The sequence below is a fragment of the Herbaspirillum sp. WKF16 genome, from assembly GCF_028993615.1.
In the GTDB taxonomy this organism is placed as follows: Bacteria; Pseudomonadota; Gammaproteobacteria; order Burkholderiales; family Burkholderiaceae_D; genus Herbaspirillum.
The window spans coordinates 1-57,671 of the sequence record NZ_CP118632.1 but is presented as its reverse complement, the minus strand read 5'-3'; the positions used below and the strand labels follow the sequence as shown (position 1 = coordinate 57,671).

Annotated in this window: 39 protein-coding genes (1 of these 39 running past the window's edge); 18 read left to right on the top strand and 21 right to left on the bottom strand. The window is 62.2% G+C overall.

Translation table 11 applies throughout. The features are described 5' to 3' along the window. The 3 genes from Herbaro_RS00195 to wecB form a co-directional block, all read right to left on the bottom strand. On the bottom strand, positions 1-1,578 hold the 5' portion of the coding sequence (locus tag Herbaro_RS00195) for a glycosyl transferase family protein (protein WP_275011855.1). Its footprint begins 591 nt before the window's first position; 1,578 of the gene's 2,169 nt are visible here — the first part of the coding sequence; the start codon lies at positions 1,576-1,578; its stop codon lies beyond the left edge, outside the window. A gap of 13 nt (positions 1,579-1,591) precedes the next feature. After that, positions 1,592-3,874, bottom strand: a complete 2,283-nt coding sequence (locus Herbaro_RS00190) for a cellulose biosynthesis cyclic di-GMP-binding regulatory protein BcsB (protein ID WP_275011854.1) — start codon at positions 3,872-3,874, stop codon at positions 1,592-1,594. Between the two features lie 561 nt (positions 3,875-4,435). After that, positions 4,436-5,602, bottom strand: coding sequence for a non-hydrolyzing UDP-N-acetylglucosamine 2-epimerase (gene wecB / locus Herbaro_RS00185; protein WP_275011853.1), 1,167 nt, complete (start codon positions 5,600-5,602; stop codon positions 4,436-4,438). A 323-nt stretch (positions 5,603-5,925) separates the two neighbouring features. Here wecB and Herbaro_RS00180 point away from each other — a divergent pair, with 323 nt between their 5' ends. Together Herbaro_RS00180 and Herbaro_RS00175 are read left to right on the top strand one after the other, a co-directional pair. Then, on the top strand, positions 5,926-6,156 hold the full coding sequence (locus tag Herbaro_RS00180) for a hypothetical protein (RefSeq protein WP_275011852.1): 231 nt from the start codon (positions 5,926-5,928) through the stop codon (positions 6,154-6,156). Further along, positions 6,153-6,791, top strand: a complete 639-nt coding sequence (locus Herbaro_RS00175) for an ABC transporter ATP-binding protein (protein ID WP_275011851.1) — start codon at positions 6,153-6,155, stop codon at positions 6,789-6,791. The genes Herbaro_RS00180 and Herbaro_RS00175 overlap by 4 nt, the downstream gene beginning before the upstream one ends. 33 nt (positions 6,792-6,824) lie before the next feature. On the opposite strand, the gene sugE is transcribed toward Herbaro_RS00175, so the two are convergent. Together sugE and Herbaro_RS00165 are read right to left on the bottom strand one after the other, a co-directional pair. Continuing rightward, on the bottom strand, positions 6,825-7,139 hold the full coding sequence (sugE, locus tag Herbaro_RS00170; RefSeq protein ID WP_275014079.1) for a quaternary ammonium compound efflux SMR transporter SugE: 315 nt from the start codon (positions 7,137-7,139) through the stop codon (positions 6,825-6,827). Positions 7,140-7,218: 79 nt separating this feature from the next. Then, a complete protein-coding gene (locus Herbaro_RS00165; protein WP_275011850.1) occupies positions 7,219-7,653 on the bottom strand; it encodes a carboxymuconolactone decarboxylase family protein in 435 nt (144 codons plus the stop codon). Positions 7,654-7,766: 113 nt separating this feature from the next. Here Herbaro_RS00165 and pdxR point away from each other — a divergent pair, with 113 nt between their 5' ends. After that, positions 7,767-9,197 carry a MocR-like pyridoxine biosynthesis transcription factor PdxR gene (pdxR, locus tag Herbaro_RS00160; RefSeq protein WP_275011849.1) on the top strand — a complete coding sequence of 477 codons (1,431 nt, stop codon included), beginning with the start codon at positions 7,767-7,769 and terminating at the stop codon, positions 9,195-9,197. 52 nt (positions 9,198-9,249) lie between these two features. Further along, positions 9,250-9,762, top strand: coding sequence for a GNAT family N-acetyltransferase (locus Herbaro_RS00155; RefSeq protein WP_275011848.1), 513 nt, complete (start codon positions 9,250-9,252; stop codon positions 9,760-9,762). 197 nt (positions 9,763-9,959) lie between these two features. Here the strand turns inward: Herbaro_RS00155 and Herbaro_RS00150 are convergent, their stop codons facing one another. From Herbaro_RS00150 to Herbaro_RS00120, 7 genes are all read right to left on the bottom strand, one after another. Beyond that, on the bottom strand, positions 9,960-11,069 hold the full coding sequence (locus Herbaro_RS00150) for a PepSY-associated TM helix domain-containing protein (protein ID WP_275011847.1): 1,110 nt from the start codon (positions 11,067-11,069) through the stop codon (positions 9,960-9,962). Positions 11,070-11,076: 7 nt separating this feature from the next. Continuing rightward, a complete protein-coding gene (locus Herbaro_RS00145) occupies positions 11,077-13,524 on the bottom strand; it encodes a TonB-dependent receptor (RefSeq protein WP_275011846.1) in 2,448 nt (815 codons plus the stop codon). 98 nt (positions 13,525-13,622) lie between these two features. Beyond that, complete coding sequence (locus Herbaro_RS00140; RefSeq protein ID WP_275011845.1) at positions 13,623-14,591, bottom strand: FecR domain-containing protein; 969 nt, start codon at positions 14,589-14,591, stop codon at positions 13,623-13,625. Next, positions 14,588-15,109 (bottom strand): sigma-70 family RNA polymerase sigma factor, encoded by a 522-nt coding sequence (locus Herbaro_RS00135; protein ID WP_275011844.1) that lies wholly within the window; start codon positions 15,107-15,109, stop codon positions 14,588-14,590. Before Herbaro_RS00135 ends, Herbaro_RS00140 begins: the two co-directional genes overlap by 4 nt. Before the next feature lie 229 nt (positions 15,110-15,338). Then, a complete protein-coding gene (locus Herbaro_RS00130; RefSeq protein ID WP_275011843.1) occupies positions 15,339-16,217 on the bottom strand; it encodes an alpha/beta hydrolase in 879 nt (292 codons plus the stop codon). A 95-nt stretch (positions 16,218-16,312) separates the two neighbouring features. Beyond that, positions 16,313-18,541, bottom strand: a complete 2,229-nt coding sequence (locus tag Herbaro_RS00125) for an autotransporter family protein (RefSeq protein ID WP_275011842.1) — start codon at positions 18,539-18,541, stop codon at positions 16,313-16,315. A 591-nt stretch (positions 18,542-19,132) separates the two neighbouring features. Beyond that, positions 19,133-20,347 carry an MFS transporter gene (locus tag Herbaro_RS00120; RefSeq protein WP_275011841.1) on the bottom strand — a complete coding sequence of 405 codons (1,215 nt, stop codon included), beginning with the start codon at positions 20,345-20,347 and terminating at the stop codon, positions 19,133-19,135. A 105-nt stretch (positions 20,348-20,452) separates the two neighbouring features. Here Herbaro_RS00120 and Herbaro_RS00115 point away from each other — a divergent pair, with 105 nt between their 5' ends. Then, the gene (locus Herbaro_RS00115; RefSeq protein WP_275011840.1) at positions 20,453-21,424 is read left to right on the top strand and encodes a LysR family transcriptional regulator; all 972 of its coding nucleotides are present in this window, start codon (positions 20,453-20,455) and stop codon (positions 21,422-21,424) included. A gap of 41 nt (positions 21,425-21,465) precedes the next feature. On the opposite strand, the gene Herbaro_RS00110 is transcribed toward Herbaro_RS00115, so the two are convergent. Continuing rightward, on the bottom strand, positions 21,466-22,341 hold the full coding sequence (locus Herbaro_RS00110) for an Imm49 family immunity protein (protein WP_275011839.1): 876 nt from the start codon (positions 22,339-22,341) through the stop codon (positions 21,466-21,468). Positions 22,342-22,889: 548 nt separating this feature from the next. Here Herbaro_RS00110 and Herbaro_RS00105 point away from each other — a divergent pair. From Herbaro_RS00105 to Herbaro_RS00095, 3 genes are all read left to right on the top strand, one after another. Then, positions 22,890-24,497: a methyl-accepting chemotaxis protein gene (locus Herbaro_RS00105; RefSeq protein ID WP_275011838.1), complete on the top strand. Its 1,608-nt coding sequence runs from the start codon at positions 22,890-22,892 to the stop codon at positions 24,495-24,497. 79 nt (positions 24,498-24,576) lie between these two features. Further along, the gene (locus Herbaro_RS00100) at positions 24,577-25,503 is read left to right on the top strand and encodes a glutaminase (RefSeq protein WP_275011837.1); all 927 of its coding nucleotides are present in this window, start codon (positions 24,577-24,579) and stop codon (positions 25,501-25,503) included. 298 nt (positions 25,504-25,801) lie between these two features. Further along, positions 25,802-29,563, top strand: coding sequence for an autotransporter outer membrane beta-barrel domain-containing protein (locus Herbaro_RS00095; protein WP_275011836.1), 3,762 nt, complete (start codon positions 25,802-25,804; stop codon positions 29,561-29,563). 477 nt (positions 29,564-30,040) lie between these two features. Here the strand turns inward: Herbaro_RS00095 and Herbaro_RS00090 are convergent, their stop codons facing one another. Next, positions 30,041-31,300 (bottom strand): DUF445 domain-containing protein, encoded by a 1,260-nt coding sequence (locus Herbaro_RS00090; RefSeq protein ID WP_275011835.1) that lies wholly within the window; start codon positions 31,298-31,300, stop codon positions 30,041-30,043. 183 nt (positions 31,301-31,483) lie between these two features. Between Herbaro_RS00090 and Herbaro_RS00085 the strand changes: the two genes are divergently transcribed. Further along, positions 31,484-32,380 carry an energy transducer TonB gene (locus Herbaro_RS00085; RefSeq protein WP_275011834.1) on the top strand — a complete coding sequence of 299 codons (897 nt, stop codon included), beginning with the start codon at positions 31,484-31,486 and terminating at the stop codon, positions 32,378-32,380. A gap of 84 nt (positions 32,381-32,464) precedes the next feature. On the opposite strand, the gene Herbaro_RS00080 is transcribed toward Herbaro_RS00085, so the two are convergent. From Herbaro_RS00080 to Herbaro_RS00065, 4 genes are all read right to left on the bottom strand, one after another. Further along, positions 32,465-33,790 carry a type II toxin-antitoxin system HipA family toxin gene (locus tag Herbaro_RS00080; RefSeq protein ID WP_275011833.1) on the bottom strand — a complete coding sequence of 442 codons (1,326 nt, stop codon included), beginning with the start codon at positions 33,788-33,790 and terminating at the stop codon, positions 32,465-32,467. A gap of 11 nt (positions 33,791-33,801) precedes the next feature. Further along, the gene (locus Herbaro_RS00075) at positions 33,802-34,203 is read right to left on the bottom strand and encodes a helix-turn-helix domain-containing protein (protein WP_275011832.1); all 402 of its coding nucleotides are present in this window, start codon (positions 34,201-34,203) and stop codon (positions 33,802-33,804) included. A 50-nt stretch (positions 34,204-34,253) separates the two neighbouring features. Beyond that, positions 34,254-35,654: a hypothetical protein gene (locus tag Herbaro_RS00070; protein ID WP_275011831.1), complete on the bottom strand. Its 1,401-nt coding sequence runs from the start codon at positions 35,652-35,654 to the stop codon at positions 34,254-34,256. Positions 35,655-35,788: 134 nt separating this feature from the next. Then, positions 35,789-36,622, bottom strand: a complete 834-nt coding sequence (locus tag Herbaro_RS00065; protein ID WP_275011830.1) for an SIR2 family NAD-dependent protein deacylase — start codon at positions 36,620-36,622, stop codon at positions 35,789-35,791. 187 nt (positions 36,623-36,809) lie between these two features. On the opposite strand from Herbaro_RS00065, the gene Herbaro_RS00060 reads away from it, so the two are divergent. The 9 genes from Herbaro_RS00060 (at position 36,810) to Herbaro_RS00020 (ending at position 50,646) form a co-directional block, all read left to right on the top strand. Continuing rightward, positions 36,810-37,073 carry a helix-turn-helix domain-containing protein gene (locus Herbaro_RS00060; protein ID WP_275011829.1) on the top strand — a complete coding sequence of 88 codons (264 nt, stop codon included), beginning with the start codon at positions 36,810-36,812 and terminating at the stop codon, positions 37,071-37,073. A 170-nt stretch (positions 37,074-37,243) separates the two neighbouring features. Next, positions 37,244-38,392: an HNH endonuclease gene (locus Herbaro_RS00055; protein WP_275011828.1), complete on the top strand. Its 1,149-nt coding sequence runs from the start codon at positions 37,244-37,246 to the stop codon at positions 38,390-38,392. An 886-nt stretch (positions 38,393-39,278) separates the two neighbouring features. Further along, a complete protein-coding gene (locus tag Herbaro_RS00050; RefSeq protein ID WP_275011827.1) occupies positions 39,279-41,252 on the top strand; it encodes an ATP-binding protein in 1,974 nt (657 codons plus the stop codon). A gap of 458 nt (positions 41,253-41,710) precedes the next feature. Beyond that, positions 41,711-42,076 (top strand): helix-turn-helix transcriptional regulator, encoded by a 366-nt coding sequence (locus Herbaro_RS00045; RefSeq protein WP_275011826.1) that lies wholly within the window; start codon positions 41,711-41,713, stop codon positions 42,074-42,076. A gap of 52 nt (positions 42,077-42,128) precedes the next feature. Further along, positions 42,129-44,555 (top strand): type I restriction-modification system subunit M, encoded by a 2,427-nt coding sequence (locus tag Herbaro_RS00040; RefSeq protein ID WP_275011825.1) that lies wholly within the window; start codon positions 42,129-42,131, stop codon positions 44,553-44,555. Positions 44,556-44,575: 20 nt separating this feature from the next. After that, entirely contained in the window at positions 44,576-45,838 is a 1,263-nt protein-coding gene (locus Herbaro_RS00035) for a restriction endonuclease subunit S (RefSeq protein WP_275011824.1), read from the top strand. Then, positions 45,835-46,782: an endonuclease NucS domain-containing protein gene (locus Herbaro_RS00030; RefSeq protein ID WP_275011823.1), complete on the top strand. Its 948-nt coding sequence runs from the start codon at positions 45,835-45,837 to the stop codon at positions 46,780-46,782. The genes Herbaro_RS00035 and Herbaro_RS00030 overlap by 4 nt, the downstream gene beginning before the upstream one ends. A 36-nt stretch (positions 46,783-46,818) precedes the next feature. After that, positions 46,819-49,926: a type I restriction endonuclease subunit R gene (locus tag Herbaro_RS00025; protein ID WP_275011822.1), complete on the top strand. Its 3,108-nt coding sequence runs from the start codon at positions 46,819-46,821 to the stop codon at positions 49,924-49,926. A gap of 3 nt (positions 49,927-49,929) precedes the next feature. Beyond that, positions 49,930-50,646 (top strand): M48 family metallopeptidase, encoded by a 717-nt coding sequence (locus Herbaro_RS00020; RefSeq protein WP_275011821.1) that lies wholly within the window; start codon positions 49,930-49,932, stop codon positions 50,644-50,646. A gap of 344 nt (positions 50,647-50,990) precedes the next feature. Here the strand turns inward: Herbaro_RS00020 and gyrB are convergent, their stop codons facing one another. From gyrB to dnaA, 3 genes are all read right to left on the bottom strand, one after another. Next, positions 50,991-53,489, bottom strand: coding sequence for a DNA topoisomerase (ATP-hydrolyzing) subunit B (gene gyrB, locus Herbaro_RS00015; RefSeq protein ID WP_275011820.1), 2,499 nt, complete (start codon positions 53,487-53,489; stop codon positions 50,991-50,993). 135 nt (positions 53,490-53,624) lie between these two features. After that, positions 53,625-54,731 (bottom strand): DNA polymerase III subunit beta, encoded by a 1,107-nt coding sequence (dnaN, locus tag Herbaro_RS00010; RefSeq protein ID WP_275011819.1) that lies wholly within the window; start codon positions 54,729-54,731, stop codon positions 53,625-53,627. Positions 54,732-56,240: 1,509 nt separating this feature from the next. Then, positions 56,241-57,671 (bottom strand): chromosomal replication initiator protein DnaA, encoded by a 1,431-nt coding sequence (gene dnaA, locus Herbaro_RS00005; protein WP_275011818.1) that lies wholly within the window; start codon positions 57,669-57,671, stop codon positions 56,241-56,243.

The following is a 57,671-nucleotide window of genomic DNA, read 5'->3' as shown; positions in this document are numbered from 1 at the left end:
GCGGCGCTGCTCCTCCAGCGCGCGGCTGAGCGTGGCTTCGTCCACCGCCTGCCAGGTCTTGAGCAGGTCGCCCAGGCGCAGGCGCGGGCGGGCGGCGATGCCCTCGGTGGGGAAGTCGTGCATGGTCTTGTCCCAGGCCAGCGCGCGGCCGGCGAACAGGTACAACAGGAACAGGCGCCAGGCGCGCGCCACCGCCATGAAGTTGACGAAGTTCGACACCACCATGCGCGGCAGCGCCATCAGGCCGTGGCGCCAGCCGTAGAGCTCGGCGGTGAAATAGAAGCGGTGCGCGGCGCGGTTGAGCATGGCCAGCGCGTTCAAGAGCAGCACGGTGCGCCACCAGCCGTCGCCGGCCAGCAGCGGCGGGTAGAACACATCCCACAGGTTGAAGGTGGTGGCCGCCGAGAACAGGATGAACTGCAGCGCCAGCACGTAGCCCAGCATGCTGATGAAGGCGGTGATGACGCCCTTGCGGTCGTGCAGCAGCAGGTAGCGCGCCGCCAGCGATCCCTTCCAGCCCATCTGCTCCCAGCTTTGCAGGCCGATGCCGATGACCCAGCGCGCCTTCTGGCGATAGGCCTGGCGGAAGGTGTCGGGGAAATATTCGCGCACCGCCAGCGGCATCTCCAGCGTGCTCTCGGCGACGCGCTCGGGGTCGCCGAAGAACCACGGCTTGCGGCGCACCGTGAACTTCACCGGGAAGCGCGCGAAGATGGTCTGCATGCCCATCTGCGAAAGCTTGGTGCCGACCTCGTAGTCCTCGGTCAGGCTGGCGACGTTGAAGGGTTCGCCGCCGGACTCGCTCATCAGCCCCTTCAGCGCCTTGCGCGAGAAGCAGGTGCCCACGCCGGCCGAGGGCACCATGCCGGCCACGCTCTCGCGCACCATCATGTCCTTGGCGTGGCTCTCGGCGAACTCGTCCATGTAGGTGCCGGCCACCAGCTCGAACCACTCGCGCTCCAGCGAGGCCACCGGCAGCTGGATCATGTCCTTGCGCGGCAGCAGGTAGTTGAAGAACTTCAGCTCCAGCGGATGCAGCACGTCTTCGCTGTCGTGCAGGACCACGCCGGCGAACTTCATCCCCAGCTCCCGCTCGGCGGCGAAGATGGCCTTGACCACCCAGTTCAGGCAATCGGCCTTGCAGGTCGGCCCCGCATGCGGCACCTCGACCCGGTGCAGCTGCTTGTAACGCACCCGCATGCGCTCGACCTCGTCGATGGTGGCGCGGTCGTTCGCATAGGTGCCGACGAAGACGTGGTAGCGATGGTAGTCGAGCACGGCCACCATGTCCTCGATCATCTGGGCGATGACGTCGGCCTCCAGCCAGGCCGGCACCATGATGGCGATGGGCTGCTCCTCGCGCTCGCGCAGCTGCTCCACCGTCAGCGGCGTGCGCGAACGCTCGATGGTGAACTTGCGCCAGAGGCGGCGCGCCCAGTACCAGAGGTCGAAGAACAAATCATCGAGCGCGGAGACCAGGATCAGGACGGCCACCACGGCCGCCGCGATTTCCAGCGCCGCATAGTAATTGGCGAACAGGAAATTGAGCTGGGCCGTGGCGTTGGCGGTGGCGAACATGACGCTCCCCGCCTTATGGCCGCTCGCGCTGGTTCTGCTTCGCCGCTTCCTGCTCGGCGATGCGGCGGCGGCGCGCGCGGCTGGCCAGCACCAGCAGCAGGATGAAGAGCGCGATGATGGACAGCGGCACCACCCACCACAGGATGTCGGGAACGGTGATCGACGGCGCGTCCTGCACGTAGTCGCGGCCGCTGCTGTAGTTGGTGTCGATCTCGGAGAGCAGGCCGGTGGCGGCTACCGCCGCCACGTTGCCCGAGGACAGCGAGAAGGGCTTGGCGGGCACGGGCTTGTTCTCGCCCACGCTGCGCCACACCACGCCCTGCTGGCCGCCGGCCTGGGCCACCTCCAGGATGCCGAGCCGGTCGAAGCCGCTCACGTCCAGCATGGGCTTGGCCGAGCTATCGTTCATCACCAGCGTGTTGCCCTTGACCTGGACCATGCCGCGACTGTCCTTGAAGGGCAGGTCGAAGGCCAGGAAGTCGCCGGCCGGCGCGGCATCGCGACCGTCGTCGACCACCGTCAGCCGGGCCTTGCCGGGCGGCAGGCCGGTGCTGGCGGCGACCATGATCACACGCTGCAGGCTGGCGGGAACGTCGTCGAGGTAGGACTTCGGCACCAGCAGCTCGGCGCCGGCGGCGAAGCGGCGGACCATGCCGGTGAAATTGGCTTCATCCTTGGCGCGCGCCAGCTTGACGTGGCTCGAGGCCAGCACCGCCACCGGGAAGGCCTGCGGGGTCTCGCGGCAATTGTCGCTGGAGGGTTGGCGCACGAAGGCCACGCGCAGCTGGTTCTGCGCCGCCAGCGCGCCCGGCGGGATGCGCGCGCTGATGCGCTCGCGCTGGCCGTTGGCCTGCAGGCTCCTGGCGCCCAGCAGCACGTCGTTCAAAAACACCGAGGCCACCGGCGGTGTGCGCCCGGCGCCGGGCGCGGCCGAGACGTCGAGCACCAGCTCGGAGGGCAAGCGGCCGTCGCTGGCGACTTCGGCGATGTCGAAGGAGGCGGTCCAGTCGGCGCGGCTCATCACATCGAAACTGCCGGGCGCGCCGCCCAGGTTCTTGAGCAGGATGAAATCCTCGCCGGTGGCCGGCTTGTGCGCGGTGCGCGCGATCAGGTTGGGCGCGCCGCTGATGTTGCGCCAATAACTGTCGAACATGGTGGCGAAGGCTTGCCCGGCCTGCGCGCCGGCCAGGATCACCGGATGGCCGAAGGCCGAGGCCAGGCGCAGCTCCTGGCCATCCAGGCCGGACGACTGCGGCTGCACCCGGCGACGCCACTCGGCGAAGGGCGCGGCGGCGTCGGGCGCGGCCGACTGGATCTGCTGTTGCAGCGCGGCCATGGCAGCGTCGATGCCGGCCAGCAGCTTCTGGTCGCCGACCAGGATGTCGCCGCGCAGTTGGGCGTCGACGCCGTTCTGGCCGATCGCCATCAGCGCGCCGATCTCGGCCTGGTCCTTCAGCGCGTGCTCGCCGCTGCCGGCCAGCGCGGCAAAGGCTGGGATGGCGCGCAGGCCCTCGGGCACCGCCAGGCGCGACAGGTCGACCTTGTCGCCCACCTGCGGCAGCGCGGTCACGGTGCTGTGCTTGCCGGCGCGCTCCAGCGCCACGCCGATACGCCAGGCGGTGTCGTAGGACTGCGGGTCGAGGCGCTTGCCGGCGACCATGATGGAGGTCACCGCCGGCAGCGCGCCCCAGGCGGTGCGCAGGTCGCCGATGGCGCGGCTGTCGTAGCGGTAGCTGAAGGCGGAGGTCGGCGCCACGCGCAGCACGTTGCCCGGCGTGCGCGGGTCGGAGCACAGCGTCTGGCCGGAGAGCATCGTGGTCCAGTTCACCGACAGGCGCACGAAGCCGTTGGCGCGCGGCGCGCCGTCGATGCCCAGCGCCAGGCCGGCGTCGCCCTGGTCGGCGGTCATGGCGCGCGCGGCGGCGGGGAAGGTGTCCACCGCCAGCACCATGGTGGTCCGGCCGCCGTCGGCGCGCAGGTACCTGGCGTCCATCTTCAGCATGGCGTCCGACAGCGGCACGCTGGCCGGCACCGGCAGGTAGATCTCGCGGCTGCTGTCGTTGGAGGCCAGCACCAGCGGCGTGGTGAAGCCCAGCGTGGAGAGCGTCTCGCGACGCTGGATCCAGGTGTCGTCGGCCAGCTTGCGGAAGGCCTCGGCGGCGCCGGAGGCGGCATGGGCCCACGCCGGCGCGATCAGCGCGGCGGCGGTGGGAAGCAGGAGGGCGGTGCGCAGGGCGCGCCGGAAGATGCGGCGTTGAGGCAATGGATGAGCGTGGGACGGATGGCGGGCGGTCATAAATTCCTGTCGCAAGATGGTGCCTCAGCCCGCCGTGCTGCTCTCCGGGCTGATCCCCTCGGCGGCGATGGCGCGCGACGGGATGCGGCTGGTTGTTGTCTGGGTCTGGTTACCGCGCCAGGCCCTAGCTTCTTGTTACTGCTCGGTTGCGTGGATTTACGACGTGGCAGCTCTACATTTGGTTGCAACTTCCGCGGTGGTTTTTATTTTTCCTGGAGCTGCTGCGGGATCGGCATGCGGCGTTTTTCCTCTTTCGCGACACGAGCGAGGCGCCTCGACACTGCTTAATAAAAAGGCAGATCGATGCTCGTCGCAGGTGGCCGGGACAGGCGCATCAAGGGTGTCTGCCGCAAGCGGAGGACGGAGCGCGGAACGGCGACGGTCGCGAGCATGCGGGCCCCGGCGACGCCCGCCCGGGACGCCTCGCCGCGACCGAAAAGATGTTTCAAAATGTTTTAGGCTGTAGGAAAGCGCAACCGGCTTTTGTCGGAAAATTTTATGAAGTCTCACATGCGCGGCGCGTGCCGCGCCCGCTTCGCTCACCCGCTGCGAATGGATGAGTCAGGCCACGAAGGCTTGCACCTCGCGGCCGAGGATGGCGTCGACGATGCGGCCGCAGGCGCGGCCGTCGCCGTAGGGATTGTGCTTGCGCGCAAAGCTCTTCCACAGGTGCTTTTCGGTCTGCAGCGTCGCCACGGTATCGACGATGCGGCCGACGTCGGTGCCCACCAGCTGCACGGTGCCGGCGGCCACCGCCTCGGGGCGCTCGGTGACGTCGCGCATCACCAGCACCGGCTTGCCCAGCGCCGGCGCTTCCTCCTGCACGCCGCCGGAGTCGGTCAGGATCACGTGCGCCTGCTGCATCAGCCGCACGAACTGGAAGTAGTCCAGCGGCTCGATCAGGTGCAGGTGCTGCAGGCCCGACAGCTCGCGCATCACCGGCTCGCGCACGTTGGGGTTGAGGTGTACCGGATAGACGATCTGCAGGTCGTCACGCCGCGCCAGCCGGCCCAGCGCGCTGCAGATCTGGGCAAAGCCCGCGCCGAAATTCTCGCGCCGGTGGCCGGTCACCAGCAGCAGCTTGCGGCGCGGGTCCAGCGGCGGCAGGCTGGCGTCGAGCTGCGCGCGCAGCGCGGCGTCGGACTCGATGCGCGCGACCGACATCTGCAGCGCGTCGATCACGGTATTGCCGGTCACCAGCACGCGGCCCTGCAGGTTCTCGGCCTCCAGGTTGCGGCGCGACTGCGCGGTGGGCGCGAACATCAGGTCGCTCACCACGTCGATGGTGCGGCGGTTCATCTCTTCCGGCCAGGGCTGGTTCAGGTCGTGCGTGCGCAGGCCGGCTTCGACGTGACCCACGGGGATGCGGCGATGGAAAGCCGCCAGCGCGGCCACCATGGCGGTGGTGGTGTCGCCGTGCACCAGCACGCGGTCGGGCATGGTCTCGGCCAGCAGCTTGTCGATCTCGGCGAAGAGCTTCGAGGAGAGTCCGTTCAGGGTCTGGTCCGGCACCATGACGTCGAGGTTGCGGTCGGCCTTGATGTCGAACAGCTCCAGCACCTGGTTCAACATCTGGCGATGCTGGCCGGTGGCGCAGACGACGGAGTCGATCATCGGCTCGGCATTGAGCGCCTTGACCAGCGGCGCCATCTTGATGGCTTCGGGACGCGTGCCGAAAATCGACAGCACCTTCACGGGAGTGGCCTTGTCCATGTTGCTCCATTGCATGAGTTCACGTGGCAGGCCGCGCAGGGAAAACCGGTACGCTGTTCTTGTTTGTTGTTCGCATCAGCGCGCCGCAAGTGCACGCGCGGCCGAGGATGATTCGGCGGGAAGCGCAGAGCTTCCTGCCTGTGTGATCCCGGCAGCCCGGTTTGGTTTCTGATTTTCCGTGGAGGAACATGCGCCGTCACCGTCGCCGCGCGCGGCTACATCTTCTATAATCGTCACAGGAGACAACCCATCGCGGCAATGTTGCCAGGCAGTCATCGCGCCCACCGGCGCGCGGCCGCCGGCAAGCATCCAGCCCGCGAACAACGACGGTGAATGGCATGGCACTGTATTTCAAGAACAAGAGACCTAAGACTTTCCTGGGCGCCCCGGTGGGCTGGCCCCTGATGTTCCTGATGGCGCTCGACCTTTGCATCGCCGGCCTGATGGCCCTGTCGGATCACGACTGGGCCGCCGTGATCCTGCTCTATCCGCCGCTGGCCTTCGCCATCGCCATGCTGGTCGACGCCCGCCGCGAGAAGCTGGCCGCGGCGCGCCAGCACCGCCGATGAGCGCCGTCGCCGCATCCTCCGCCTTGCTGCAAGTCTCCCGCCTCAACTTCGCCTATCCCGGCCTGGCACTGTTCACCGATTTCTCGGCCGCCATTCCCGCCGGCGTGACGTTGGTGCGCGGTGGCGACGGCCGCGGCAAGACCACGCTGCTGCAACTGCTGGCGGGACTGATGCCGGCCAGGGACGGCGTGCTGGAACTGGACGGCATCCGCCTGGATGAAGACAGCGAAGCCTACCGCCGTCGCGTGTTCTACATCGACCCGCGCACCGAGGCCTACGAGCAGCTGACGCCGCCGGAGTTGTTCGGCAAGCTGCGCGAGCGCTTCCCCGCCTTCGACGACAGCCGCCTGCCGGCGCTGGTGGACGGCCTCTCGCTGGCGCCGCACCTGGAGAAAAAGCTCTTCATGCTCTCCACCGGTAGCAAGCGCAAGGTCTACCTGGCCGCAGCGTTCGCCGCCAACGCCACGCTGACCCTGCTGGACGATCCCTTCGCCAGCCTCGACCGCGCCTCGATCAACTTCGTCACCGACACCCTCAACGCCCGCGCCGGCGATGCGCGTCATGCGTGGGTTGCTGCGATGTATGAAGCGCCGGCCGGGATTGCGCTGGCGTCGGTGATCGAGCTGGGCGACTGAGGATGGCGCGGGGAGAGCGCTGCTCCCGCCGCGTTATCCCATTGCCTTAAGCCCGATTACCCCCGCCAGAATCAATCCCAGACAAGCCAGCCTCATCGGGGCCGCCGAATCGCCCATCACCACCATCCCGAAGATCGCCGTGCCGGCCGCGCCGATACCGGTCCATACTGCGTAAGCCGTACCCACCGGCAGGGTACGCAGCGTGTATGAAAGCAGGAAAAGGCTGGACAAGCCACTGGCCACGGTCAGCGCGGCCGGCCACAGGCGGGTGAATCCCTCCGACCATTTCATGCTGAGGGCGAAAACAATCTCAAGAATCCCGGCGATGCCGAGCATTAGCCAAGTCATGGCGCGCAACTCCATTCAATGAATCACAAAGGAAAATCGGGCAGCGGCATCCTTGCCCCTGCCCGCAGCCGCGCCCGGATCAGCTGGGCATCTTCCGGAAAGCAATGGAGAAGCGATTCCAGCTGTTGATGGCGGTGATCACCAGGGTCAGTTCGACCAATTCGGCGTCATTGAAGTAGGGGCGCACCGACTCCCATACAGCGTCGGGCACGCGATCGTTGGAAACGAGGGTCAGCGCCTCCGTCCATTCCAGCGCCGCGCGCTCGCGCTCGGTGAAAAACGGCGTCTCGCGCCAAGCGGAGACGGTGTTGAGGCGGCGTTCCGACTCGCCGGCCTTGCGAGCGTCGCTCGAATGCATGTCGAGGCAAAATGCGCAGCCGTTGATCTGAGAGGCGCGCAGGCGAACCAGCTCCTTGAGCAGGCCATCCAGCGAACCCTTGGCGACCTGGTTTTCCACCCCCATGAGGGCGTTGATGGTGCCTTTGTCGGCGAGAAAGTCGAGGCGTGCTTGCATGTGATGCTCCTATATGGGTCGATTACAAAGAAGGAATGAGGATTCCTTGACCGGTAGTATGCGAACATCTTGTACATGCAAGAAGATACAAGAAATGCAAAAAGGAGCAGTACATGAAAAGACCTCGCCAGGGCCTGGATTTACAGGTCGACCGCACGCTGGCGCTGCCGGTATACCAGCAGATCTGCCGTCGCTTCAAGACCGCGATCGAGCAGCGACATCTGCACTCCAACGACCGTGTGCCGTCGATCCGGGCGCTGGCCGCCGAGTTGAAGGTTTCTTGCGGGACGGTGGACCTGGCTTATCGCATCCTGATCGACGAAGGATATCTGCTCTCACGGGGGGCGGCCGGCACCGTGGTGTCGCCGGCCCTGCCGCCGGCGCCCGACGTTGCTCCACGAAGGGCAAACAACGGGGCAATACATGCGGCCTCCGTCGACTACGAAGGGCGGGAGCGCAAGCCCCTGTTGATGGGACTGCCGGCGCTGGATGCGTTTCCGCGCAAAACCTGGAACCGGCTCGTCGGTCATCGGCTTCGCACCAGCGAACCGGCACGCCTGGGGTTTCCCGATCCCACCGGGGACGAACGGCTGCGCGAGAAGATCGCCGCTTATCTCGGGATATCGCGCGGCGTGAGTTGCCTGCCGGAGCAGGTGTTCGTGACCTCGGGCCTGCGCAACAGCCTGGAGCTGATTCTGAGCAGCCTGGCTCGCCCGGGCGACGAGTTCTGGCTGGAAAACCCCGGCTACATCCTGGCGCGGTTGTTCCTGCAAAATACAGGCCTGAAACTGGTGCCGGTGCCGGTGGATGAGCAGGGAATGGTCGTGGAGCGCGGCTTAACGGCGGCGCCCTCCGCCAGGTTTGCAATGGTCACGCCCGCGCATCAGAGCCCGCTCGGCGTCACCTTGTCGCTGGAACGCCGGATGGCCTTGCTGGACTGGGCCGGCAAGATGGGCAGTTGGGTCATTGAAGACGACTACGACAGCGAATTCCGCTACCAGGGCCGGCCGCTGCCGGCGTTGAAGAGCCTGGATCGCAACGACCGCGTGATCTATAGCGGAACCTTCAGCAAATCGATGTTTCCCGGCCTGCGGCTGGCCTACGTGGTGGCGCCGCTGAGCATTGCCGCCGCCTTCCGGGCGAGCGCCTACAGTATCAACGCCGGCTGCCCGTATCTGTATCAGGCAGCCGTGGCGGACTTCATCGCTGGCGGACATTTTTCGCGGCACCTGAAAAAGATGCGCCTGCTGTACGCGGAGCGGCGCATGCTCACCGAACGCATATTCAGCGCGATGCTGGGCGACCGCGTAAGAATAGAACTTCAACCGGGCGGGCTGCACATGCTGTTGCAGCTGGCGCGCCATGAAGACGACGTGATGCTGGCCGAACGCGCACATGCGGCCGGACTGGCGTTGCATCCCTTATCGCGCTGGTACATGCGGGGCAAACCCCGGAAGGGGTTTTTGCTGGGCTTTGCCAATGTCGTCACCGAGAAGGACGCCATGGAGCTGGCCACCAGGCTAAGACAGGCCCTGGGCGGATAACTTGAAAAGACCTTATCCTCTCTCGGCCCCCCGGGACTTTGCTAAATAACAGATGAGCGACAGAAAAATGGAATCAAAAACCCACGCCGGCCAGCCGATCAGTTTCCGCTTTGCGACCAGGGACGATATCCCCGTATTGATCGCCCTGCTCAGGGATGACGACCTTGGCCGCCAGCGCGAAGCGGACGATGCGCACTCCTTGGGCCAATATGAAGAAGCGTTTGCCCGCATGAGCGGGCAGCCCGGAAACCGGATTCTATTGGGCCTGAACGGAGACGAAATCGTCGGGATGCTGCAACTCACCATCATCCATGGCCTGACGCATCAGGGACGCTCGAGGGCGCAAATTGAAGGCGTCAGGGTGAAAGGCAATGTGCGCGGCCAAGGCTATGGCAAGCAGCTATTTCAACAGGCGTTCGACATTGGCAAGGCAGAAGGCTGCTTTGTCGCTCAGCTGACGACCGACAATCGTCGTGCCGATGCAAGACGGTTCTATGAAAGCCTGGGTTTCCAGGCGACGCATCACGGCATGAAGCGGTCTCTGTGCGACGAACCCGGAGTGTGACGATCAGAAGCGGGAAGTGAATGGAAAGACGGTGCTCCGGATAAGCAGCCGGACAAGAAGGCGGACATGATCGCCATGTTCCAAAATACGGCGGCTTCGTGACACTTGCCCTGAGCGGGTGGATGCGCCTTTCATGAAGACGACCGCGTCCGGACTGCAATCGGCCAACGGCCGACAGCCGACAACCGACCGCCGAATCACTTCCTCACCAACCGCCTCACCCACAAATACAATCCGCTCGACAGCAAGAAAATAGAGAGCACATCGAAAGCGCCCCAGATTAACTTGAGCGGAAGACCGCCATAGTCGCCAAAGTGTAGCGGGCGAGCCAGCTGGAGCGCTCTCAGGTAGGCGGGCATCTCGGCGACGACCACGGCTTTGTTGCTGCGCGCGTCAACCAGCACCGCCGAGAACAGACGATGGGTGAGCGGCGTATTGCCATTGGTCCAGACCAGGTAGTGCGCGGGATTGTTGAAGCTTTTGCTGGGAAGGATGATGCTGGTGATGTTGTTGTCGGGTAGCGCCGCGGCCGCCGCGCCATAGGCGGCCTGGATTGAGGACAACGCCTCGAGGGACAAGGGCGGGCCGCCGGGCGAGGCGAGCCTGGACATTTCGCCTGCGCGCCAGACTGCCGCCAGCGGCTTGGCGAACTCATTGATGACGCCGGTTGCGGCGATGGCAAGCAGCCAGGTCGTCGTCGCGATGCCTGTCAGGTTGTGTGCGTCCAGCCACCATGCCCGGCGGCGGCCGCGACGCAAGGCGCCGAAAGTCAGGCCCTTCATGTAAGGCCCATACAGGACCACACCCGACAGGACCGCCATCACCGCCAGCAATCCCACGGCAGCCAGCGCCATCTCCCCCGCGAACCCGGACAGCAGCTCGGTATGCAGGCGCGTCACGAAAGGCATGAATTCCCAACGGCGCCTTGCCAGCGCCGGCGGCTCATCGACCAATTCCCCACTCGCGCGGTCAAAGACCAGCGGATGGTCGCGACTTCGGTCCGGACTGTCTTGCGGCCCCATCACCACCTTGATTCGCCCTTCGTCACGATCAAAGAAAATGAAGCGCGCACGCTCGCCGGGGTAGCGCCGGGTTGCCGCCGCCGCCATCGCGTCGAGGTTTCCAGCCGCCACGGCCAACGCCGGCCCGGATAAGGCGGGAGGACGCCCCATTGCGGCTTCGATTTCGTCGGCGAAAATCAGCGGCAGGCCGCTCAGGCACGACAGCAGCAGGAAAATCGTGCACGCCAGGCTGCTCCAGCGATGCAGCCATCGCCATGCCGGCAGCCCGGGACCCCATACGATCATGACCGGCTCAGAAGTCGAAGGTGGTCGAGATGATCAGCGTACGCGGCGCCCCGCGCGCCAGGCCAAAGGAACTTGACGCGGCGGCCCAGTAGTTCTTGTCCAGCAGATTCTCGATGCCGGCGCGGATGACCACCGGCTTGCCCGAGATCGTGGTGCTGTAGCGCGCGCCGGCGTCGAGGCGCGTCCACGACGGGATGCTTTGCGTGTTGGCCACGTTGTAGTACTGCGAGGAGGTGTAGATGATACGTCCCGTCAACGTGAATCCCGGCGCGAAAGGGACATCCCACTCGCCGCCCAGATTGGCCTGGGTGGTCGGCACGCCGACGGCCTTCTTGCCGTCGTTGAGGCCGCCGGCAGTCTTGGTCATCAGCCCGCGGATGAAGGTCACGCCACCCAGCACCCGCACGCCGGCCCCGGGTTCGCCGAAGACATTGATTTCCAGTCCCTGGTTGCGCTGTTCGCCATCGACCCCGTACACATTGGTGGCCGGATTGACGATGCCGCTGGGCTGCTCGATCTGGAACAGTCCCACCGTGGCAGCCAGCTTGCCGCCGTCGTATTTGACGCCGCCTTCATACTGTTTTGCGACGATGGGCGCAAACACTTCGCCGCTGTTGACGGTACCGGCGGTGGCCGTCGGTCCCTGGCTCAAGCCTTCGATGTAGTTGCCATAGAGGCTGAGCGAAGGGGCCAGCTTGAAGACCAGGCCGACGGCGGGCGTGACCTTGCTCCGGTCGTACAGCGAAGTCTGCGCGCCGGTCACGGCACTCAGGTTGCGCACCTTCACGTTCTGGTTGCGCGCCCCCAGCGTGAGCAGCAGCCGCTGGTCCAGCAAGCCCAGCGTGTCGGCGATGGCCAGGCTGTCGAGATCGGACTCGGAGGTCTTGGGCGCCGAGCTGGCGTACGGTGCGAGGCTTTGCGGGGCAATACTGCCGGGATTATAGAGATTGGAGTTATAGGTGGAGATCACCGGCGCAAGCACGCCGGAATCGGTATGCAAGGTCGTCGCACTGAGGTTGAATTCATGCCTGATCGGTCCGGTGTCGAACTTTCCCTTCAGGCCGGCCGTGGCCGTCTTGGTATTGGAAAAAGTGGGCTGGAAATACTGGTTGGCGCGGAAAGCGCCGCTTGCATTCTGCAGGTAGACAAAGTTGTACAGCCCGAGGAATTCGTTGTTCCGGGCGCCTGCGGCGGCGTAGACGGTGAGGTCCGGCACGAGGTCGAATTCACCCTGGATCATCCCGAAGGTGTCGTTCGACTTGGCGAAGTACCAGGGCTGTCCCAGGCTCAGCTTATTGTCCGGCGCCGCCGGTATCCGGAAATTGGCGTTGTCGGTGTAGACGATGCGGGTTGGCGCATCGGTGCGCATCTCGTGGTAACCGAGGTCGGCCGAGACGCGCAGCCTGTCGTTGCGGTAGTCGATGCCGACCGTGGCCGAGGAGGCGCGCTGCGACTGGTCGTTCACCCCGGTGCGGCCATCGCGATAGGCGCCATTGAAGCGGATTCCCCAGCTGTTGTCTTCGCCGAATCGCCGGCCCAGGTCGATGTGGGCGCCGAACTGGGCGTCCGAATAATAACTCGCGGTGAACTGGGTAATCGGCTTGTCTGTCGCGCGCTTGGTGACCAGGTTGATATTGCCTCCCACGCCGCCGGTTGGCGCCATGCCATTGAGCAAGGCGCTCGGGCCCTTGAGGATCTCGACGCGCTCGACAGCTTCGAGCCCCCCGGTCATTTGCGGCGGCACGATGCCGTAGAGGCCGTTGACCGCCATGTCCTGCGTCTGCGTGGGAAAGCCCCGGATCGTGAATTGGCTGATGTAACTGACGTCCGGCCAGATAGTGCGCACGGAGGGATCGTTCTTGACCACGTCGCCGATGGTGCGCGCCTGCTGGTTCTGGATGGTATCGGCGGTGATGCTGGTGACGTTGAAGGGCGTGTCCATGAAATCGCGCTGGCCCAACAGTCCGAGACTGGACCTACGTGCGACCTGGCCACCGGCATAGACCGGAGCCACGGGGGCCTCGCTAGCGGCATTCACCTCCACGGTCGGAAGGATATCGGCCGTGGCGGCGCCCGCCGGCTGGGCGCGCAGCACGTAGCCGCCACCGGCGCGTTGCGCCGCGCCCAGCCCGCTCCCCTCCAGCAACAGCCCAAGCGCTTCCCGCACCCCGTAGTTGCCGCGCAGTCCCTTGGTGCGCTTGCCATCCGTCAACAACGCATCGCCGGCCAGGAACGTACCGGATTGCTGGGCGAAGCTGTTGAGGGCGGGGGTCAAGGGGCCGGCAGGGATGTCGTAGGCGCGTACCGCGCTTTCCTGCGCTGCGGCGGGCATCGCCACGGAGGCCGTCAACGGCAGGCCGGCGCAGAAGAGCCGCGCGGCCAGGCTCAGACGGCGCAACCGGATGCCGCTGATGGATCGTGTTCGGCCCCGGCCGATGGTCTTGCGAGATGGCATGTTTTCCCCTGGTCTGGATGTGATCTGGAAGCTCCTTCCTTACGAATCGCTCCAGCGCGGCAAAAGGGGAACCGCCGCCAAAAATAAAATCCGTGCCGTCAGCGTGGCTCCAGGGTGATCCACCAGGGCAGGATGCGCCGCACCCTGAGCGAGAGCGCGTCGGCCAGCAAGTCAATGGACTTGTCGACATCGTCGGCGGGATAGGCCCCCATGACGCGCAGGCCCGCCGCCTCCGGCGCCACGCCCAGATGCAGTCGGCCGTAGCGCGCCAGTTCGGTGACGAACTCCCCCAGCGGAACGTCATCGGCCAGCAATACGCCGCTGGACCAGGCTTCATGCATCCGGTCGGCCGCTTGCAAGGGGCCGATCGCGGCATGCGTGAACTCCGCCTGGTGCCCCGCATGCACGGTATGGACGGAACCGTCAGCGTCCGTCCTGATTTCAACGGCGCCTTCGTACACGCACAGCAAGGTGCGTTCCTCGAAGCACCGTACCGTGAAGCGAGTGCCCAGCGCGCGCATGCGCCCTTGCGCGGTCGCCACGACGAATGGACGTTTCGCATCCTTGGCGGTCTCGAACAAGGCTTCGCCTGCCAAGAGATGCACGGTCCGGGTAGCGGGGTTGTAGTCGAGGTTGATGGCGGTTGCGGTGTTGAGCCAGGCCTGGGTGCCATCGGGCAGTTCGATTTTCCTGATCTCGCCGACGCCGGTGCGATAGTCGGCGCGCAGCGCCTGCATGGCTTGCGGGACCGACGTGAATCTCCAGATCGCGCCGCCCGTCGCGCCGAGGACCAGCAAGCGGGTCAAGGCGCGGCGCTTGCGGCGCCATTCGGACTGGCTGTTGCGCAAGGCCACGCCGGCAACCTCACGATGCTGTTCACCGGTGAGGTTGGCAAAACGGCGGCTGGCGTTTTCGACATGGGCCCAGGCTTGCCGGTGCTCTTCACGCTCGGCCAGCCAGGCCTGCCAGCGCAAGCGCTCCTGCGCGGTGGTCGAGCCTGAATGCAGCACGGAATACCATTCGGCCGCCTGCTGCAGGCTGGCGAATTGAGGGTCGGGTGCATTCATTGCGGTAGAGCCGCCGCCTGCTTCATCTCCAGCAGGGCGAATTCCAGGATGGCTTTGGCCATGTATTTCTTGACCATGCGGTCGGAAACGCCGATCTCCCGCGCAACCTCCTTGTACGTCATGCCATGGATCTGGACCAGGATGAAGGCATGCGCCGCCTTCTCGCTCAGTCGGCCCAGTACGGCGTCGACCTGATACAGCGCCTCGACGATCTCAAGCCTCTCCTCTTCAGAGATTTCCAGCCGATACCCGATCGCCTCGCTCGCCTGCAACCAGGCGTCCTCCACCTGGCGACGGCGCCACAAATCCACACATAGGCCTTTGGCCACAGTGCTCAGGTACGCGCGTGCGCCTTCGGAACTGTCGAAAGCGCGTGGTTTCAGCAAGAGCCGCAGAAAGGCGTCGTGCGCCAGGTCGGCGGCATCGAAGGCATTGCCTAACTTGCGCTGCAGCAATCCCTGCAGCCACCGGTGATGGTAACGATAGAGCTCGGAGAGCGCACTGGTTGAATCGGTCACTTTGTGGAGTCCCGATGGAGAAGGCGTTGTGTAGGCGCCCAGTTGGCCGGGCGAACATCTTAATTGGTAATTATTCTCATTAAGATTTTCGCACCGAAGGCCAGGAACGTCAAATCGACGGCTGTGCGACTGCCGGGAGGATGATGGATGAGGTCACCATGACTTGCGCGCAGGGCTTATGTTTTTTTGCGCGGAGATTCATGTCGTCTGCTATCGACCCGGCTTAAATTCATCGCACAAGCTGTCGCCACAAAGTTGGCCAGGCTTGCGCCCAGCAACACTGGTGATCGAAACCCGGCTGCCGGATTACCGTGACCGACGTTCCCCCGGCAAAACGCGAGGCGTAAGCCGCAATCAATGCCGGCGGAATGACGCGGTCACGTTCGCCGGCGAAATGCACCTGCGGCACCATCCTGAGCGCATCGATAGCGTCCACCGGATCCAGTGAGCCATCCAATGGCCGAATGCGGTGATACGCCGTCCATGCCCGATGATCAAGATTGCCTGCAACGGTGATGACCTGTGTGACATCCCGTCGCCGCGCCGCGCTCAACAGGGCCACCGCCGCGCCCCCCGAATAACCCACGAGCGTCAGATCGCGCGCATGGAACTGTTGTTTGAGACGGTCCAGCGCAAGCTCGGTCGCATCAATGACCTCCGGCGCAAAGCGTTGCTCGGTCCAATACCGCTGCGCGCACCCGGTCGCTTCTCCATCCACATATTGGCAAGGCCGCCCGAGGTAGGCCACGTTTCCCGATGGCTGGGCGAGGGCCAACTGCAAGGCCAGCGGGTGCAATGGCGTAGGGTCGAGCGACGGCAAGTCGCTGCTGATCCACGCCAGGCCGTCACCTTCGATGTAGACGGTCAGATGCGCCGAGGGTGATTGACGCGCGGGCGCATACGACATCAAGGTAAAGGGGCTCGCGGCAATGGATTGCCCCTGCCAGCCTTGTGCCTTCGCAAGCGTATCGGCAGCAACGCGGCGTTGTTCAAGGCTGGGCAGCGAAACGCATCCTGAGAGAAGGGCAAGCCACAGGACGGTGCTGCTGCGAAGGGAGGAGAGCTTCCAGGTCATCTTGGTCTCGATCAGTAAAAAAGCCTGCGACATTGCCGCAGGCTTTCTCTGTCAGGAGCAATGACGTCCAGAAGCGTGAGCGCGGCAGCGACGCGGCCGATCCAAGTGCCTTGCTCCAGGCCGCGTCGTTAGAATAGTACGCGCAGCTTGGCGGACACGGTCTGCTCGGTGTAATGCTGGCGCCCTTCGACGGCATAGTCCAGTGACACGGTCGTGGTGCCGTTCAACTGCCCCGAGATACCCAAACCACCGTCGACCAGCCAATGGCTAGGCCGCACGCCGTAAGTGGAGAACGTGGCGCCGCCGCCGACGAAATTGGACGAAATCAGATTCTGCCTGGCTAAGGCGTCGTAGCCCGCGCCCAGCGAGACAGAGAGCTTGAGGTGATCGCCCACGTATTGATCGAACTGGTTACCCAGACGGAAGATCAGTGCCTGCGTGGTGTGGCTGCCCACATTCAGATTGAGCGCACCGGCGCCGCTTTCCTGATAACCATCTTCGCGAATCCACGAGTAATCCAGGCTCAGGCGAGGCGTGGCGTAGGCGCGGTCCATGGGCAGCGCGAACGTGCGCGACAAACCCACGCCGGCATGGCCGCTATAGCCACTGTAGCCTGCATTGGCCTGGCGATTGAGACCGCCGAAGCTGATGCGGCGTTCGCCGCCGGTGCGATGATAGCCGCCGTCGACCTGGTAATCCAGGTTGGTGGTTTCATCCAAGCGATGGGTGCCGTACAAAATGGCTTGATAGCTGTCGACGTCGGCTTCGCTGGGGGCCGTGCTGTCGCCGCTGTTCAAGTTGGTATGGCCATATGCCAAGGCCACGCCGATCCGGTCTGCACCGCTGATTTGCGCGTCGGCACCTGCCACCAGGCCGTAGCTGTTAGCGGTAAAACCGAGCAAGCCGTCATAGCTGCCTTGTCGCGCGTGCGAGCCGAACGGCTTGATCCAAGCCCCCTTGTCGGTAAGCACGCTTTCCCCGGACGAGACGCCGCTCAAGGTGTTTTGCCGGTTCTGCACAATAGACTGTGTTTGCGTCAAGGTATTCTGCACACCTGCCACCGAATTGCCTGCCAGCAGCGGCAGCGTCTGCTTGGCGGCGTTGCTGACCTGCGAAGCGGTCGACAGACGGCCCAGCGCAGTGATGACATTGTCCATATCGCCATTGCCGGTCGTTCCGTTGGCGGCGAATGAATGGACGAACTGATCGAGCACATTGGCCGAACCCCGTGCCGCATTCGCGCCTTGCTGGTCGACCGACGACGCCACCGAATTGGGACCGCTGCTGCTGGAACCTCCGCCGGACCCGCTACCGCCGGAGCCGCCGCCGCTGGAACCGCCGCCACTGGAAGCCGCGACGATCTGCAGGGAAACCGAATTGCCGCTGACCACCGGCGTGAAGTTGAACAGCAGCGAGTTGTCGGTCACCGTAAAGCCGTTCTGCACCAAGGTGCCTGCCGTGATCACGCCGGACAATGAGGTTGCGGTGAAGGCGAACGACGGATTGGACACATTGACATCAATTCCCGTGCCAGCGGCAAATGTCGCCGTGCCAGTGACGTTCAACTTGCCGTAGACGCTGTCGGAGACGACATTGGTGCGCAGCACGCCTGCGGCGGTCTGCGTGTAGTTGCCAGTGATGGTCCCGGTCTGGCCGGCCACCAGCGCGAGGGTGCCGTTGTTGAGCACGCCTTGGGTGGTGTTGATGCCGGCGTTAAGTGACAATGCCGAAGACGGGGCGTTGCCCATGGTCCACGTCGCCCCGTTGGCGATGGAGACACTTCTGACCTGGAAAGCGTTGGCCTGGGTGAACGTCGCGCCGGAGTCGAGGTTCACGGTCATGAGGTCGGCATACACGTCGCCGTTGATGGCCGAGTGCGTGCCCATGATGTTCAGGGTGATGGTATTGCTGTTGCCCGCGATGGCCAGATTGCCGCCGGTGATCGTGCCGTAATTGTCGATCACCAGGCCCGAGGGGTTGGTGTTGCCGATCACGTCGATGGCGGCGCCAGCCGCAAAAAATGGGGCGTTGTCCGTGCTGATGATCACCCCGTTATTGACCAGCCTCTGCAAGGAGCCGGACATGGTGCCCGAGTTATTGGCGCCGATCGCCACTGCCCCCCAGCCGATACTGGTTCCGGTGATGGTGCCATCATTGGTCAGGGTGGTGCCGTTGCTTACATGGATGGCAGGCGCCGTGCTGCCCGTTGCCGATATCGTGTTGCCAGCTGCGTTGGCATAGGCGCCGCCGGAAGAGACTTCGCAGCTCGTCGTCGATGAGCTGTCGCACAGTACCGGCGACGCATAGGCATGACCTGACATGGCGCCGAGTACGACGCTGGCAACGGCCAGCGACATCAAACGGCGCATTGGCCGAACGGTGCGGTGACGGTTGATGGTGACGTACTGCTTGCTTGCTGCACTACGTTGGATACGTTGAACTTGACTACTGCGGAACCTGCAATTCATTAGTTTTACCTGGACTCTTCACGTCTATCGCCCGCCCCTTACGCTCCCGCGCAGGCCCCCTTCCCCGAGCTTTCAGCGCGAGATGCTAGCATGTCTTCATGCGGGTGATTTTTGCCGTTTGCTTTTTCGCGGCATGGACAAATCTCACGATGAATGACATTCGCGATTGAACGCGCACGAGCGCCGTCGCCAGGCTGCGCCGACTCCGGGGAAGGGCGGAAGAAATGAAGAGGCCGACTCGCATTGTTCAAACCCATCCGCACTGAAACCGAATTGCGCCTCGTGTCGTCATTGCGCAACTCATCCGTACGGAGCAGTTACATGAGCGGCGAAAAAATGGTCGTCATGCCGGTGCGAAACGGGCTGGCCGCGGCGACCGCCAGAGAAAAATTCAAAAATTGCGACGGCCGCCATCTGCCTTTGTGTTCCGATGAATTCTTAAAATGTCCCTGCCGGCCAGGAAGCCTGCTTTCTGCCGTGTCACCTCGTGGATCGGGAACCTGCCTTCAAACCGGAATGCGATGCTTGCCAGGCGACCAATCCGGCAACTGCCAGCAAGCCGGCCGCAACGCAGGGAAGTATTCCTGCCCCGCGAGCTTCCAGCAGTGCACCGCCCAAGGCGCCACTGCCGGCAAAGGCCAGATTGAAGACCGTGACGAGCACCGACTGGGCAAGGTCCGCCTCTGCGCCGGCTTGGTCGGCCAATGCGGTTTGCAGCAGGGTCGGGGCGCCTCCGAAACTTAGCCCCCACACGACGATGCCGACGCTGGCCAAGACGGGATCGGAGGGAGACAGAGCAAAACCGGCGGCTGTCAGCGCAAATGCCGTAAGGCAGGCGAGTACCAGACGACGCAGCCAACGATCGATCAGCATTCCCACCAGCCAATTACCTGCCACTGCGCTCAGGCCAAATATGAGTAGCGTCTGCTGCAGGAACGATTCGAACCCAAGCCACGTAAGCATGGGCGAGAGGTAGGTGTACATCAGGTAGTGAGAAAAAATCCACAGCGCCAATACCGCAAGAACAGACCGGACTCCCGTCATCGCCAAGACACCCGGCAAGCTCTTGCGGCGCAGTGCCCGGTTGTCCAGACGTTCAGGAACGGCGGCATAGACCCAGGCGATCAGTACCGCCGCTGTCGCCGCAAGGAACCAAAACACGCTACGCCAGCCGGCCACGGCGCCAAGCCAACTGCCTAGCGGCATGCCCAGCGCAAGGGCCAGCGGGATACCTGCCATTGCCACTGCCATGGCGCGTCCCTGGTATGCGGGGTCGACGAGCGCGCGGGCATAGCCCGCCAGCAGGCTCCAGGTCACGCCGGTAGCCAGGCCGATCACGAATCGCGCCAACAGTGCTGCCAGGTAATGATCCGTCGCCGCCGTCATGGCGTTGCCGACCAGGAAAATGGAAAGTGCCGCAACCAGCAGCCGGCGCCTTGGCCAGCTCACTGTGAGCGCTGTCAACGGTATCGCCGCCAGCCCGGAGCCGAATGCGCAGCACGTCACAAGCTGACCGGCTCCCGCCTCTGAGACTCCTAAGCCATGTGCGATGCCCGGCAGCAATCCGGCCGGTACGCTTTCATTTGCGGTGGCCATGAAGCTGGCCATCGTCAATGCCAGCAAAGCCGCCAGCGGCAGGCCTTGGCCATCCTCCTCGCAAGTGCGAAGCACCGTCGGGTTTGATCGATTGCTCACTGGAGATTCCCTTTCCTTTAGGTCGTAACAGCGCGCAGTGTGGCCCATCGATCTGGAATTGATAATTGGTCTAATATTTCATTTACCTTCAAATCCAAATGAATAATGGCTACCGACAGACTGGGTGATATGCGCCTGTTTTCCGAGGCAGTGGTACTTGGCAGCCTCTCCTCTGCGGGGCGTAAGCTCGGCCTGTCGCCCGCAGCCGCCAGCGCCAGGCTGCAAAAGCTGGAGGCCGCCCTTCAGGCGAAGCTTTTCGACCGCTCCACGCGCAAGCTGCGCCTCACCGAGGAGGGACAGGTCTACCTGCGCTATTGCAAGACGGCGCTCGACGCAGTCGACGAGGCAGAGGCTGAGCTTCTGGCCGGCAGGCGTGAAATCAGAGGGAAAATCCGGATCTCCGCGTCGGCCGATTTTGGTCGCCGCACGCTCAAGCCTTGGCTGGATGAATTTTGCCGGGAACATCCCCAGCTGAAGATCGCGCTGACCTTGTCGGATGCGTTGTCGGATTTACTGCGGGATGACATCGACCTCGCCATTCGCTTCGGAAGGCCGGATGAAGGCACACTTGCGGCTCGCCGGCTGGCGCCGAATTGGCGTGTGCTCTGTGCCGCACCCGCCTATCTGGCGCAGCGTGGAACGCCACACACGATCGAAGACCTGGCACAGCATGACTTCATCGTGCTGTCGACAGCGACCGGCCTCCTGAGCGAGCTGTATTTCGAAAGAAACGGCCGTCATCAAAGATTTGCCATCCCCATGGATCAAGCTTGGGAAACCAACGATGGCGCGCTCGCGCGGGAATGGCTGCTGGACGGCAAAGGACTGGCGCGAAAAACCATTTGGGATGCCGTTGACGACGTCCGAAGCGGGAAGATCGTTCCCCTCCTGGTTCAAGATGGCATCGAAGAGCTCGGCGTGTATGCGGTGTTTCATGCGACGAAATACATGCCTCCTCGCGTGCGCGCTATTCTCGATTTCCTTGTAGTGAAGTTTGAGAGCGCCACATCGGAGCTGCTTGCCATGTCCCGCGCCAAGACCTTGGCGCCTCAGAAAAAGAACGCAATACGTAACTGAAGACCGGCAGCTGCCCACAGCATCAACGCGCCCAGTCGTCGCTACGAAGAATCCTTCGGATCGGCAGTGTTGGATGAGTCGGCGCCGAGTGGTCGCGTGAGCAGGTATGAGTGCGGGATGGTGGTCTTCCGGAACAACCGCTCCAGCCTGCCTAGAATTCCCTGGCGCGGCGGAACCCATTCAGGGTTAACGAATTCATAGACATCGTCGTAGCGGCCCAGCGGCCGCACCGGCATCAGTTCCATGGGCACCAGGGGGCTGTCGATCTCAAGCTCGATGCCTCGGCGCCAGCAAAGCTTGGTTTGCAAAGTAGCCAGATAGGATATTGACTCCTCGAACAGGATGTCAGCGCTTTTCACATTCGCATGTTCCTGAACCAGGCTCTGCAAGCGCTCCTTGTCTTGCGCCAGCAATAGGGAATAGAAATCCGTGCCCGCCGCAGCAGGTTTTCGATATTGCTTCTCTCCATTCTTGGCCAGCTTGGCAATGTTGACGCGAAGAGCGTCATCTTCACCCAGGATGGCTTGCTGGATCATCCGGACATGGAATCCGGGATAGAGAGGATTGACACTTTCCTTGTGCAGCTTGTCGGTGGTTGCCCTGGCGGCGGCCTGAATGACATCCTCGTTGTCGCTGAGCAAAGCTGGCATCAGAAAAACTCCGGTGATCAAGTCATCACGCCGGTTGGCAAGGCGCACCTTCGTGGCGACGTGAAACCATTGCTTGAGCGCGGCCGCATTGCCGTCGATATAGAAGCCGTACAAACCCTTGGCCAAGGCGTACCTCTCCACATCTGACATCGCAAACCACAGCGAGCCTGCATTCCGACGAAAATAGATCCTCTCGAGCGTCTTGTCCAAACCGGCCTCGCAGAGGTGCAGTTGCCGTGCAATGGTTTCTTTACCAGGCTTGTTCATTTATGAGCCTGAAATGAGCCTGAAAATTTAACAATGGTCATGCTTTTTGAATCGACTGCCCATACTGCTTTCACCAGTTTCCGGGCCAAAAGACCGGGTGAGAATGCGGTAAGGCCAGTGCGATACACGCGCCGGCCATCCCCCGATGGACGCGGCTTTTCGTTGTTGGTGATCACGGGACAACAAAGTGTAACAACGTGTTTTGCCGCAAGGCAATGTCGAAACTTTATCTATCCGCCGATCTTTCCCGTTTTTTGAGAAATATTTTTCTTGGTGGCGAGAACATTTACTAATTGACATGCCATCACGCCAACATCGCGACGTGGCAAAAGATGGTAGAGCTCTCAACGGCCGGCGGCGAACGCCGGCGTCAGGGAGAAGCGGCGGCCGATGCGCGGATCGGCTTGGCGCTGCCGCCATTTCTTGCCTATGCTGCAGTAGCGTCGGCGTATTTCATTGCCATCGCCCGCGCGCGACGCGCATTGCCGGCTGCTGCGCCTATCCGTCTTGCAATCACACAATGTCGCCCGACGACAGGGGGAATCAACGTGCATATCTCGAACGTGACTATCCGCGTGCGGCTGTGGCTGGGCTTCGGCCTGCTCATGGCGCTGATGCTGGTGATGGCGGCCTCGGGCGTGACCCGGCTGGGGCAGCTGAACCGGCAGATGAACGACGTCATCCATGACAAGTATCCGAAGACGGTGGTGGCCGGCGACATCGTCGACCAGCTGAACCTGGTGGCGCGCTCGGTGCGCAACATCCTGCTGCTCAAGGACGAGGCGCAGATCAAGAGCGAATCGGACCGCATCACCGGCGCCGACCGCGCCACGCGCGAGGATCTCGCCCAGCTCGACAAGCTGCTCGCCGACGACGCCAGCCGCGCTTCGCTGGCGGCGCTGCTCAAGGCGCAGGACGCCTACCTGGCCAAGCGCGACAAGGTGCTGGCGATGGTCAAGGAGGGCACCAAGGACGGCGCCATCGACGTGCTCATCGGCGAGGTGCGGCCGGTGCAGAGCGCCTACATGAACGCCGCCGACGCCTTGATCAAGCAGCAGCACGAGATGATGAAGGCCGCCGGCGACGAGGTGCAGGACAACTACGCACAGGCGCGCAACCTGCTGATCGGCCTGGCCGCGGCCGGCCTGCTGGTGGCGACGGCGATCGCCTGGACCATCACGCGCAGCATCACCCGGCCGCTGGACCGCGCGGTGCGCGTGGCCGAGACGGTGGCCGCCGGCGACCTCACCTCCGAGATCGAGCACAGCGGGCGCGACGAGACCAGCAAGCTGCTGCGCGCGCTCAAGACCATGAACGACAACCTGCAGGACATCGTCGGCCAGGTGCGCACCTCGACCGACACCATCGCCACGGCCAGCAGCGAGATCGCGCGCGGCAACCTCGACCTCTCCTCGCGCACCGAGCAGCAGGCCGCCTCGCTCGAAGAGACCGCCTCCTCGATGGAGCAGCTCACCTCCACCGTGAAGCAAAACGCGCACAACGCCGCCCAGGCCAACCAGTTGGCCGACTCCGCTTCCTCGGTGGCGCGCAACGGCGGCGCGGTGGTGGGCCAGGTGGTGGACACCATGGGCGCCATCAACGAATCGTCGAAGAAGATCGTCGACATCATCGGCGTGATCGACGGCATCGCCTTCCAGACCAATATCCTGGCGCTCAATGCGGCGGTGGAGGCGGCGCGCGCCGGCGAGCAGGGCAGGGGCTTCGCGGTGGTGGCCTCGGAGGTGCGCTCGCTGGCCCAGCGCAGCGCCACCGCCGCCAAGGAGATCAAGGAGCTGATCGCCGACTCGGTCGAGCGCGTGGGCAACGGCAGCCGGCTGGTGGAACAGGCCGGCGCCACCATGCACGAGGTGGTCTCCAGCGTGCAGCGCGTGAGCGGCGTGGTGGGCGACATCAGCGCCGCGGGCCAAGAGCAGAGCAGCGGCATCGAACAGGTGAACCTGGCCATCGTGCAGATGGACCAGGTGACGCAGCAGAACGCGGCGCTGGTGGAGCAGGCCGCGGCCGCCGCGCAATCGCTGCAGGACCAGGCGGCGCAACTGGCGCGGCTGGTGTCGGTGTTCAAGCTCTCGCCGCAGCCGCAGGAAGGGCCGGCGCTGCGCACCATCGCATCGCCGCGCGCCCTGCAGCTGGCCTGATACGGATGCTGCGCGCGGGCGCGGCGGGTGGCATGATGCGCATATCGCCTCCGCCACCCACACCACCCGCCGACCACGCATGGATACCGCGCTCAATTTCAATCCCATCCTCGAACAGGTGCTGGAGGAAGTCCGCCCGCTGACGCTGCAAGGCAAGGTCGCCAACTACATCCCCGAGCTGGGCCACATCGATCGCAACAAGCTGGGCATCGCGCTCTACCTGCCGGACGGCGGCACTTACGCCGCCGGCGACGCGCACGAACGCTTCTCGATCCAGAGCATCTCCAAGGTCTTCACGCTGATCATGGCCTACCGCAAGCTGGGCGACGCGCTGTGGCAGCGCGTGGGGCGCGAGCCTTCGGGTACTCCGTTCAACTCGCTGGTGCAGCTGGAAACCGACCAGGGCATCCCGCGCAACCCCTTCATCAACGCCGGCGCGCTGGTGGTGACCGACATCCTGTGCAGCCAGTACGTGAACCCGCACCTGGCGATCCTGGAGTTCATGCGCCAGGTGAGCGGGGTGGAAGACATCAACTTCAACCCGCGCGTGGCGCAGTCGGAGGCCAGGCATGGCTTTCGCAACGCGGCCATGGCGAACTTCATCAAGAGCTTCGGCAACCTTAAGTCGCCGGTGGAGGACGTGCTGCAGACCTACTTCCGCCAATGCTCGATCGAGATGAGCTGCGCCGAACTGGTCAGCGCGGCGCAACTGCTGGTGCATTACGGCACCGCTCCCGGCGTGGGCGAAAACCTGCTCACGCCCAGCGAGGTCCGGCGCGTGGCCTCCATCATGCTGACCTGCGGCACCTACGACGCCGCCGGCGACTTCGCCTTCCGCATCGGCCTGCCGGCCAAGAGCGGCGTGGGCGGCGGCATCCTGGCGGTGGTGCCGGGCCGCATGGCGCTGTGCGTGTGGTCGCCGGCGCTGGACGTGCACGGGAATTCGCTGGCGGGCGGCCGGGCGCTGGAGTTGTTTTCGGGGAGGTCGGGGTTCTCGGTTTTTTGAATTGAACCGGCATCGGCGAGCGGCCGTTGATGCATGACGAACGTCGCTGGGTCCCGCCTTCGCGGGGACGACGGAAAAGGGAGCAACTCGAGCGACTCGAGCGACTGAAGCGTCAAGCCCTCTCTCCCTTGTCGTTCCCGCGTCGCAGGAACGACAGCCAGGCGGCGACAAAAATCACAAAATCTCGTGCGCCACTTGTAGAATCCACCTTTACAAACGTAAAGGCCGCGCGCTCGCCAAGACTTCCTTCACGACAAAATCAGAACAACATGCGCGGCCCTCGACTCAGGGGGTGATCATGACATTCTGGAAAGCATCCGCGCGGCCGCTGCCGGTCAGCGCGCTGGCGACCTTGCTGTTGCTCGGAGGCGGGGCGCAGGCCCAGGTCGCCTCATGGACCGGCGCGGTGAACAACAGCTGGACCAACAACAGCAACTGGCAATGGACCGGCGCGGCGCCCACCTCGAGCGAGGGCGCCACCATCGACGGCTACGGCGGGACCAGCCCGGTGCTCTCGACCAACACCGTCATCGCCAACCTGGTGGTGGGCGGCGGCGGCGCCGGCTCGCTGCAGGTCAACCAGGCCACGCTCGCCACCTCATCCATCCTGCTGGGCAACAGCGTCGGCTCCAGCGGCAATGTGACGGTCACCGGCAGCGGCGCCGCCGGCAGCGCCACGCTGACCAGCACCAGCGTGCTGTACGTCGGCAACCAGGGGCAGGGACAGCTGACGCTGAACAACGGCGCGCGCGCCAACGTCACCGGCGACACCTACATCGGCGGCGATACCAACGGCAACGGCACGCTGACGCTGACCAACGGCTCCGACTTCGCCGGCGTCGGCATGATCGTGGGCAATCCGGGCGGCAGGGGCGCCGTCGATGTCAGCGGCAGCACGGTCAACCTGAGCGCCAATGCCGTCCTGGCCCAGGGCGCCGGTTCCAACGCCAGCGTCACGCTGGGCGGCGGCGCGCAATGGATCTCGGCAGGGAGCGTCACGGTGGGCAGCGGCGGCAGCGCCACGCTGAACATCTCAGGCGCCTCGACCATGACGGACAACAACGGCGTAATCGGCACCGCCGGCAGCAATGGCGCCACGGTCAACGTCAGCGGCGCCGGCAGCAAGTGGACCAACAACGTGAGCCTGATCGTGGGCGCCACCAACGACGCCGTGCTCAACATCACGGCCGGCGGCAACGTCAGCAGCGCCAACACCGTCATCGGGCGGCAGGGCAGCTCCAACAGCAGCGTGCGGGTCGACGGCGCCGGCTCGTCCTTCGGCGGCGGCAACCTCACCATCGGCGGCGACGCCGGGGCGGGCGCCAGCGGCGGCACCGGCCGGCTCATCGTCAGCAATGGCGCGACCGCCGGCGCGGCCGTGGTGCACCTGGGCGACGTCAGCGGCGCGGCGGGCTTGCTCCAGGTCAGCAACGCCACCTTCACCTCCAGCGACCGTCTCTCGATCGGCTACGCCAGCGGCGGCAGCGGCACGCTCAACGTCGCCCTCGGGGCCACGGTCTCCGACAACGGGGCGCTGGTGGGCCACATGGGCGGTAGCAACGGCAGCGCCGCGGTCACAGGCGCCGGCAGCAAGTGGCTCAATGCGGGCGTGCTCTACATCGGCAACGAAGGCAACGGCAACCTGACGATCTCGGCCGGCGGCAACGTCACCAGCACCGGCGGCTACGTCGGCACCGAAAACGGTTCGGTCAGCAAGGCCAACATCAGCGGCAGCGGTTCGGTGTGGACCAACTCGGGCGACTTCTTCGTGGGGCACAACAACGGCGCGTCCGGCACGGTGGTGATCTCGGCCGGCGGCCAGGTCAGCGGCGCGCAAGGCATCCTGGGCGACCTCAACGGCGCCTCGGGCAACATGACGGTGACCGGGGCCGGCTCCACCTGGAGCAGCACCGACGACGTCAACATCGGCCGCCTGGGCAACGGCACGCTGAGCATTGCCGACGGTGGCCAGGTCAGCGGCAACCGCAGCTACATCGCCAACAACGCCAACAGCAACGGCAGCGTGACGCTGACCGGCGCCGCCTCGGCCTGGACCACCACCAACGCGCTGCACGTAGGGGCCGGCGGCAACGGCGCGCTGACCATCAGCGACGGCGCCACGGCCACGGCCTCGGCAATCAACATCGCCACCAGCGCCGGCTCGACCGGCACGCTCAACGTCGGCGCGGCCCCCGGCAGCACGGCTGCGGCGGCGGGCAATCTCAACACCGCCTCGATCGCATTCGGCGCCGGCGCCGGCACGCTGAACCTGAACCACAATGCCAGCGGCGCGGCCAACTACACACTGGCCGCCGCGATCTCGGGCAGCGGCGCGATCAACCAGCTGGCCGGCAACACGGTGCTCACCGGCAGCTCGGCGGGCTTCGCCGGCACGACGCGCGTCAACGGCGGCGCGCTAAGCGTGAACGGCGTGCTGGGCGGCACCATGCTGGTCAACAGCGGCGGCACGCTCTCCGGCAGCGGCGCCGTGGGCGCCACCACGGTCGCCTCAGGCGGCACGATCGCCACGGCCGGCGCATCGACGCTCACCATCGGCGGCGACCTGACGCTGCAAGCCGGCTCCACCACCCGCGTCACTACCAGCGCCGGCGGGGCGGGCGGCAAGCTGCAGGTCAACGGCAACGCCAACCTGGCCGGCAACCTGGTGATCCAGGCCGGCAGCGGCGCCTATGCGGCCAGCACCGACTACACCATCCTTTCGGCCAGCGGCACGGTGACCGGCACTTACGCCGGCGTGAGCAGCGACTTCGCCTTCGTCGCGCCGACCGTCAGCTACACCGGCAACAGCGTACGGCTCACGCTGGCGCGCAACGACAACACCTACGCCTCGGTCGCCGGCACACCCAACCAGGCCAGCGTCGCCAACGCGCTCACGCAGGCTGGAACGGCGCCCGGCACCAACGCCGCCTTCCGCGCCGCGCTGGCGCAGATCGACACGCTTTCTGCGCCGCAGGCCAAGGCCGCCTTCGAGAGCCTGGGCGGGCGCGCCTACCAGGGCCTCTCCACGCTGGGCCTGATGGGCCAGTCGCTGCAAACCCTGGGCAACCGCAACATCGGCAGCGCCGGCGGCTTCGGCGGCGGTACGGGGCTGGCGATGAGCACGCTCATGTTCGCCGCCGCCGACGCCGACCGCTTCGACCGCCTCTACACCGCCGCCACCATGACCGACAGCAGCAGCGGCACGGGCGGCTTCGCGCAGCTGCAACCGCGGGAGGACGGCGGCATGTGGGCGCAAGTCTCGGGCGGGCACGGCAACACGCGCTCCGACGGCAACGCCGCCGGCTACACCAGCAACAGCAACGGCATGCTGGTCGGGGTAGACCGCGTGCTGGACGAACGCTGGAGCGCGGGCGCCGCCTACCACTACGACAACACCCGCCTGGCCTACAGCACTGCCGGCGACAGCGCCCAAGTGAAGGGCCACCAGGTGGCGGTATATGGCCGCTATGTCGACGGCCCGTGGAGCTTCAAGGGCATCGCCGGTTACGGCCGCAACAAGTACGGCACCGAACGCAGCATCGTCATCGGCAGCAGCACCACGCGCGCCGCCGGCAACTACAACGGCGACGAGCTCGGTCTCTACCTGGAAGGCAGCTACCGCATCGACCGCGACGGCTACAGCATCGAACCGCTAGTGTCGATGCAGGGCACGCTGCTGCGGCAAGACGCCTTCGCCGAAACCGGCGCCGGCGCGCTGGGCCTGAACGCCGCCGCGCAGACCTCGCGCTCGGCGGTCTCGATGCTGGGCGCGCGTTGGCACATTCCCTTGCGTGACGAAACGCTGCAGACCGAACTGCGCGCCTTCTGGAGCCACCAATGGCTGGACACCGCCGGCAGCCTCAACGCCTCCTTCCAGGGCGCGCCGGGCGTGAACTTCCAGGTGGCAGGCCTGCAGCAACGGCGCGACGGCCTGGTGCTGGGCGCGGGCGTCGCCGGCAAGGTGGGCAACATGTCGTCGCTGTTCCTCGACTACAACCTGGGGCTGAACGACTTGCAGACGCAGCATTCGGTGGTGGCGGGGTTCAGGATGAAGTGGTAGGTGGCGGGATGGGTGCGGCGATGTGCGGTTGAACGTCGCTGGGTCCCCGCTTTCGCGGGGACGACGGGTAGATGGGCGGCTCGAGCGGTTGGAGATTCAAGCACCCTCTTTCCTGTCGTCCCTGCGAAGGCAGGGACCCAGCGGCTTTCGTTGCGTATGAATAAAGGTGGACGGACTACACTGCGTCCCCGCTTTCGCAGGGACGACGGGTAGGTTGTGGAAGGGAAGGTGAGCAACTCAAGCGCTCGAAGCTTCAAGCCCTCTCTTCCTTGTCGTTCCTGCGAAAGCAGGAACCCAGCGGCTTTCGGCGTGTATAGCGAAAAATGGAATAACAAAACAAATCACCACGAAAACGAAGAGCAGCTACGTCAGCAAGCATCGATCACCGACGATGCACAACGAAAGCCGCTGGGTCCTGACCTTCGTCAGGACGACGGATGGTGTGTTGCATCGAAGGCGAGGGGGTTCGAGTCCCCCTCACACCACCAGCCACTGCATCAACCGCGAAGCCCCAAACAACAAGGCCCCGATCACCCCGCCCACCACCGTCCCATTGATCCGGATGTACTGCAGGTCCCGCCCGATATTCAGCTCGATCTGCCGCGACAGCTCCGCCGCGTCCCAATTCTTCACCGTATCGCTGATATGCCGCGTGAGGAACTTCGCCACCTCCGGACTCAGCGCGCCCACCGCCTGCTCCAGGTGGCGGTTCAATGAAGCGCGCAGCTCCGCATCTTCCAGCAGCGCCTGCCCCACCCACTGCGTGGCGCCCGCAGCCTTGGCATGCAGCACCGAATCCTCGCGCGCCAGATCCTGCCGCAGCCACTCGCGCAGGCTGTTCCACAAGCCCGCCACATAGGCGTTCACCGCCTCGCCCTCCAGCAGCTCGCGCTTGATCTCCTCGGCGCGCTCGCGCAGGCCCTCATCCTCCTTCAGCCGCGTGACAAACCCCGCCACCTGCCTGTCGAAGGCTTGCCGCAGTGAATGCTGCGGATCGGCCGCCACGCCGGTCAGCAGCTTGTCGATGATGTCGGCCAGGGTCTCGGCGGACTTTTCGCCGATCCAGCTGGAGGGCAACACCTTCTCGATCTTCGGATACTCGCGCCGCAGCCACTCGACCATGCTCTCGGCGATGAAGGCGCGCGTCTGCTCGCGGTTGAGCAGCTCGACCACCTGCTGGATGACCCGGTCCAGCAGCTGCTGGTGGCGGCCGTCGCGGGTGAGCGTATCGAGGATGGTGGCCAGCGAGCCGGAGAGGTCGACCTTGCCCAGCGCCGCATGCAAGGCATCGCGCACGAAGCCCTGGATCTTGCGGTCGTCGGTCAGCGTCAGCACGCCGGCCATCGCCTGCGCCATGTAGGCGCCCAGGCGCTGCGCATTCTCCGGCGCGGCCAGCCAGCCGGCCAGGCGCCGCGCCGGGTCGTGGCGACGCACCAGCTCGGTCAGCGACTGCGGGCTCAGGAATTTCTCTTCGACGAACACCGCCAGGTTATCGGCGATGCGGTCCTTGTTGCGGGGAATGATGGCGGTGTGCGGCAGCAGCACCTTGCGAAACAGCGCCGTCACCGCGAACCAGTCGGCCAGCGCCCCCACCATCGCCGCCTCGGCCATGGCCCGCAGCAGATCCACCCACCACAGGCGCGGCGCCAGCGACGCGGCGATGAAGACCGCTACCGCCACCAGCAGGCAGAGCAGGGCGAATCGTTTGGCGCGGCGCAGGGATTGTTGTTTGTCCATGGGGGTTGGAGATCGCAAGGCCGTTTCAATTCCATCGATATGCCGACATATGGCGATATATGACGATGATAACGCTGCCGCAGCCCGGTAGCTGATCGCATTGCTTGCCACAATCGCGCTACGCAGCCGCGATGGAGTCGCCGGCAAGCACATTACACAGTGATTCGAACAATCGGGGGAACCATGCAGCACACACATCTGGCGCGGGGCTGGTCGCGACACTTTGCCGCCGCAATCCTGATAACCGTAATGAAACCGGCGCTGGCCGGCCATCCGGCAGACTGCACAGAAGCGGAAATTACGGCTTGGGAACGCAAGGTCGTCTCCACGTCTCCAGCAACGCTCGACTATCCTCTGTACGCGCGCATGGAACAGCGAGAAGGCGCGGTCACCGTCGAGTTTGCCATCGACGAGAAGGGGCGCATCACATCCCAGGGAATTACCCGAACCTCGGGTTATTTAGATCTCGACCAGGAAGCGGCACGGGCCAACGGCGCCAGGACTTTTCCTCCCCTGATCTGCGGCGATATTGCGCGAGCCACATCGACAGAGCAGCGCTTCGTCTTCAAACTCAACGACAGGCACGAGAGGCAGGCGCCGCCACTGAGCGAATCGCGCAAGGCGCTGATCTTGTCCATTATCCAACAGCTGCCGAGCGATGAAATGCAAACCGCGTTTGCCGATAAGCTGCCGGTCACGATCCGGCAGTTCTTCAAACAGCAGATACCAACGCTGGGAGATGCCATGCTGGCCGCGGTAGAGACCGAGCTGCGCAACAAGATGCGCCAAGCCTTGACCAATGAGAGCGGCATGCAAGCCAACTTGCTCCGGTGCTTGCACAGCAACTTCACCACGACAGAATTGATCGAACTGAACCGCATGCTGGCATCGCCCGGAAGCAGGGCATTGTTGGTCAAGCTCAGCACACTGCCCAAGGACGTGCTGGCCGTAGGCATGCGTTGGCAGGAAAAAATGTTGCAGGATCTGATGCGCACCGCAATTGCGCGCGTGGCGGAAGAGCAGGGGGAAAGCGAGGCATCGATGGCTGCGAAAATACCGCGCATGTCGCTGGACTGGTAACGAACCTCATGTCGCCCCGATATACCCGCAGCAAGGCGCTGCCATTACCCATGCAAGCTCTCCGAGACGAAAGCTGGTTCCACTTCAGGCGCGCGGCTTAGCGGCCTTGCGTCGTCCCTTGGGCGCCGGAGCCTTGGCGCTACTGAGATCAGCGCCCACTACCTGCACGCGGTCGGCGCTATCCGCATTGGCAAAACAGGTGCTGAGCGTCTGCATGTCTCTTTTCGTGACGCCGGCTTCGGCAAACACATTGCGCCATTGCCCGACCTGGATCTTCACCTCATCGATGATCGATTGCGCCTCGCTTTCAAGCAGCAGGAAGCGCCGGCATTGCGAGAGGGCGTTGGCCATCGTGCTGGCGGGGCCGTCCGCGCCGACGCCGATGGATTGCGGGGTATGGTAGGCGTCGATGTGCGGCACGATGTCGAACGCCGGCGACAAGCGATAGCGGCCGCCGGCCTGCCTGATCAAGGCGTGGTTGCGCATGTGATCGTCGATGTTGCCGACCAGGATGTTGAGCACCATGCGGCGGAACAGCTGGTGGCTGTCTTCGCGGGCGTGGTCGTCGATCGGACGCAGCGCCTCCGCGATGCCCGCATAGGAATATCCGGAGCGATATTGTTCGGACGCTGCCGCATCGATGTCGATCAGGGTGTTGGCGCTGAGATAGTGGATCCGGCCGCCGCCTGGCGTGCGGTCGAAGCGCGCGACGAGAAGCACCGAATGGCCGCCGATGTCGACCAGTTCAAACTCCGTCACATTCACGCCCGCGGCATGCGCCAGCCGCAAGGTCGCGTATTCGGCGGCGGGCACGTCGAACTTGTCATCGGGGCGACTGAACTTGGCGATGTGCTCCAGCCCTTCATGCATCACCACGGTCTTGGGCCGCACGCCGCCGAGACTGCCGCCGGGGAAGAACAAGCGCACCGCCTCCTCGTCCAGCTCCGCATCCGGGTCGCCGGCCAGGGCCTCGATCGCCTTGACCTGCCGCTCGCCCAGTCGCGACAGCGGCTGCGGGGCGATGCCCTGTTCCGGCATGACGGTGTAGTGTTCGGAGAAACCCAGGCAACCGGATCCGAAGTGCCACGACTTGATCAGCCAATCCACCGGCGTCACCGGTTGCGGCAACCCGTATTGGCGATTGATGCTGCTGGTGAGTTTCATGCCCCAGGCGTTGGGGCCGGCGTCGGAGAGCACGCCGTACGAACCGTCGCTGCGCCGGCGCACGGGCTGCATTTGCGTGCTCATCGGCAGGTGCACCGGATCCAGGGCGAACGCGAACGGCTCCCGGATGTAATACTTGCCGTAGCCGAGCACGCCGTCGCCGGCGCCGTCCAGGCCGAAGCTGGCCATCGGCCGGGGCTCAGCGGGATCGGAACAATCAAAGACCGCGCAGGTGATCTGGCGCATGGGCGCCCCCATCAGAAGTCCTGATCGAGCACGGGCACGGAAACCCCGCGCTGCTGCCGCGGCGTCTCGGGGCGGCTCAGCAGGAGCTCGGTTTCGGCAAGCTCCTGCAAGGCTTCCAGCACCGAGGCAAATGTCCCGACGGATACGCCGGGGTCGCCCAGCTCAAGCCTGCCCAGCGTCGTGCGGTGAAGGCGTGTGATCTGCTCCAGCTGCGTCAAGGACAACTTCCGGGCCTTGCGCGCGCGCCGGATCCGCGCACCCAGGCTGGCCAGCGCGTCCAATACTGCTTGCGATGTGAAGTCTTTGTTTTGTCGCATATTTACATCAAATGTGTGTTTTTGATGGATAAATACATCATCGATGTTCACCATCATAGTCGCACTTTTGAGGTAAATCCAGTGCAGGCCGTGCATGTGGGCGTATCCGGAGCTGGCTTATCCAACTCGCCGGCGCTGCGTCCCGATCACTCGCCATCCTGCTCCGACAGCCACGCATTGATGCAAGCGCGGATATCGAACTCACCCTCGGCGTTCAGCAATCCGGGAGCATCGACCTTCAGTTGCCAATCGCCATCGCGCTTCTTGCCATCGGCAGGCGGAACAAAGACGCCGAGCTCCACCAGCATCGCACCGAGGCGACTGGTCCTGGGCGCCACGCCGGCGCTGGCGGCATCTGAACTGATCGCCAAGGTGTAGGCGCAACCCAGGCTATTCTTTTCTTCATTGCTCTCGACGTCGTCGGCGCTGTTACCCAGCACGAAAACGCCATCCGGCGCATTCAACTCCCTCAGGTTGGACAAGGTCCGATTGACGATCTCATCCGGATACACGTACGGCGTGCCATTGCCGGGCAAGGTGGTGGCAAGCTGCGTTGCCTCGATATCGTAGAAGAAGCGTTTGCCCTTTGCGATGGTAAAGCACTCCTCCCAGGTCGAGTCCTCGTCCTCCGGTGACATCGACTTGGCTGCGCCCTTGCCCGCAGCAGGCGTCATCGCCTCTCCTTCCGGCAGGTCATAGCCGAGCATGAACAGGGCCGCCTCTAGCGCGCGCAGCTGCGCGCGACGATCGCCCAGCTTGGCAAACCCGCTCTCGCGGGCATCAGGGTGATCCAGGACGGCGTTCAGCAACCAATTGGCCTTCAGGTTCCACGCCGCATATTGGGAGCCGGCAGCGAGCCTAGGAAAGGTCAGTAACTCATTGCTCGGATTGCGCCGCTTGGGCTCGCGGGCCGTGGCAGACTCCTTGTGCGCAGGCAAGGCAAACCGCAGGCCCTCCAGGCTCGCCGGATCGGCGCCGGTCTTTTTCTGGAACCGCGCCACCATCCATGCCAATGCCGCCGCGACGCGACTGTCATAGATGATGAAGTCATTGCAGATGAGGGAATACACCTTGGTCATGCCCGCATTGAAGCGCAGCGAAGGCGAAGCCAATGGCTCCCGCGTCACATCGCCGCCATGCAAGGCCGCGCGCACCTCCTTCAAGAGCTGCGCCAGGCCGCTTTGCCTGGCGGTCAGCCAGCTGACGTTGCCGCGCACCACGCCGCCCCAGCGCATGACGGCCACCGCGGCATTGCGCGTGCGCCGGTTGTCGCTCTCTTTCAGCGCCTGTATCAGCTCGGCGCGCATGGCCTCCAACGCCCGAAGATTGGAAGCGTAGCCCGTACCGCCGGGGATACCCAACTCGTCCACACCACCATGCGGCCACTGATACTGGAGATAGGCGTCGTACACGCTCTCGCATGTCCACCGCTGGTGAGGCTTACGCCGGTTATTCCAGCTGTGCCTGAACTCGTTGCTCTCCAGGTTCGCAGCCAACCAGTTGACAAAGTCGACGACGGCGCCGGACAGATACTCGGATTTATTCATTCCCCCTGATCCCCTTGTTGATCGCTTTTGCAATTGCATCTATCGCCGTGACATGTACCTGCCATCGTCCTCGCCAACCGAAACAGGTTGGCCTGCAGGATGCAGGCGACCGTGAGCGCCCATGATAGCCGCTCTCACTTCAACAGCAGCCTCAGCCCCTCCAACGCCCCACAAGGCAATCCAATCTGATCCGGCCCGCACACCTGCCACTCGCGCGGGTTGATGCGCACCAGCGGCAAGCCCAGGTTCTCGCCCATGCGCCGCACGGTCGGCACCGACTTGCCGGCGCCGATCTCGATCACCACCGGCCGCCTGGCCGTGCTCAGCCAGCGGCGCATGCGCTCGTACTGGACGTCGGTGCGATTGTCGTTCCAGCGGTAGTCATTGAACATCAGGATATTCGGCCGCGCCACCGCATTGCACAACGGGCACCGCGGCAGCGGCGAGCGCAGCCGGCAATGCTCCGCATCCACCACCGGCACCAGCATATCGGCCGACCAGATCATGCCCGCACAATCCTTGTCGCATTGCAGGGAATGGATGCTGCCATGGCACTCGACGATACGATTGCCGGCCACCCCCGCCTTCTGGAACTGCCCGTCGACATTGCTGGTGAAGAAGAAAATCCCATACTGCTTGCTCCAACCCAGCTCGCGCAGCAGCGTAAACCCCGCATGTGGCTCGGTCTCTCGATACAGCGCCAACCGATGCCCATAGAAGCCCCAGGACAACTCCGGATCATCGCCGAAGGCCTCTCCATTGGCGATGTCGGTGAAGCTGAGGCCGGCCCTGGCCAGCGGCGGATACGCCTTCCAGAAACCCTCATCCCCACGGAAGTCCGGCAAGCCGGAATCGACACCCATGCCAGCGCCGGCGGTGACGATGATGCTCTCGGCGTCTTTGATCCAGCGGCGGGCGCGGGAGAGGGTGGTTGGGTCGATCTGAGGAGAAGTCGAGATGGATGACATCGTGGGCTCCGACAGTAGAAAACAGGGTGGCGCCAGACGAGTAGAACGGCGCTGCATAGAACCCATATAGATAACATGCGAGAACTGCACACTGAATCGCTATAATTTGATAAATATGACTTATAGTTTATGGTGATTTAAATATGATAAATAGACCGTCGCCTTTTGGCGGTCGATGCTTGGGGCGATGAAGAAGACGAAAACATTGCCTACTGCTCGCGAGACATTTGGATTAAATGTTCGACGAGTTCGACGACTAAAAGAAATTTCGCAGGAGAAACTAGCTTTTGAAGCGGGAATGAGCCAGACCTATTTGAGCCAAGTGGAGGGTGGATCGAGGAATATTTCTGTAGACAATATGGAAGCGCTAGCGAATGCCCTTGAGGTCGCGCTGCCAAAATTACTTAACCCCGAGTTACTTGAGCTTGAGAACAGTAAGTTGAAAAGCTGAGCCTGCGATAGCAGGCTCTTTTCATTTGGGCAAACTCATTCAATAACTTAGTTTTTTTGTTCGGAAGCACATTCGGATTTATAACGAGGTACACTCCGCTAGACAGGAAATCGAATAAATTCGATATTTCAACTTAACCAAAGTTGGAACATTTCAGCCTAGCGAGAAAAATGAAGAAGCGAATTGGGGAATTGGCTTCCAGAGATGCTGTTCTGAAAGCGCTCGGGGAATATGATGCCTTGGGGAAAGATGCTTTCCTCAAAAACTATAAGTACACGTCATCCCTCAAATACCACTTACGGCATGGACCAACAGTCTATGACGCGCAGGCCATCGTTGGCGCTGCCTACTTCCATGAATTTGGCACCCGCATTTCTCAAGGCCGAATTGAGTCGGACGCGAAAGATATCCCTGGTGTACTAACAAAGCTCGGATTCACAGAGTTAGAAGAACGCCGTCATCCGGCACTTCATCTTGTGAAGGGAAACGTCTATACACGCACCCAACTGACCCAACTCTACGGCGGCCAGCTTCAATCTGGAATTTGGACTCCTAGAGAATTTCCTGTTGTCTTCATCTTCTCTGGAGAGAGTGGCGAAGCTTACGGCTATAACGACTGCTGGACGCATGATGGCGTCTTCGAGTACGTCGGAGAAGGTCAGGTCGGCGACATGGTATTCACGAAAGGCAATAAGGCGCTAGCCGACCATCGTGATAACGGTGAAGACGTCTTATTGTTTAAGGATCTGGGTAAAGGCAAGGGTGTTAGATACGAAGGTCTGTTCGAATGCATTGGCACGCGTCCAGGTAGTGGCTTAGAAAAAGCGACCGATGCAAATGGCAACAAGAAAATGCGAAAGACCATCGTTTTCGAACTAGTGCCAGTTGAAGCGCTCGTTGAGGAGACTTGGGCTGACGACGCACCGGTGGTGCCGCAAAGTCTTTCGCTTGATGAATTGCGCCGAGCGGCAATTGAAGCTGCGCATGTCCCGGTGGGACAGAAGAGAACTAGTGAAGCTAAGTCTTCTTGGTATGTCAGAAGCCAAACTGTTCGTAGCTATGTGTTGGCGCGAGCGGCTGGTGTTTGCGAGGCCTGCGGGAAACCTGCTCCATTCAAGAAGAAAAATGGGGAGCCGTATTTAGAGACACATCATACGACGCGGCTTGCTGATCAAGGGTTAGATCATCCGGATTCTGTTGCGGCAATCTGCCCTACATGCCACCGACAAATTCACTCTGGTCTTCACGGTAATTTAGTAAACGCACAGCTAAGGGATAAATTACATGCGCAAGCCCGTAGATCCCAATTATCTGAGTAGCGAAGCCTAATATCAGACCTCAACGCTGTAGTAAGGACTATTGACTAGGAGAGAACATGGAATTGCCCGGGATACCAATTGGCGGAGTATGGACGTTCATTAAATGGCTGCCGGCGTTCATATCAAAGCGGTTGTTTCCAAAGGAGCGCCTAGCTCGGCTAATCTATATTGACTTGAAGCCCAGACATGATTCAGCGACAGTCAATCTCGGTGAATGCGCCTCGTGTGATATCTGGCTCAATTTAATTAATCTGTCACCATTTGAGATAGAACTAGACAGAGGGGTGTTTAGATTTTTCTTCGGCTCGCAGGGAATTGAATCATCGATTCTGAAGAAGCAAGTAATCCGATCAGGCGAAATTGCATTGGTACATATCTCTGCAGTGATATCAGATGGCCAAGCAAATCAAAGTGCAAGAACTTATGCACTAGATCCTAGTACGAAAGGATGGCTCGAAGGACATCTTGAGTTCAATTGTTCAATCCATCCTTTTTCCCGCTCAATTACTAACTTAGACGGAATACAGCCTCGAGTGTTAAACGATAGATTTAGATTATCTTCTTGACACAATTTTTGGTGTTGTTTTGTATCAAGTGTTGATCAGCATTGAAAACCGCCCCATTTTTGAAATACCCCATTGGGCTAGATCGGAGGCTGGCGACGAAGTGATACGTTTATCAAACTTCCTCAGGAGGAGCGACATCATGGCAGCAAGAGCTCCATGTCGACGACACGGCCGGCAATTCAAGATCCAGATTTTCTGGTTATATGGGTGTTTCAACCACGTGGCGCGGATTCAAAAAATATGGCGCTAAGTAATGCCTGTTCTGCGAGGGCAACGTGATCTGACCGCGGCCGGAAAAGGAAAGAAAAAGGGGAGAGCGAATGGCAACGAAGACCAAGTCAAAAGTAGACACAGCGACTGGGTCGCTGTTTGAAGAGAACTATCTTGTCCGCACGCTTGGACGCATCGCGCAAGACCCAGAGATCGCCCTCACTGAGCTCGTGGCCAACGCATGGGATGCGGGTGCGTCTCTCGTGGAACTTACGATCCCGCCAGCCCATGAACTAGTTCTAACTGTCGAAGATGACGGGCATGGCATGACGGCGGCCCAGTTCAAAGGCCGCTGGATGAAGCTTGCTTATGACCGGATCAAACACCAAAGCTCGATGGCTGAGTTCCCGCCAGAGCGTGAGAAATGGTGTCGCCGAGCCTACGGCCACAATGGCGTTGGCCGCCATGGACTGCTCTGCTTCGCTGATCGGTATTTGGTCGAGACGTGGCGTGAGGACAAGGGCACGAGTTTCGAGATTGGTACTCAGAGCGAGGAGACGCCCTTCAAAATCGAGACAGAGGAGGCCTTGATCAAGAAAGGCCATGGCACGAAGCTTTCCGTCATCGTCGGTCGCCATTTGCCCGATCCCGAGCAGATTCGAGCAATCCTAGCCGCACGCTTCATTCACGATCCGCAGTTCGTCGTTCGCGTCAATGGAAAATCGGTTGCTCTCGTTGACCAAACCGGCCTCATCGAGCGACAGGACTTGAAGATTCCCGGCTGCCCGTCAGCCGAGGCATATGTGGTAGACACGACGCGAACATCTAAATCCACTCTCTATCAAGGCATTGCCTTCTGGGTGAATGGACGTCTTGTGGGCATTCCGAGCTGGGTGGTCGGAACCGAAGCGGTGATCGATGGCCGCGCACGCTTTGCCAAACGCTATTCGATAGTGATTAAGGCTAATGACGGCTGGTTGCCCGAGGTTGAGCAGGATTGGGGCAGGTTCAAGAGCAGCCCCAAAGTTGATGCTTTGTTTGAGGCCGCGCGCTGTTACGCCAAGAAGGTCTTTTCGCAGATTTCGGCGAATTTGGTGGAGGAGAGTTCCGAGGAGGCATTGATCAAGAACCGTGAGGACTTCAAGGAGCTCTCACCGCTGGGGCGCGCCGAAGTCGCCAGCTTCGCCCGCGACTTCGTGAAGACTACGCCCACTGTCTCTCAGGACGTGCTCACCGCCGCTGTGCAGACCTTGATCAACCTGGAGAAGTCGCGTGGCGGAGCCGCGTTGCTCGAGAAACTTACCAAGCTTGACGAGTCAGACATCGAAGGACTAGATCGATTGCTTAGCCAGTGGACTGTTCGCGATGCGCTCTCTGTGCTTGACGAGATCGACCAACGCCTTGCGGTCATTGCAGCGATTGAAAAGCTATCCAACGATGAAACCGCCGACGAATTGCACACGCTGCATCCCCTAGTGACGCAGGCTCGCTGGCTGTTTGGCCCTGAATTCGATAGCAGTGAATATGCGTCCAACGTCAGCCTGAAAACGGCCGCCGAGAAGATTTTCGGGAAAAAGCTTTCAGCGGAGGCGTTCGTCAACGCTCGGCAGCGCCCGGACATCGTGATATTGAAGGACTCGACATGCTCAGTCGTTGGGACCGAAGGCTTCGATCCGACGGACTCTGCTCTGACGCGGATCCAGAACGTGCTCATAATCGAATTAAAAAAAGGGCGATCGGCAATCGGTCGCGACGAAATGAATCAGGCAGATGGTTATGTTCAGGACTTTCTCGAAAGTGGCGCAATTGAAGGAACGCCCATGTTGCGAGCTTTCGTCGTTGGTCACGAGCTCGCCGCTAAGACTGCAGCCGAAAAAGTGATCAAAGACGATGATGTTGTGCGTGGTCGTGTGCAAGCTACCACTTACCATCAGTTGACCCGTACCGCCAACAAGCGCCTGTTCCGTTTGAAGGAGCGCATTCCGGCCCGTTACGAGGATGTGTCTGGGGCAGATCTTTCAGCAAAGATCATGTTGACTGCTTCGCAGGCACGTCTCGAATTGTCAGCGCCGACTCGAGATTGATACGAGAAGCAACGAGATGAAGGTCCAGCACCGGCATCTTTGGTACTCAAATCGGCTGTCATACGGTGGTACGGCCACCGTAGTCGCGATGGCATAGCTATCGCTACGGCATCGGTTTATACGTCATCGTCAATAGTGAAATGTCACTCGAAAAGTGATCGGGGGAGCAATTGATCGATTCGTTGCATTGGATTACGTCTCTGGGAGAGCAGGGTCACCGGTCGCCATTCCGGATCGCACTTTCCGACCTCAACCCTGAGCTTCGATATTGATCTCGCAGATAAAAAAAGCCAACCTCAAGGTTGGCTTTTTTCATTTACTGCGTCAGAGCCTTATCACTAACCTGGCATAGTTCTCACGTTCTCCGTCATCGAACAGGTAACCCTATATGAGCAGTATGTGTATGTATATATATATTGACAGTAAATGTCATAGACAAATATGCTGGCGCGCTAATCATGCGAAACCTCGAAATTCGTCAAAAAATTGGCACCCGGCTCCTGGAAGAACGCACGCGCTTATGCCTGTCCCAGCAAGCGTTGGCTGATGCCATCGGCGGCTCCCGCCTCAGTGTGAGCAACTATGAAAATGGGCGTAGTTCTCCGGCGGCTGAAACCATGGCGGCTATGGAGGCCATTGGTGTCGACATACGCTTTGTGCTGACGGGGCTGCGATCCGCCCCGTCAGCTATCGATCGCAATCGCTTCAGGCAGGCATTTATAGAGGTCCAGCGACAGGTCAAAGCCAATAACGAAAAATTGGATGTCGAAGCTTGCCTCAGCCACGTTTGGCGAATTTACGATGCTCTTGAAGCGATAGCGTAGATACGCAGCAAAGGCTAAGCCAAAGTCCATACCGAATCATAAAAATTTCTCAATGCCAATCAAAAAATCCGACCTTTATTCAAAACTCTGGGCCAGCTGCGATGAGCTTCGCGGCGGCATGGATGCAAGTCAGTACAAAGATTATGTTCTAGTACTTTTGTTCATCAAGTACATCAGCGACAAATACGCCGACCAGCCCTTCGCACCCATTCAGATACCAGCGGGTGCTAGCTTTGCCGACATGGTGGCGCTGAAGGGTAAGAGCGACATCGGCGACCAGATAAATAAGAAGATCATCCGTCCGCTCGAAGAGGCCAACCGTCTGCGCATCAAGGCAGACTTCAATGAAGATGCCCTGTTGGGGCAAGGCAAGGAAAAGGTCGACAAGCTGACCAACCTGATCGGCATCTTCGAATCCAAAGATCTGGACTTCTCCAAGCATCGCGCCGATGGCGATGACATCCTCGGCGATGCCTATGAATACCTAATGCGCCACTTCGCCACCGAGAGTGGCAAGAGCAAGGGCCAGTTCTACACGCCGGCCGAGGTGAGCCGTGTAATGGCCCAGGTGCTGGGCATCGCAAAGGCCAAGACCAACCCCAACACCACGGTGTACGACCCAACCTGCGGATCGGGCTCGCTGCTGCTGAAGGTGGCCGAGGCCGCGCCCACGCCGGTCAGTGTCTACGGCCAGGAGAAGGAAGAGGTCACCAGCGGCCTGGCCCGCATGAACATGATCCTGCATCACAACCCCGGTGCGGTGATCGAGCAGGGCAACACGCTGACCGACCCAAAGTTCCTGGACAGCGACCAGCTCAAGACCTTCGACTACGTGGTGGCCAACCCTCCGTTCTCCGACAAGCGCTGGAGCAACGGCCTGGTGGGTGATGATGCGTACAAGCGCTTCGAGGGCTTCGGCACGCCGCCCGACAAGCAGGGCGACTACGCCTACCTGCTGCACATCATCCGCTCCCTCAAGAGCACCGGCCGGGCTGCCTGCATCCTGCCGCACGGCGTGCTATTCCGCGGCAATGCCGAGGCCGAGATCCGCAAGAGCCTGGTGCGGCGTGGCCTCATCCAGGCCATCATCGGCCTGCCGGCCAACCTGTTCTACGGCACCGGCATCCCGGCCTGCATCCTGGTCATCGACAAGTCCGGCGCGGCGGCCCGCAAGGGCATCTTCATGATCGACGCCGCCCAGGGCTTCATGAAAGACGGCCCCAAGAACCGGCTGCGCGAGCGCGACATCCACCGCATCGTCGATACCTTCACCACACTGGACGCCAGTGACCCGCGCTACGCCCGAATGGTGGGGCTGGACGAGATCGAGAAGAACGACTTCAACCTCAACCTGCCGCGCTACATCGACAGCAGCACGCCGGAAGACCAGCAAGACATCGATGCCCATCTGAACGGCGGCATCCCCGAGACCGATGTGCAGGCGCTCAGCCGCTACTGGGCCGTGTGCCCGCAGCTGCGGGCCGCGCTGTTCAAGCCTCGGCGGCCGGGATCGTTGGACTTGGCCGTGGCGCCCGCCGCCATCAAGCCCACCATCCACCAGCACCCCGAGTTCCAGGCTTTCACTGCCGCCATGAACGGGCACTTCGACCAGTGGCGCGCGTCTGCGGCGGAGCACCTGAAGTCGCTGGACAAGGGCAGCTTCCACCCGAAGGACCTGATCAAAGGCGCCGAAGGCCTGCTGGACCACTACGAACACCAGCCGACCGCCGAAAAGCTGATCGCCCCCTACGCCGTCTACCAGCACCTGATGGACTACTGGGCCGAGACCATGCAAGACGACGCCTACCTGATCGCCGAAGACGGCTGGAAGGCCACGCCCTACCGCGTGCTGGAGACCAAGAAGAACAAGGACGGCACACCGGGCAAGACGGTGGACAAAGGTTGGGCCTGCGACCTGGTGCCCAAGGCGCTGCTGGTGCAGCACCACTTCGCTGCCGAGCAGGCTGAGCTGAACAGGCTATCCGTCGAGCTGGAAAGCACGCTGGCCGCGCAGACCGAGCTGGAAGAAGATCACAGCGGCGACGAAGCCGTGTTCGGCGGCTTCGACAAGATCAACGACAAGGAAGTGAAGTCGCGCATCAAGGAGATTGGGCGTGATGCGGAGGCAGCTGATGAGCTGGCCGTGTTGAAGCAGTGGCTGGACCTGTCGGAACAGGCCAGCGGCCTGAAGAAACGCATCAAGACGCTGGACGCCGAGCTGGACACCAAGGCCCTGGCCCGCTACCCCACGCTGACGCCCGACGAGGTGAAGGCGCTGGTGGTGGACCATAAGTGGATGGCGGCACTGGATGTGCCCGTGCATGGCGAGTTGAACCGCGTGAGCCAGGCGCTGACCGGGCGGGTGAAGGAGCTGGCTGAGCGCTATGGGCGGACGATGCCGGAGCTGGCGCAGCAGGTGGACGACCTGGAGGCGCGGGTAGCGGGGCATCTAGCAAAGATGGGGTTCGCATGGAAGTGAGAGAACCAAGCACGCGACGTTTGACCGATACCGGCACTCAACTAACTGAATTCGGCGCCCTACCGAAGGACTGGTCGGTTGTCCCTCTCACCTCCCTGGCCGAAAAGATCATGGTCGGGATTGCGAACGCCGCCACCCACGCCTATCGCAGCACCGGGGTGACGATGTTTCGAAACCAAAACATCAGACCTGGCTTGCTGGACACCCAGGACGTGCTGTACGTCGATCCGCACTACGAGCTGACCTATAAGAACAAGCGGCTCAAAGCCGGCGACCTACTCACAGCCAGGACAGGCTACCCGGGTACAACGAGCCTGGTTCCGGCTGGTTTCGATGGCGCTCAGAGCTTTACGACCCTGATCACGCGACCCCGACCAGGTTCCGTTGATCCCCAGTACCTCTGCCTATACATCAACGGCAGAGCAGGTCAACGCTACTTCGAGCAGGCTCAGATCGGCGGTGGGCAGAAGAACGTGAACGCCGCCTCGCTCAAGCTGCTTCCTGTTGCGCTTCCTAGCACCGACACCGAACAGCGCGCGATAGCCCGCGCACTCACCGACGCGGACGCCCTCATCGACTCGATAGAACAACTGCTGACCAAGAAGCGCCAGATCAAGCAAGGTGCCATGCAGGAACTGCTCACAGGCAAGCGGCGGTTGCCGGGGTTCGAGCAACGCTGGAATGAGGTGAAGGTGCGCCAACTGGGCACCTTCTTGAAGGGCTCTGGCATCAAGCGCGAAGAAGCGCTGAGCGGCGATTTGCCGTGCGTGCGATATGGGGAGATCTACACCACCCATTCGGACCACGTCCGCAGCTTCAGCTCGTGGATTTCTTCAGCCGTTGCATCCTCTGCGACCCTGCTTCGCAACGGTGATCTGCTGTTTGCCGGGTCTGGTGAGACCAAAGAGGAGATTGGAAAGTGCGTGGCATTTCTCGATGAAGGTCCCGCATACGCAGGCGGCGATATCGTCATCCTGCGCCCGACGGTAGACGCTGACTCGATGTTTCTGGGCTACCTGCTGAACACGCCAAGCGTAGTACGCCAGAAAGCAAGTAAAGGACAAGGCGATGCTGTGGTTCATATCAGCGCCAACGCCCTCGGCGAAGTTGAAGTGATGTTGCCTCAACCGTCAGAGCAAGCCGCAATCGCGAGAGTCTTGTTCGACATGGACACCGAACTCGCTGCGATCGAATCCCGCCTCACCAAAGCCCGCGCCCTCAAACAAGCCATGGCCCAAGCACTGCTGACCGGCCGCATTCGCCTCGTGGAGCCCACCGTATGAACCGACCGGCCAAGCGCTACTACCGCGTGATGCTAGGCCGCCAGAGCGTTCATGCGGCCGAATGCCTGGCGGGCAGTTTCATTGGCGCTGACTTCGGCATCGAGCAGGATCTGAGCGGCCAGTTGCCCGAGGAGTGGCGGCAGTTCAACGCCGCCTTCATCCCGGTGTTCCTGACCGGCCACCCAGACAAGAGCAAGATCGCGGCGGGCCTGGCCTGCGGTGCGCTGTGGACGGTGGCCAAGGGCATCCGTGCCGGCGATGTGGTGCTGTGCCCGGATGGCACTGGCCAGTACCACGTGGGCGAGGTACAAGGCGGCTACCACTACGCCCCCGGCCAGGTGCTGCCCCACCGCCGCCCGGTGAAATGGCTGCCGCTCACCATTGCCCGCGCGGCCATGAGCGAGGCGCTGCGCAACTCCACCGGTTCCATCGGCACGGTGAGCACTATCACCGAGCACCACCAAGAGATCGAGCAGTTCCTGGCCGCGCTGCCCGGCCAGGCCGCACCCAACATCGTCGCCACCGACCCGGTGGTGGAAGACCCGGTGGCCTTCGCGATGGAGAAGCACCTGGAGGACTTCCTGGTGAAGAACTGGGCGCAGACCGAGCTGGCTCAGCACTTCAAGATCTACGAGGAAGACGGCGAGCTGGTGGGTCAGCAGTACGGCACCGATGCCGGGCCCATCGACATTCTGGCCGTCAGCAAGGACGGCCAGCGCCTGCTGGTGGTGGAACTCAAGCGCGGCCGCGCGTCCGACGTGGTGGTGGGCCAGATCCTGCGCTACATGGGCTACGTCAAAGAGCAGATCGCCGAGCCGCATCAGACCGTGGAAGGCGCGATTATTGCGCTGGATGATGACCAGAAGCTGCGCTGGGCTTTGCAGATGGTGCCTAGCGTCAGCTTCTACCGCTACCAAGTGAGCTTCAAACTGATCAAGCACTGACGACAGCCAACAAGAGCTGCGCAGAGAGGAAACCAGATGAACAACGTCAGCAAGCCAGAACGCGCCACCCAGGACCGGGTGATCGAGCTTTTCACCCAGAAGCTGGGCTACCGCTACCTGGGTGACTGGTCAGAGCGCGAGGGCAACCACTGCATCGACGAAGAGCTGATGACGGCTCACCTGGCAGGCCAGGGCTACAGCCCAGCGCACATTAGTGCGGCCCTCCACCGGCTGCGCGCCGAGGCCCTGCTGCACGGGCGCACGCTCTATGCAGCCAACCAGGCGGTGTACCAGTTGCTTCGCTATGGCGTGTCGGTGAAGGTGGCGGCCGGCGAGGTGAGCGAGACCGTTCACCTGGTGAATTGGGACCAACCTTCCAGCAACGACTTCGCTATTGCGGAAGAAGTGACGCTCAAGGGCGGCCACGAGCGCCGGCCCGACATCGTCCTGTACCTCAACGGCATCGCCGTGGGCGTGCTGGAGCTGAAGAACAGCCGCGTGGGCCTGGGTGAAGGCATCCGCCAGTGCCTGTCGAACCAGCAGCCGGAGTTCAACGACTGGTTCTTCAGCACGGTGCAGTTGGTTCTGGCCGGCAACGACTCGGAAGGCCTGCGTTACGGCACCATCGAAACGCAGGAGCGGTACTTCCTGACCTGGAAGGAAGATGAGGCGGACAACGCGGGCTACAAGCTCGACAAGTACCTGGCCAAGCTGTGCAGCAAGCCGCGCTTGCTGGAGCTGATGCACGACTTCGTGCTGTTCGACGGCGGGGTGAAGAAGCTGCCGCGGGTGCACCAGTACTTCGGCATCAAGGCCGCGCAGGCGCATGTGCAGCAACGGCGCGGCGGCATCATCTGGCACACGCAGGGCGCCGGCAAGAGCATCCTGATGGTGCTGCTGGCCCGGTGGATTTTGGAAAACAAGCCCGCAGCACGCGTGGCCATCATCACCGACCGGGATGAGCTGGATCGGCAGATTGAGCGTGTGTTCAAGGATGCGGGCGAGACCATCCACCGCAGCCAGAGCGGGCGCGACCTGATGGCCCAACTGGCCCAGCCCAACCCGCGCCTGCTGTGCTCGCTGGTGCACAAGTTTGGCCGTCGCGACGTGGACGACTTCGATGCCTTCATTCGCGAACTGGCCGGGCGGCCCAGCCTGACGCAGGGCGAGATCTATGTCTTCGTGGACGAGTGCCACCGCACTCAAGGTGGCAAGCTACACCGGCTGATGAAGGCCATGATTCCCAATGCAGTGTTCATCGGCTTTACCGGTACGCCGCTGCTCAAGAATGATGCACAGACCAGCATGGAGGTGTTCGGCGGCTACATTCACACCTACAAGTTCGCTGAGGCCGTGGAAGACAAGGTGGTACTGGACCTGGTATATGAGGCCCGAGACATCGACCAGAAGCTGGGCAACACCGATCAGATCGACCAGTGGTTCGAGGCCAAGACCAAAGGCTTGAACGACTGGCAGAAAGATGAGCTGAAGAAGCAGTGGGGCACCATGCAGAACGTGCTTAGCTCACGCGCTCGCATGGACCGGGTGGTAGCCGACATCGTGTTCGACTTTGCAGTGAAGCCGCGGCTGTCGAACGAACGCGGTAACGCTATCCTGGTGGCGTCTAGCATCTACGAAGCCTGCAAGTACTTCGCGCTGTTCGGCAAGACGGTGTTCAAGGGCCGCTGCGCGGTGGTCACCTCGTACAACCCGCAGGCCTCGGACATCAGCAAGGAAGAGACCGGCGCCAACACAGATACTGACAAGCAGTTCATCTTCAACACTTACACCGAGCTGCTAAAGGACGTGGTGTCCGAACCCGGCAAGACCAAGACCGAGACCTACGAGCAGCAGGTGAAGGAGCGTTTCATCAAGGCGCCCGCGCAGATGAAGCTGCTAATCGTGGTGGACAAACTGCTGACCGGCTTTGACGCCCCGCCTTGCACCTACCTCTACATCGACAAGTCGATGCAGGACCACGGCCTGTTCCAGGCGATTTGCCGCACCAACCGGCTGGACGGCGAGGACAAGGACTTCGGCTACATCGTCGACTACAAGGACTTGTTCAAGAAGGTGGAGAAGGCCGTCGCGGTCTACACCGCCGAGCTGGACCACAGCGCGGGTGGTGCTGACCCGGAGATCCTGATCAAAGACCGGCTGGAAGCCGGTCGCGAACGGCTGGACGATGCCTTGGAGGTTCTGGCCCAGCTATGCGAACCGGTGGAGCCGCCCAAGGGTGACCTGGAGCATATCCACTACTTCTGTGGCAATACCGAGATTGCTGAAGACCTCAAAGCGCACGAGCCTTACCGTGTGGCGCTCTACAGGGCCGTGGTGGCGTTGGTACGGTGCTATGCCAATTTGGCAGACGAGTTGGAGGCAGCGGGCTACACGGCGGCGCAGATCGACAACCTCAAGTCACTGCAAAAGCACTACCTGAACCTGCGTGAGATTATCCGCAACGCGGCCGGTGAGACGTTGGACCTGAAACCCTATGAGGCGGACATGCGCCACCTCATTGACACCTACATTGAGGCGCAGGCGCCGAGGAAGATTTCGCCGTTTGACGGCATCGGTCTGTTGGACCTGATCGTCAAGACCGGTATCGCCGATGCGATTGCGGAACGCCTGGGCGCCATGAAGGGTAACAAGGAGTCCATCGCCGAGACGATCGAGAACAATGTTCGTAGCAAGATCCTGAAGGAGCAGCTGACAGACCCGGCCTACTTCGCCAAGATGTCGGCGCTACTAGAAGAAATCATCCGTCTACGCAAAGAGAGGGCGATCGAGTATGAGGACTACCTAGCTCGTATCGCCGACGTGGCTAGGCAGGTGAGCGCGGGCAAGTCCGACGACACACCTGTGCTACTGAAAACGGCAGGCCAGCTTTCCTTGTATAACAATCTGAAGAATCATGTGGCTGCCGATGCCGCACAGGTGCCAGAGTCTCTCTATGTCGACAAGGCGGTAGCGCTGGACATGGCATTAAAGCTGGATGTCGCCATCAAGGCTAAACGGCCCGACGGTTGGCGTGGCGTGGTGGCAAGAGAGCAGATGGTCAAGCAGATCATGTTCGATGTGCTTCTGGACATCAAGGAAGTGAATCGCCTGTTCCCCATCGTCTATGCACAGAAGGAGTACTGATTCATGCGGGACGTGCTCGATCTAGGCGAGTTGCATGCGGAGGTTACCCGAAAGGCCATCAAGCATGTTCACCTGAGCGTGCTGCCGCCGGCCGGTAAGGTCCGCGTGGCAGCGCCGCTGAGCATGCCGCTGGATACGATTCGCTTGTTCGTAGTGTCGAAGCTGGGTTGGATCCGCTCGCAGCAGCGTAAGCTGCAGGCCCAGGAGCGCGAGACACCTCGCGAATTTTTGAACAAGGAAAGTCACTATCTGTGGGGCAAGCGGTATCTGCTGGAGATCATCCATGCAGATACCCACTCTACTGTCAGCCTGAGCCCCCGGAAGCTGTACCTGCAAGTACGCCCTGATGCCGACCAGGCCAGATGCGAAGAGGTCTTGGACGCTTGGTATCGGCTACAGGTGCGCGATGCGGTACCAGCATTGCTTGACAAGTGGGAACCCATACTGGGAGTGAAAGCCAACAAAGTCTTCGTGCAGCGTATGAAGACCAAGTGGGGTAGCTGCACACCTGAGTCCGGTTACATCCGGCTCAACACAGACTTGGCCAAGAAGCCACCAGAATGCATGGAGTACATCGTTGTGCATGAGTTGGTTCACCTGCTGGAGCCAACGCACAACGAGCGTTTTATGGCGTTGATGACCTTGTATCTACCGAACTGGCAACACCTGCGTAAGCAGCTCAATCAACTTCCTGTCCGCCATGAAGACTGGGGTTATTGAATAGGAAAAAGCATAACTTGAGGATGGCGGTTTTTTGGCTTTGATGGATTTGTATTTATCTCATTGTTGATTTTCTCGCGGATTTGGCCCTCTCCATTTTTGCCCCACCTGCCACCGTCTACCAAAGGCGGCCACAGTGCCCAGCGCCCTTTATATGCACGCAATTCAACAACATTATTAGTCGAGCATTTACCACGTCGGATCCAGCGACAAAAAAAAAGAGAGCCGCTAAGGCTCCCTTTTTACTTATTGTGACTCACAAGTGCCGGAATTTTTCAAGAATTGAGTCCAGAAATTTTCACTAACTTGGCACATTTATCACTTTCTGTGGCATCTGACAAATATCAAACGTCAATATTCCCCGCCTGCAGCGCATTACTTTCGATAAACGCCCGACGCGGCTCCACATCATCCCCCATCAACGTCATGAAGATCTGATCCGCAGCAATGGCGTCTTCGATCTGCACCTTCAGCAAGCGGCGCACGGTAGGGTCCATCGTGGTTTCCCACAGCTGCTCGGGGTTCATTTCGCCCAGGCCTTTGTAACGTTGCTTGTTGACGCCGCGCTCGGCTTCGTCGCGCAGCCAGGCCATGGCCTGGCGGAAGTCGGTGATGGCTGATTCCTTGCGCTTTTCGCCGGTGCCGCGGGCGATGACTGCGCCCTTGCGGATCAGGCCCTTGAAGGTTTGCGCGGCGGTGTTCAGGACCTGGTAGTCGGGGCCGCTGGAGAAGTCGGCGTCGATCACGGTAGCCTTGATGTTGCCGTGGTGGCGGCGCTGGATGTGCAGGGCGAGCTTCTCGGAGAGCTCGTCGAGCTTGGCGACGACTTGCACGGTGGGGTCGTTGATGGCTTTGGTGAGCTCTGCCGCGGTGGCTTCGGCCTGGGCCAGGTTGTCCATCTGCAGGGTGACGCCGGCGTTCATGATGGCGTCCAGCGCGGCGCCGTCGATGGCGCGCGAGAGGCGCATGATGATGGCGTTGGCGGTGTTGTACTGGCGGGCCAGTTCGACCAGGGCGTCGCCGCTGATGCCGGGGGCGTCTTCAGCGGGCTTCAGTTCTGCGTCGTTCAGGGCGATCTGCGTCATGTATTGCGCTTCCTCGATGTCGTCCTTGAGGTAGCGCTCGTCCTTGCCGGCCTTGACCTTGTAGAGCGGCGGCTGGGCGATGTAGATGTGGCCGCGCTCGACCAGCGCCGGCATCTGGCGGTAGAAGAGGGTGAGCAGCAGGGTGCGGATGTGGGCGCCGTCGACGTCAGCGTCGGTCATGATGATGATGCGGTGGTAGCGCAGCTTGTCCGGGTTGAATTCGTCGGCGCCGATGCTCGTTCCCAGGGTGGCGATCAGGGTGGTGATCTGCTCGGAGGAGAGCATCTTCTCGAAGCGCGCCTTCTCGACGTTCAGAACCTTGCCGCGCAGCGGCAGGATGGCCTGGAACTTGCGGTCGCGGCCTTGCTTGGCGGAGCCGCCTGCGGAGTCACCCTCGACGATGTAGAGCTCGCACAGGGCCGGGTCGCGTTCCTGGCAGTCGGCCAGCTTGGAGGAGAGGCCCAGGCCGTCCATGACGCCCTTGCGGCGGGTCAGCTCGCGCGCCTTGCGGGCGGCTTCGCGCGCGCGGGCGGCTTCGACGATCTTGCCGCAGATGATCTTGGCGTCGTTGGGCTTTTCCATCAGGAAGTCGGTCAGAGTCTTGGCGACGATTTCCTCGACCGGGCCGCGCACTTCGGAGGAGACCAGCTTGTCCTTGGTCTGCGAGCTGAACTTGGGCTCGGGCACCTTCACGGAGAGCACGCAGGTGAGGCCTTCGCGCATGTCGTCGCCGGAGACTTCGACCTTGGCTTTCTTGGCCAGGTCGTTTTCTTCGATGTACTTGTTGATGACGCGGGTCATCGCGGCGCGCAGGCCGGTGAGGTGGGTGCCGCCGTCGCGCTGCGGGATGTTGTTGGTGAAGCAGAGCACCTGCTCGTTGTAGGCGTCGTTCCATTGCATGGAGACGTCCACCGAGATGTTGGTGCCCTGGTCCGATTGCTTCTCGCCGGTGGCCTGGAAGATGGTCGGGTTGAGCACGCTCTTGTTCTTGTTGATGTATTCAACGAAGCCGCGGGTGCCGCCTTCGAAGGCGAAGTTTTCTTCCTTGCCGGTGCGCTGGTCGGTGAGCTTGATGTGCACGCCGTTGTTCAGGAAGGAGAGTTCGCGGATGCGCTTGGCGAGGATTTCGTAGTGGAACTCGACGTGGGTGAAGATCTCTTCGTCGGCCCAGAAGTGGACTTCGGTGCCCTTCTTGTCGGACTCGCCGACGACCTTGATGGGGGAGACCTGGATGCCGTCGATGGTTTCCAGTTCGCGGTTCTGCACCACGCCCTTGGCGAACTCCATGGAGTGCACCTTACCGTCGCGGCGGATGGTCAGCAGCAGCTTCTTGGACAGCGCGTTCACGCAGGACACGCCCACGCCGTGCAGGCCGCCGGAGACCTTGTAGGAGTTCTGGTCGAACTTGCCGCCGGCGTGCAGTTCGGTCATCACGATCTCGGCGGCGGAGCGCTTGGGTTCGTGCTTGTCGTCCATCTTCAGGCCGGTGGGGATGCCGCGGCCGTTGTCGGTGATGGAGATCGAGTTGTCGGCATGGATGGTGACGTGGATCTCGCTGCAGTAACCGGCGAGGGCTTCGTCGATGGAGTTGTCCAGCACTTCGAACACGAGGTGGTGCAGGCCGGTGCCGTCAGAGGTGTCGCCGATGTACATGCCTGGACGCTTGCGCACCGCTTCCAGGCCTTCCAGGATCTGGATGGAGGAGGCGCCGTAGCTTTGTTGCGCGGAATTGGTGTTATCTGCGGGGCTGGAGGACATGGTTACCTTCTGAAAAAGCTAGCCGTACGACTAGGGGACTGCAAATGAGCGGCAAAGAACGTCGAGAAACTGAATTCTTAAAAGCGACTGAGGGGCCGTCTCGGACGGCCCCTCGTTCGCTTGAAGCGGTATTGCTTAGATGCGCATCGGCATGACAACGTATTTGAAATCGGTGTTGTCCGGGATGGTGACGAGGGCCGACGAGTTGGAATCGCCCAAGGCGATGTTGACGTAGTCGTTCTTCAGGTTATTGAGCACGTCGAGCAGGTAGCTGACGTTGAAGCCGATGTCGACGGTGTCGCCGCCGTAGTCGATTTCCAGCTCTTCGACCGCTTCTTCCTGGTCGGCGTTGGTGGAGCTGATCTTCAGGCTGCCCGGGGCGATCACCCAGCGCACGCCCTTGAACTTGTCGCTGGTCATGATGGCTGCGCGCTGCAGCGAACGCAGCAGCTGCTCGCGGCCGATGGTGAAGCCGTTCTTGTAGCCCTTGGGCACCACGCGGGTGTAGTCGGGGAACTTGCCTTCCACCAGCTTGGAGATCAGCTCGATGTCGGCGAAGGTCAGCTTGACCTGGTTGTTGGCGATCTCGAGTTTGACTTCGTCGTCGCTTTCATCGAGCAGGCGTTGCAGTTCGATGATGGTCTTGCGCGGGATGATGACTTCCTGGCGCGGGAAGTCCTGTTCGGTCTCGACCTGGCAGAAGGCCAGGCGGTGGCCGTCGGTGGCGACCGCGATCACGTTCTTGCCTTCGACCACCAGCAGCAGGCCGTTGAGGTAGTAACGGATGTCCTGCTGGGCCATCGAGAAGTGGACCATGTTGAACAGGTGCTTCAGGGTCTTTTGCGGCAGGGTGACCTGGGCGTTGTACTGCTCGGCCTGGGCGACGGTGGGGAATTCTTCCGCGGCCAGGGTCTGCAGCGCGAAGCGCGATTTGCCGGATTGCACCGTCATGCGCTTGTTGGACAGCGAGATCGAGACTTCGCCGGAGTCGGGCAGGGCGCGCAGGATGTCGAGCAGCTTGCGCGCGGCCACGGTGGTGGCGACGACATCGCTGCCGGAGCCGACTTCGGCGTGCGTGGTGATTTGCACTTCGATGTCGGTGGACAGGAAGGAGACCTTCTCGCCGTCCTTGCGGATGAGGATATTGGCCAGAATCGGCAATGTGTGCCGACGCTCGACAATACCGCTCACGATCTGCAGAGGACGCAGGAGCGTGTCTCGTTGGGTTTTAACCAATTGCATAGTCTGTTTGTCCTTGCTAGTAGTGGTCATTTAATGGATGCCATTGGCGGGGCGTCCGGTCGTGCAAATGTCGCGCGTGTTCCTCCTCGGGTGAAAAACAGCTGCATGCAGCCTGAACCGGCCTGAATACGCAACGCTCCTGCATTTGCCCGTCCGGTCACTGCCGGTCTGAAACCCGTTCCGATGACGCCGGCATGTGGATCGCCCGGGGTTGTTGCTGGTTTCTCAACGCCCCCTTGGCAATGCGGTGCCATGGCAACACTTTAGGAACATTTGGGGTTAATTCCTCGAAATTAAAGAGATTTTCCCCGAAGTTTCCGTGATAGATCGCGGATTTTCTACGTTCTGGGCGGCCCTGTCGTCCGCCGGCGAAATATCGCCTTCCATTGTACCAAATCATGCCCCGTCCTTAGCATGCGAGAGGGGAGGAAAGAGGGAGTTTTGGTGGTGGGGTGGGTTGGGGTGGGTTGGGGGTGAGGGGTGGATTGTGCGGGTGGTGTGGGTTGGGGTGGCTTCCGCTGTGTCATCGCATTAGCTTGCCTTGCTCCACCCCTCCAGCAGTTGGTTACCTTAATCCGTCGTCCCCGCGAAAGCGGGGACCCAGTGACTTTCTTTGCGCATCCATCAACGTCGCTGGGTCCCTGCTTTCGCAGGGACGACGGGAAGGGGCGGATTGTACGGGTGGCGAGTTGGGTTGGCTTCGGCTATCTCCTCGCCGCTCCTGCTCCGGCGGCTTGACGCCTTGATCCGTCTTCATTCGCCGCGGCGTGTTATTGCCGCTATCCGTCATCACCGTTACTCGTCGTCCCCGCGAAGGCGGGGACCCAGTGACCTTCTTTGCGCATCCACCAACGTCGCTGGGTCCCTGCTTTCGCAGGGACGACGGGAAGGGGGTGGATTGTGCGGATGGTGGGCTGGGTTGGCTTCGGCTATCTCCTCGCCGCTCCTGCTCCGGCAGCTTGACGCCTTGATCCGTCTTCATTCGCCGCGGCGTGTTATTCCCGCTATCCGTCATCACCGTTACTCGTCGTCCCCGCGAAGGCGGGGATCCAGTGTCTTTCTTTGCGCATCCATCAACGTCGCTGGGTCCCTGCTTTCGCAGGGACGACGGGGAGGGGTGGATTGTGCGGATGGTGGGCTGGCTGGGTTGGCTTCGGCTATTTCTTCGCCGCTCCTGCTCCGGCAGCTTGATGCCTTGATCCGTCTTCATTCGCCGTGGCGTGTTATTCCCGCTGTCCGTCATCACCGTTACTCGTCGTCCCCGCGAAGGCGGGGATCCAGTGACTTTCTTTGCGCATCCATCAACGTCGCTGGGTCCCTGCTTTCGCAGGGACGACGGGACGGTGGGTGCTGGGGGCTCGGTTGTTCGAGGTCCTCCCTTACCTGTCGTCCCGGCGCAGGCCGGGACCCAGTGGCGTTTGTCATGCCTCGACGTCGGCTGAACGGGCAATGAAAATGCCGCCCGGCTTTCGCGCGGGCGGCATGTTCATCAGGCGGAGGAGAAAGCGCTCAACCCTTGAGCGTCTGCTCCAGCACGTGCAGCTCGTGGTTGCATTCCGGGCTCTTGGCGCGGTCGGCGGCGATCTTGCGCACCGCGTGCAGCACGGTGGTGTGGTCGCGGCCGCCGAAGAGGTCGCCGATTTCCGGCAGGCTCTTCTGGGTCAGCTCCTTGGCCAGGTACATGGCGATCTGGCGCGGGCGGGCGATGTTGGCCGGGCGCTTCTTGGAGTACATGTCGGCGACCTTGATGTTGAAGAAGTCGGCGACCGTCTTCTGGATGTTTTCCACCGAGATCTGGCGGTTCTGTACCGAGAGCAGGTCCTTCAGGGCTTCCTTGACCACGTCGATGGTGATGTCCTTGCCGTGGAAGCGCGAGTAGGCCAGGATCTTGCGCAGCGCGCCTTCCAGCTCGCGCACGTTGGAGCGCAGGTGCTTGGCGACGAAGAAGGCGACGTCGTCGGACAGCACCACGTCTTCGGCGGCGGCCTTCTTCATCAGGATGGCCACGCGCATTTCCAGCTCGGGCGGCTCGATCGCGACCGTCAGGCCGGAGTCGAAGCGGGAGATCAGGCGGTCGTCCATGCCGCTGATTTCCTTGGGGTAGGTATCACTGGTGATGATGATCTGCTTCTTGGCGGCGATCAGGGCTTCGAAGGCGTAGAAGAACTCTTCCTGGGTACGGCTCTTGCCGCCGAAGAACTGGATATCGTCGATCAGCAGCAGGTCCAGCGAGTGGTAGTAGCGCTTGAAGTCGTCGAAACCCTTGCGCTGGTAGGCGGTGACGACGTCGCGCACGTATTGCTCGGCGTGGATGTAGCGGATCTTGGCGTTGGGGTTATCCACAAGCACCTGGTTGCCGATGGCGTGGATGATGTGGGTCTTGCCCAGGCCCACGCCGCCGTACAGGAACAGCGGGTTGTACGAGGTGCCGGGGTTGTTGGCGACCTGCGTGGCGGCGGCGCGCGCCAGCTGGTTGGCCTTGCCGGTGACCAGGTTGTCGAAGGTCAATACCGAGTTGATGCGCGACTGCTCCTGGCGCGGCGCCACGGCGCGCACCGGTTCCGGTTCGGCGTCGTAGGGCTGGGCGCTGGGCAGGCCCAGGCCGGAGATGCCGGCGCCGATGCCGGCCGGGTGGCCATTACCGAGCTCGGCGCCGGCGGCGGGCGCGGCCGCCGCTGCGGCGCGGCGGGCCTGGCCCACACGCGGATCCAGCACGAATTGCACTTCGATCGGGGATTCCCAGTAGTCGCAGGCGAGGTTGGTGATGCGGCTGGCGAACTGGGCCTTGACCCAGTCCAGCTTGAAGCGGTTGGGCGCGGCGATGCGCAGCAGCCCGTCCTCGTAGTCGAGCGGGATCAGCGGCTTGATCCAGGCGCTGTATTGCTGAGGCGTTAGCTCCTGCTCGAGTTTAGTGGAGCAGGTCTGCCAGAAATTTTCCAT

Bases quoted from the DNA above. Each gene is read 5' to 3' on its own strand.
- Herbaro_RS00085 (WP_275011834.1), top strand. From the start codon at position 31,484: ATGCAGCACACACATCTGGCGCGGGGCTGGTCGCGACACTTTGCCGCC.
- Herbaro_RS00080 (WP_275011833.1), bottom strand. From the start codon at position 33,790: ATGCGCCAGATCACCTGCGCGGTCTTTGATTGTTCCGATCCCGCTGAG.
- pdxR (WP_275011849.1), top strand. From the start codon at position 7,767: ATGAAAAGACCTCGCCAGGGCCTGGATTTACAGGTCGACCGCACGCTG.
- Herbaro_RS00050 (WP_275011827.1), top strand. From the start codon at position 39,279: ATGGCAACGAAGACCAAGTCAAAAGTAGACACAGCGACTGGGTCGCTG.
- Herbaro_RS00140 (WP_275011845.1), bottom strand. From the start codon at position 14,591: ATGAATGCACCCGACCCTCAATTCGCCAGCCTGCAGCAGGCGGCCGAA.
- wecB (WP_275011853.1), bottom strand. From the start codon at position 5,602: ATGCAATGGAGCAACATGGACAAGGCCACTCCCGTGAAGGTGCTGTCG.
- Herbaro_RS00065 (WP_275011830.1), bottom strand. From the start codon at position 36,622: ATGTCATCCATCTCGACTTCTCCTCAGATCGACCCAACCACCCTCTCC.
- Herbaro_RS00040 (WP_275011825.1), top strand. From the start codon at position 42,129: ATGCCAATCAAAAAATCCGACCTTTATTCAAAACTCTGGGCCAGCTGC.
- Herbaro_RS00060 (WP_275011829.1), top strand. From the start codon at position 36,810: ATGAAGAAGACGAAAACATTGCCTACTGCTCGCGAGACATTTGGATTA.
- Herbaro_RS00055 (WP_275011828.1), top strand. From the start codon at position 37,244: ATGAAGAAGCGAATTGGGGAATTGGCTTCCAGAGATGCTGTTCTGAAA.
- dnaA (WP_275011818.1), bottom strand. From the start codon at position 57,671: ATGGAAAATTTCTGGCAGACCTGCTCCACTAAACTCGAGCAGGAGCTA.
- Herbaro_RS00095 (WP_275011836.1), top strand. From the start codon at position 25,802: ATGACATTCTGGAAAGCATCCGCGCGGCCGCTGCCGGTCAGCGCGCTG.
- Herbaro_RS00110 (WP_275011839.1), bottom strand. From the start codon at position 22,341: ATGAACAAGCCTGGTAAAGAAACCATTGCACGGCAACTGCACCTCTGC.
- Herbaro_RS00165 (WP_275011850.1), bottom strand. From the start codon at position 7,653: ATGCAAGCACGCCTCGACTTTCTCGCCGACAAAGGCACCATCAACGCC.
- Herbaro_RS00155 (WP_275011848.1), top strand. From the start codon at position 9,250: ATGAGCGACAGAAAAATGGAATCAAAAACCCACGCCGGCCAGCCGATC.
- Herbaro_RS00175 (WP_275011851.1), top strand. From the start codon at position 6,153: ATGAGCGCCGTCGCCGCATCCTCCGCCTTGCTGCAAGTCTCCCGCCTC.
- Herbaro_RS00090 (WP_275011835.1), bottom strand. From the start codon at position 31,300: ATGGACAAACAACAATCCCTGCGCCGCGCCAAACGATTCGCCCTGCTC.
- Herbaro_RS00020 (WP_275011821.1), top strand. From the start codon at position 49,930: ATGCGGGACGTGCTCGATCTAGGCGAGTTGCATGCGGAGGTTACCCGA.
- sugE (WP_275014079.1), bottom strand. From the start codon at position 7,139: ATGACTTGGCTAATGCTCGGCATCGCCGGGATTCTTGAGATTGTTTTC.
- Herbaro_RS00190 (WP_275011854.1), bottom strand. From the start codon at position 3,874: ATGACCGCCCGCCATCCGTCCCACGCTCATCCATTGCCTCAACGCCGC.
- Herbaro_RS00145 (WP_275011846.1), bottom strand. From the start codon at position 13,524: ATGCCATCTCGCAAGACCATCGGCCGGGGCCGAACACGATCCATCAGC.
- Herbaro_RS00025 (WP_275011822.1), top strand. From the start codon at position 46,819: ATGAACAACGTCAGCAAGCCAGAACGCGCCACCCAGGACCGGGTGATC.
- Herbaro_RS00115 (WP_275011840.1), top strand. From the start codon at position 20,453: ATGGCTACCGACAGACTGGGTGATATGCGCCTGTTTTCCGAGGCAGTG.
- Herbaro_RS00125 (WP_275011842.1), bottom strand. From the start codon at position 18,541: ATGTCGCTGGCCGTTGCCAGCGTCGTACTCGGCGCCATGTCAGGTCAT.
- Herbaro_RS00130 (WP_275011843.1), bottom strand. From the start codon at position 16,217: ATGTCGCAGGCTTTTTTACTGATCGAGACCAAGATGACCTGGAAGCTC.
- Herbaro_RS00100 (WP_275011837.1), top strand. From the start codon at position 24,577: ATGGATACCGCGCTCAATTTCAATCCCATCCTCGAACAGGTGCTGGAG.
- Herbaro_RS00045 (WP_275011826.1), top strand. From the start codon at position 41,711: ATGCGAAACCTCGAAATTCGTCAAAAAATTGGCACCCGGCTCCTGGAA.
- Herbaro_RS00150 (WP_275011847.1), bottom strand. From the start codon at position 11,069: ATGATCGTATGGGGTCCCGGGCTGCCGGCATGGCGATGGCTGCATCGC.
- Herbaro_RS00075 (WP_275011832.1), bottom strand. From the start codon at position 34,203: ATGCACGGCCTGCACTGGATTTACCTCAAAAGTGCGACTATGATGGTG.
- Herbaro_RS00030 (WP_275011823.1), top strand. From the start codon at position 45,835: ATGAACCGACCGGCCAAGCGCTACTACCGCGTGATGCTAGGCCGCCAG.
- Herbaro_RS00070 (WP_275011831.1), bottom strand. From the start codon at position 35,654: ATGAATAAATCCGAGTATCTGTCCGGCGCCGTCGTCGACTTTGTCAAC.
- Herbaro_RS00180 (WP_275011852.1), top strand. From the start codon at position 5,926: ATGGCACTGTATTTCAAGAACAAGAGACCTAAGACTTTCCTGGGCGCC.
- dnaN (WP_275011819.1), bottom strand. From the start codon at position 54,731: ATGCAATTGGTTAAAACCCAACGAGACACGCTCCTGCGTCCTCTGCAG.
- gyrB (WP_275011820.1), bottom strand. From the start codon at position 53,489: ATGTCCTCCAGCCCCGCAGATAACACCAATTCCGCGCAACAAAGCTAC.